Source organism: Mucilaginibacter sp. (assembly GCF_035492695.1).
Classification (GTDB): domain Bacteria; phylum Bacteroidota; class Bacteroidia; order Sphingobacteriales; family Sphingobacteriaceae; genus Mucilaginibacter.
In genome coordinates this window covers 1-57,671 of the sequence record NZ_DATJJC010000026.1, presented here as the reverse complement: position 1 = coordinate 57,671, position 57,671 = coordinate 1, and the positions used below count along the sequence as shown (strand labels likewise).

The 57,671-nt window shown below is 43.2% G+C and carries 56 protein-coding genes and 1 tRNA gene; 26 read left to right on the top strand and 31 right to left on the bottom strand.

The genetic code is table 11. The annotated features are described in order from the left end of the window. Positions 1 to 80: 80 nt before the first annotated feature. From VL525_RS15325 to VL525_RS15310, 4 genes are all read right to left on the bottom strand, one after another. Positions 81 to 743 carry a helix-turn-helix transcriptional regulator gene (locus tag VL525_RS15325; protein WP_325387910.1) on the bottom strand — a complete coding sequence of 221 codons (663 nt, stop codon included), beginning with the start codon at positions 741 to 743 and terminating at the stop codon, positions 81 to 83. A gap of 1 nt (position 744) precedes the next feature. After that, a complete protein-coding gene (locus VL525_RS15320) occupies positions 745 to 1,929 on the bottom strand; it encodes a site-specific integrase (RefSeq protein ID WP_325387909.1) in 1,185 nt (394 codons plus the stop codon). A 375-nt stretch (positions 1,930 to 2,304) separates the two neighbouring features. After that, entirely contained in the window at positions 2,305 to 3,090 is a 786-nt protein-coding gene (locus tag VL525_RS15315; RefSeq protein ID WP_325387908.1) for a hypothetical protein, read from the bottom strand. After that, positions 3,081 to 3,686, bottom strand: coding sequence for a ParB N-terminal domain-containing protein (locus tag VL525_RS15310; protein WP_325387907.1), 606 nt, complete (start codon positions 3,684 to 3,686; stop codon positions 3,081 to 3,083). Before VL525_RS15310 ends, VL525_RS15315 begins: the two co-directional genes overlap by 10 nt. A 378-nt stretch (positions 3,687 to 4,064) precedes the next feature. Here VL525_RS15310 and VL525_RS15305 point away from each other — a divergent pair, with 378 nt between their 5' ends. Continuing rightward, the gene (locus VL525_RS15305) at positions 4,065 to 4,706 is read left to right on the top strand and encodes an OB-fold protein (protein WP_325387906.1); all 642 of its coding nucleotides are present in this window, start codon (positions 4,065 to 4,067) and stop codon (positions 4,704 to 4,706) included. Positions 4,707 to 5,386: 680 nt separating this feature from the next. Here the strand turns inward: VL525_RS15305 and VL525_RS15300 are convergent. Both VL525_RS15300 and metG read right to left on the bottom strand, forming a co-directional pair. Beyond that, positions 5,387 to 5,458 (bottom strand) — tRNA-Arg (locus VL525_RS15300). Between the two features lie 70 nt (positions 5,459 to 5,528). Beyond that, positions 5,529 to 7,601, bottom strand: a complete 2,073-nt coding sequence (gene metG, locus VL525_RS15295; RefSeq protein ID WP_325387905.1) for a methionine--tRNA ligase — start codon at positions 7,599 to 7,601, stop codon at positions 5,529 to 5,531. Between the two features lie 106 nt (positions 7,602 to 7,707). On the opposite strand from metG, the gene VL525_RS15290 reads away from it, so the two are divergent. Continuing rightward, positions 7,708 to 8,634 (top strand): LD-carboxypeptidase, encoded by a 927-nt coding sequence (locus VL525_RS15290; protein WP_325387904.1) that lies wholly within the window; start codon positions 7,708 to 7,710, stop codon positions 8,632 to 8,634. A gap of 49 nt (positions 8,635 to 8,683) precedes the next feature. Beyond that, a complete protein-coding gene (locus tag VL525_RS15285; RefSeq protein WP_325387903.1) occupies positions 8,684 to 9,091 on the top strand; it encodes a DoxX family protein in 408 nt (135 codons plus the stop codon). A 70-nt stretch (positions 9,092 to 9,161) separates the two neighbouring features. Here the strand turns inward: VL525_RS15285 and VL525_RS15280 are convergent, their stop codons facing one another. From VL525_RS15280 to VL525_RS15265, 4 genes are all read right to left on the bottom strand, one after another. After that, positions 9,162 to 10,133, bottom strand: a complete 972-nt coding sequence (locus VL525_RS15280) for a hypothetical protein (protein WP_325387902.1) — start codon at positions 10,131 to 10,133, stop codon at positions 9,162 to 9,164. A 161-nt stretch (positions 10,134 to 10,294) separates the two neighbouring features. After that, the gene (locus tag VL525_RS15275) at positions 10,295 to 11,254 is read right to left on the bottom strand and encodes a DUF1735 domain-containing protein (protein ID WP_325387901.1); all 960 of its coding nucleotides are present in this window, start codon (positions 11,252 to 11,254) and stop codon (positions 10,295 to 10,297) included. Positions 11,255 to 11,265: 11 nt separating this feature from the next. Then, the gene (locus VL525_RS15270) at positions 11,266 to 12,747 is read right to left on the bottom strand and encodes a SusD/RagB family nutrient-binding outer membrane lipoprotein (protein WP_325387900.1); all 1,482 of its coding nucleotides are present in this window, start codon (positions 12,745 to 12,747) and stop codon (positions 11,266 to 11,268) included. Positions 12,748 to 12,760: 13 nt separating this feature from the next. Further along, positions 12,761 to 16,018: a SusC/RagA family TonB-linked outer membrane protein gene (locus VL525_RS15265; RefSeq protein WP_325387899.1), complete on the bottom strand. Its 3,258-nt coding sequence runs from the start codon at positions 16,016 to 16,018 to the stop codon at positions 12,761 to 12,763. A 184-nt stretch (positions 16,019 to 16,202) separates the two neighbouring features. Here VL525_RS15265 and VL525_RS15260 point away from each other — a divergent pair, with 184 nt between their 5' ends. The 4 genes from VL525_RS15260 to VL525_RS15245 all read left to right on the top strand — a co-directional run bounded on the left by VL525_RS15260 (position 16,203) and on the right by VL525_RS15245 (position 21,463). Then, positions 16,203 to 16,550, top strand: coding sequence for a PadR family transcriptional regulator (locus VL525_RS15260; protein WP_147030172.1), 348 nt, complete (start codon positions 16,203 to 16,205; stop codon positions 16,548 to 16,550). 52 nt (positions 16,551 to 16,602) lie between these two features. Beyond that, positions 16,603 to 18,261, top strand: a complete 1,659-nt coding sequence (locus VL525_RS15255) for a PspC domain-containing protein (RefSeq protein ID WP_325387898.1) — start codon at positions 16,603 to 16,605, stop codon at positions 18,259 to 18,261. Positions 18,262 to 18,336: 75 nt separating this feature from the next. Next, positions 18,337 to 18,633 carry a hypothetical protein gene (locus tag VL525_RS15250; RefSeq protein ID WP_325387897.1) on the top strand — a complete coding sequence of 99 codons (297 nt, stop codon included), beginning with the start codon at positions 18,337 to 18,339 and terminating at the stop codon, positions 18,631 to 18,633. A 376-nt stretch (positions 18,634 to 19,009) separates the two neighbouring features. Then, positions 19,010 to 21,463 (top strand): outer membrane beta-barrel family protein, encoded by a 2,454-nt coding sequence (locus VL525_RS15245; RefSeq protein WP_325387896.1) that lies wholly within the window; start codon positions 19,010 to 19,012, stop codon positions 21,461 to 21,463. A gap of 69 nt (positions 21,464 to 21,532) precedes the next feature. Here VL525_RS15245 and VL525_RS15240 read toward each other — a convergent pair whose 3' ends face one another. Both VL525_RS15240 and VL525_RS15235 read right to left on the bottom strand, forming a co-directional pair. Continuing rightward, positions 21,533 to 24,028, bottom strand: coding sequence for a M14 family metallopeptidase (locus VL525_RS15240; protein WP_325387895.1), 2,496 nt, complete (start codon positions 24,026 to 24,028; stop codon positions 21,533 to 21,535). A 78-nt stretch (positions 24,029 to 24,106) separates the two neighbouring features. Further along, positions 24,107 to 24,463: a hypothetical protein gene (locus VL525_RS15235; RefSeq protein ID WP_325387894.1), complete on the bottom strand. Its 357-nt coding sequence runs from the start codon at positions 24,461 to 24,463 to the stop codon at positions 24,107 to 24,109. 163 nt (positions 24,464 to 24,626) lie between these two features. On the opposite strand from VL525_RS15235, the gene VL525_RS15230 reads away from it, so the two are divergent. From VL525_RS15230 to VL525_RS15215, 4 genes are all read left to right on the top strand, one after another. Beyond that, a complete protein-coding gene (locus tag VL525_RS15230; RefSeq protein ID WP_325387893.1) occupies positions 24,627 to 24,755 on the top strand; it encodes a hypothetical protein in 129 nt (42 codons plus the stop codon). Between the two features lie 206 nt (positions 24,756 to 24,961). Further along, the gene (recQ, locus tag VL525_RS15225) at positions 24,962 to 27,118 is read left to right on the top strand and encodes a DNA helicase RecQ (protein ID WP_325387892.1); all 2,157 of its coding nucleotides are present in this window, start codon (positions 24,962 to 24,964) and stop codon (positions 27,116 to 27,118) included. Between the two features lie 115 nt (positions 27,119 to 27,233). Further along, positions 27,234 to 28,559 carry a UDP-N-acetylmuramoyl-tripeptide--D-alanyl-D-alanine ligase gene (locus tag VL525_RS15220; protein WP_325387891.1) on the top strand — a complete coding sequence of 442 codons (1,326 nt, stop codon included), beginning with the start codon at positions 27,234 to 27,236 and terminating at the stop codon, positions 28,557 to 28,559. Between the two features lie 255 nt (positions 28,560 to 28,814). Beyond that, on the top strand, positions 28,815 to 29,168 hold the full coding sequence (locus VL525_RS15215; RefSeq protein WP_325387890.1) for an MmcQ/YjbR family DNA-binding protein: 354 nt from the start codon (positions 28,815 to 28,817) through the stop codon (positions 29,166 to 29,168). Positions 29,169 to 29,286: 118 nt separating this feature from the next. Here VL525_RS15215 and VL525_RS15210 read toward each other — a convergent pair whose 3' ends face one another. Continuing rightward, positions 29,287 to 30,423, bottom strand: a complete 1,137-nt coding sequence (locus VL525_RS15210) for an FAD-binding oxidoreductase (RefSeq protein WP_325387889.1) — start codon at positions 30,421 to 30,423, stop codon at positions 29,287 to 29,289. A gap of 60 nt (positions 30,424 to 30,483) precedes the next feature. Here VL525_RS15210 and VL525_RS15205 point away from each other — a divergent pair, with 60 nt between their 5' ends. After that, positions 30,484 to 31,212 (top strand): zinc metallopeptidase, encoded by a 729-nt coding sequence (locus tag VL525_RS15205; protein WP_325387888.1) that lies wholly within the window; start codon positions 30,484 to 30,486, stop codon positions 31,210 to 31,212. 138 nt (positions 31,213 to 31,350) lie between these two features. On the opposite strand, the gene apaG is transcribed toward VL525_RS15205, so the two are convergent. Then, positions 31,351 to 31,737, bottom strand: a complete 387-nt coding sequence (apaG, locus tag VL525_RS15200; protein WP_325387887.1) for a Co2+/Mg2+ efflux protein ApaG — start codon at positions 31,735 to 31,737, stop codon at positions 31,351 to 31,353. Between the two features lie 44 nt (positions 31,738 to 31,781). Then, positions 31,782 to 32,774, bottom strand: coding sequence for a tRNA dihydrouridine synthase DusB (dusB, locus tag VL525_RS15195; RefSeq protein ID WP_325387886.1), 993 nt, complete (start codon positions 32,772 to 32,774; stop codon positions 31,782 to 31,784). A 43-nt stretch (positions 32,775 to 32,817) separates the two neighbouring features. On the opposite strand from dusB, the gene VL525_RS15190 reads away from it, so the two are divergent. The 4 genes from VL525_RS15190 to VL525_RS15175 are packed head-to-tail and all read left to right on the top strand — an operon-like array spanning position 32,818 to position 35,512. Next, positions 32,818 to 33,771 carry a CPBP family intramembrane glutamic endopeptidase gene (locus tag VL525_RS15190; RefSeq protein WP_325387885.1) on the top strand — a complete coding sequence of 318 codons (954 nt, stop codon included), beginning with the start codon at positions 32,818 to 32,820 and terminating at the stop codon, positions 33,769 to 33,771. Continuing rightward, a complete protein-coding gene (locus tag VL525_RS15185) occupies positions 33,752 to 33,964 on the top strand; it encodes a putative signal transducing protein (RefSeq protein ID WP_325387884.1) in 213 nt (70 codons plus the stop codon). The genes VL525_RS15190 and VL525_RS15185 overlap by 20 nt, the downstream gene beginning before the upstream one ends. Then, complete coding sequence (locus VL525_RS15180; RefSeq protein WP_325387883.1) at positions 33,961 to 34,782, top strand: phosphatidate cytidylyltransferase; 822 nt, start codon at positions 33,961 to 33,963, stop codon at positions 34,780 to 34,782. The genes VL525_RS15185 and VL525_RS15180 overlap by 4 nt, the downstream gene beginning before the upstream one ends. Before the next feature lie 22 nt (positions 34,783 to 34,804). Then, positions 34,805 to 35,512 carry a phosphatidylserine decarboxylase family protein gene (locus tag VL525_RS15175; protein WP_325387882.1) on the top strand — a complete coding sequence of 236 codons (708 nt, stop codon included), beginning with the start codon at positions 34,805 to 34,807 and terminating at the stop codon, positions 35,510 to 35,512. Positions 35,513 to 35,701: 189 nt separating this feature from the next. Here the strand turns inward: VL525_RS15175 and rplS are convergent, their stop codons facing one another. From rplS to VL525_RS15125, 10 genes are all read right to left on the bottom strand, one after another. Continuing rightward, positions 35,702 to 36,049 carry a 50S ribosomal protein L19 gene (gene rplS / locus VL525_RS15170; RefSeq protein WP_325387881.1) on the bottom strand — a complete coding sequence of 116 codons (348 nt, stop codon included), beginning with the start codon at positions 36,047 to 36,049 and terminating at the stop codon, positions 35,702 to 35,704. A gap of 302 nt (positions 36,050 to 36,351) precedes the next feature. Continuing rightward, complete coding sequence (gene trmD, locus VL525_RS15165) at positions 36,352 to 37,026, bottom strand: tRNA (guanosine(37)-N1)-methyltransferase TrmD (protein ID WP_325387880.1); 675 nt, start codon at positions 37,024 to 37,026, stop codon at positions 36,352 to 36,354. An 81-nt stretch (positions 37,027 to 37,107) separates the two neighbouring features. Then, complete coding sequence (locus VL525_RS15160; protein WP_325387879.1) at positions 37,108 to 37,500, bottom strand: VOC family protein; 393 nt, start codon at positions 37,498 to 37,500, stop codon at positions 37,108 to 37,110. Beyond that, complete coding sequence (locus VL525_RS15155; RefSeq protein ID WP_325387878.1) at positions 37,493 to 37,894, bottom strand: VOC family protein; 402 nt, start codon at positions 37,892 to 37,894, stop codon at positions 37,493 to 37,495. Before VL525_RS15155 ends, VL525_RS15160 begins: the two co-directional genes overlap by 8 nt. A 31-nt stretch (positions 37,895 to 37,925) precedes the next feature. Then, positions 37,926 to 38,126, bottom strand: a complete 201-nt coding sequence (locus VL525_RS15150; RefSeq protein WP_325387877.1) for a helix-turn-helix transcriptional regulator — start codon at positions 38,124 to 38,126, stop codon at positions 37,926 to 37,928. A gap of 2 nt (positions 38,127 to 38,128) precedes the next feature. After that, a complete protein-coding gene (locus tag VL525_RS15145) occupies positions 38,129 to 38,563 on the bottom strand; it encodes a hypothetical protein (protein ID WP_325387876.1) in 435 nt (144 codons plus the stop codon). Further along, complete coding sequence (locus tag VL525_RS15140; RefSeq protein WP_325387875.1) at positions 38,560 to 39,471, bottom strand: hypothetical protein; 912 nt, start codon at positions 39,469 to 39,471, stop codon at positions 38,560 to 38,562. The genes VL525_RS15145 and VL525_RS15140 overlap by 4 nt, the downstream gene beginning before the upstream one ends. 655 nt (positions 39,472 to 40,126) lie before the next feature. Then, complete coding sequence (locus tag VL525_RS15135; RefSeq protein ID WP_325387874.1) at positions 40,127 to 40,270, bottom strand: hypothetical protein; 144 nt, start codon at positions 40,268 to 40,270, stop codon at positions 40,127 to 40,129. Positions 40,271 to 40,501: 231 nt separating this feature from the next. Next, entirely contained in the window at positions 40,502 to 41,083 is a 582-nt protein-coding gene (gene rimM / locus VL525_RS15130; RefSeq protein WP_325387873.1) for a ribosome maturation factor RimM, read from the bottom strand. Positions 41,084 to 41,112: 29 nt separating this feature from the next. Continuing rightward, positions 41,113 to 41,694, bottom strand: coding sequence for a 30S ribosomal protein S16 (locus VL525_RS15125; RefSeq protein ID WP_325387872.1), 582 nt, complete (start codon positions 41,692 to 41,694; stop codon positions 41,113 to 41,115). Positions 41,695 to 41,843: 149 nt separating this feature from the next. Here VL525_RS15125 and VL525_RS15120 point away from each other — a divergent pair, with 149 nt between their 5' ends. Continuing rightward, on the top strand, positions 41,844 to 42,374 hold the full coding sequence (locus VL525_RS15120) for a 5' nucleotidase, NT5C type (RefSeq protein WP_325387871.1): 531 nt from the start codon (positions 41,844 to 41,846) through the stop codon (positions 42,372 to 42,374). Positions 42,375 to 42,434: 60 nt separating this feature from the next. Further along, positions 42,435 to 44,216, top strand: coding sequence for a PAS domain S-box protein (locus tag VL525_RS15115; protein ID WP_325387870.1), 1,782 nt, complete (start codon positions 42,435 to 42,437; stop codon positions 44,214 to 44,216). On the opposite strand, the gene pfkA is transcribed toward VL525_RS15115, so the two are convergent. From pfkA to VL525_RS15095, 4 genes are all read right to left on the bottom strand, one after another. Then, the gene (gene pfkA / locus VL525_RS15110) at positions 44,211 to 45,191 is read right to left on the bottom strand and encodes a 6-phosphofructokinase (RefSeq protein ID WP_325387869.1); all 981 of its coding nucleotides are present in this window, start codon (positions 45,189 to 45,191) and stop codon (positions 44,211 to 44,213) included. The two genes, VL525_RS15115 and pfkA, sit on opposite strands and share 6 nt — an antisense overlap. 120 nt (positions 45,192 to 45,311) lie before the next feature. Continuing rightward, positions 45,312 to 47,018 (bottom strand): protein-disulfide reductase DsbD family protein, encoded by a 1,707-nt coding sequence (locus VL525_RS15105; RefSeq protein ID WP_325387868.1) that lies wholly within the window; start codon positions 47,016 to 47,018, stop codon positions 45,312 to 45,314. Between the two features lie 12 nt (positions 47,019 to 47,030). Beyond that, positions 47,031 to 47,483 (bottom strand): protein-disulfide reductase DsbD domain-containing protein, encoded by a 453-nt coding sequence (locus VL525_RS15100; protein WP_325387867.1) that lies wholly within the window; start codon positions 47,481 to 47,483, stop codon positions 47,031 to 47,033. A gap of 9 nt (positions 47,484 to 47,492) precedes the next feature. Continuing rightward, the gene (locus VL525_RS15095) at positions 47,493 to 48,263 is read right to left on the bottom strand and encodes a biotin--[acetyl-CoA-carboxylase] ligase (RefSeq protein WP_325387866.1); all 771 of its coding nucleotides are present in this window, start codon (positions 48,261 to 48,263) and stop codon (positions 47,493 to 47,495) included. A 45-nt stretch (positions 48,264 to 48,308) separates the two neighbouring features. Here VL525_RS15095 and rsfS point away from each other — a divergent pair, with 45 nt between their 5' ends. From rsfS to VL525_RS15055, 8 genes are all read left to right on the top strand, one after another. Next, a complete protein-coding gene (gene rsfS / locus VL525_RS15090) occupies positions 48,309 to 48,683 on the top strand; it encodes a ribosome silencing factor (RefSeq protein ID WP_325387865.1) in 375 nt (124 codons plus the stop codon). A 93-nt stretch (positions 48,684 to 48,776) separates the two neighbouring features. Next, positions 48,777 to 50,885 carry an ATP-dependent zinc metalloprotease FtsH gene (gene ftsH, locus VL525_RS15085; protein WP_325387864.1) on the top strand — a complete coding sequence of 703 codons (2,109 nt, stop codon included), beginning with the start codon at positions 48,777 to 48,779 and terminating at the stop codon, positions 50,883 to 50,885. Between the two features lie 76 nt (positions 50,886 to 50,961). Next, positions 50,962 to 51,600, top strand: a complete 639-nt coding sequence (locus tag VL525_RS15080) for a lactate utilization protein (RefSeq protein ID WP_325387863.1) — start codon at positions 50,962 to 50,964, stop codon at positions 51,598 to 51,600. Positions 51,601 to 51,773: 173 nt separating this feature from the next. Beyond that, the gene (locus tag VL525_RS15075) at positions 51,774 to 52,118 is read left to right on the top strand and encodes a hypothetical protein (protein ID WP_325387862.1); all 345 of its coding nucleotides are present in this window, start codon (positions 51,774 to 51,776) and stop codon (positions 52,116 to 52,118) included. 1,347 nt (positions 52,119 to 53,465) lie between these two features. Next, positions 53,466 to 54,290, top strand: a complete 825-nt coding sequence (locus VL525_RS15070) for a sensor histidine kinase (RefSeq protein ID WP_325387861.1) — start codon at positions 53,466 to 53,468, stop codon at positions 54,288 to 54,290. Then, entirely contained in the window at positions 54,259 to 54,897 is a 639-nt protein-coding gene (locus tag VL525_RS15065; RefSeq protein WP_325387860.1) for a response regulator transcription factor, read from the top strand. Before VL525_RS15070 ends, VL525_RS15065 begins: the two co-directional genes overlap by 32 nt. A gap of 33 nt (positions 54,898 to 54,930) precedes the next feature. Continuing rightward, positions 54,931 to 56,001: a PA0069 family radical SAM protein gene (locus VL525_RS15060; protein WP_325387859.1), complete on the top strand. Its 1,071-nt coding sequence runs from the start codon at positions 54,931 to 54,933 to the stop codon at positions 55,999 to 56,001. Between the two features lie 96 nt (positions 56,002 to 56,097). Beyond that, the gene (locus VL525_RS15055; RefSeq protein WP_325387858.1) at positions 56,098 to 56,511 is read left to right on the top strand and encodes a hypothetical protein; all 414 of its coding nucleotides are present in this window, start codon (positions 56,098 to 56,100) and stop codon (positions 56,509 to 56,511) included. A 108-nt stretch (positions 56,512 to 56,619) separates the two neighbouring features. Here VL525_RS15055 and VL525_RS15050 read toward each other — a convergent pair whose 3' ends face one another. Beyond that, on the bottom strand, positions 56,620 to 57,363 hold the full coding sequence (locus VL525_RS15050) for a zinc ribbon domain-containing protein (RefSeq protein WP_325387857.1): 744 nt from the start codon (positions 57,361 to 57,363) through the stop codon (positions 56,620 to 56,622). Beyond that, positions 57,363 to 57,671 (bottom strand): Nif3-like dinuclear metal center hexameric protein (locus VL525_RS15045; protein ID WP_325387856.1); only part of this gene is annotated, 309 nt, incomplete at its 5' end. The genes VL525_RS15045 and VL525_RS15050, both read right to left, overlap by 1 nt.

Below are 57,671 nucleotides of genomic sequence, written 5' to 3'. Positions count from 1 at the left end.
TGGCCCTTCGTTCATTTTAGGTTACGATCATTCCTCCTCGTCATTAAAAAGCATGAAAAAAGCCTAAGTTCCGTTCGGACTTAGGCTGCTTCTTGCTTCATCCATTCGTTGACTTCCTCCAAATAGAAATAAACAAATTTCCCATTCTTGTGGGCAGGCATGCCGTCTGCTACACGTCTGTTCAAGGTTGATTTACTGATATTGAACAGATCCATAACATCTTCTTTGGTCAGCCAGGGCTTAGATAACCTTTGTTTAGCATGTTGCATTACGTTTAACCGTTCATTTACATCTTCAGCTGTCAAACGCTCGGCTGTATTTGTTATAAATTCAATCTCTGCATTAAGCCACCTTACAGGATTATAATGCTTTTGCTCATCTACTATTTCTGAGAGTTCATTATCATAATCATCTTTAAAGGCTTTATAATGGTCTGGATCAGGTGCTCTCAATAGTTGAACTGCCAATTTTTTGAAAAAGTAAAGTGCGGCGAGTTTATCTCTCACCGGAAATTTTTTGATTGTTTCTTCAATGAATTCAATAAATTCTTTGTTGATATATATTCGTTTTAACTTTTTTTCAAGCTGTCTTTTGAACTGGTGAGTAAGCTGGGTCTGACATGGTGATTTTGCTTTGGTTGCCGTTTGAGGTGTCATAATTGATTTAATTTCATGGTTAGAGTTTCGATTCTTGTAGATATGTGTCGCATGGATTAATTTATTTGATGATGCAGTTGTCGCCATGTCAAATTGCATGGCTAAAATTGTAGATGTCCGACATATTATTAATCGAATTGACCAAGTCAGCTTCCAAAGCTTTGGCATATACCTGTGTCTCGGTGATACGGGAATGACCCATCAAATCTTTAATAAATAGTATATTGGTGTTAGCTTCAATTAAATTGGATGCAAAAGTATGCCTGGAACAGTGGTAGCTGATGTCCTTGTTGATCCCTGCATTTTTCATAATGTCTTTTATGTTTCGATTTAGTACCTGATTTGCGATTTGAGGGAAAACCTTTGTTTGTGGTGATTTGATAATATGTTTCCCATATTTTTCAATGATTGCTTTTGAATTAGCGGTTAGAGGTATGGTTATTTGTTTTGAAGTCTTGGTCATCTTGAGCGTTATGGTGTAAGGGTCATTTTTAATATCTTCCCATTTTAAATTCATCACATCGCTGTAACGTAACCCTGTAAAACAACTGAACAGAAACAGGTCTTTAGTTTTGTGTTGAAATACCTCTTCTGCCGGGACATCCAAATTCATCAATTGTCTTACTTCTGAAATACTCAAGAAATTTCTTTTGCCGGTGGAGGCTTTGATTTTGAAATGGATATAGGGGTTCTTGGTCAAATACCCTTTTTTTATCGCTTCATTACACATTGCTTTCAGGCATTTGTGCTTTACGAATCTGCCGCCAACTGCATTACCCTTTACATTCGCCATATACAAATCCAACTTCTGCACTGTGTCATATGTAAGGTCTCCAAAGTTCAGTTTGCCATTAAATGATTTTAGCATCTTCAAAGCTGAACGATAAGATTTTAAGGTATTGTCTCGCTTGCTGTTGTTCCACAAATCAAGTTGTTGTTCCCAAAAAGTGAAAAATGTTAGTTTTGCGTTTTGATCAAAATAGGATGTTGCAATGGTAAAGGTGATTGCCTGGCTTAAACTTTCCCGGCTCATCATAAAAACTCTCCATTTTGTCATTTCTGCTGATAAGTACGAATTCAATAATTCATTTAATTTACAGTTCAATTTTGGTGATGAACTTGCTTTATTCCAGTCTTTCAAAAGAATGGTCTTGCCAGTTGGGATTCGAGTTGTAGACGGCCCAACTCTTACAGAGTAATATATAGGCACCATCCCGTCAGCCTTGATTTTGTCAGGCCTCAATACCGTTTTTATAGAGTATGTAAGTCTCATGATTTGTTAATTTAGGTTCGCTAATCTCCAGCGAACTTTTTGTTTTTTAAAGTACTTTTTAATTTAAAATATTATTAATCAAATGGTTGTGTAATTTTTTGAACCTTTTCATCTGAATTCCGACTTGTGACAAGAGGTTTTGGGTATCTGGCACCGTGCCGTTTTGAAATACCTTTAGCAAATGCAGATTTTGGACTATACCCAAATGGATGTTCATAGCATTATTAATGGCATTGCAGAAATTTTCATCAGTTTTTAGCCAAGCGTAAAATTGAGTTCTACCGATCTTGGCACTTGAGCAGGCTTCGCATACATTGAAATTTTTGGCTATCAACTCCCGGATAACTTTATGCTGGTTTCTTATAGTAGACTTTCTCATATCTCAGCCTTCTTCATTTCATTGGCATAAGAGTCACAATATTTCAAATCTGCGGTCGTATAGTAAACCATACTGTACCGAAAACCTCCTTTTTTGAGATTAATATCAGAAACACCATGAACAATATCTTTTCCGCAAAAGAAAATCAATGATCGGTTGGATACCTCAACTGCAAGAGCATATTCAGGAAACACTATATATCCTCCTGACATATTGTGCTTTAATGTGATCATTGCTGAATAACCGTTTCTTGAATTGTCGTTGTCAAGGTGAAAATTATGTGGACTGTTTTTGTTGATTATGCCGCTGGTCCAAAAAGTATCAGCCATTTGCCAATCTGTATGAATACCGCTTTTTTTAAATACAGACATTCCTATTTTTTGCCATTGTTCTAAATATGTTTTCATTATCTCATTAGCAATGGTGCTATATTTTATTTTTAGCAATTGATTGAGCTTTGGTGACCGTAAAATTGTCGCACCGACATTACAAAAATTGTCATGGTTAATTTTAGCTGTTACTGCTCCAAACAGGATACTTTCATTCCGATCGCCGAGCGTTTTCCGAGTTGATTTTTGAAATTCGAGTTTTTCCAATAAGGGTACCAATTCGTCAAATTTTTGATGGTTTAAGTCGAGGTAGACTATTGGTTTATGCTTTTCTAAGTTTATGAAGCTACTTTCTTTGATCAAAATATTGTAGGAGTTGTTGCTTACTGGCTGACCTATCAATTCAGTACCGAGTATATTTATTAGTTTTAAGTCAAATTCTCTTAATAACATATCACAATCCTCCCTTCCACCGCGTCGGTCAAAAGCTTGACAATAGCTTCGTTTTGTGATTTAGAGCCGTACATTTTTTGTAGCTTTTCAGGATAATTTTTGAATTCGCTGGATAGCCTCAAAGGAAATGTGGATTTTCGGATTTGATTGTCCTCTGGTGCCGCCTCGTACTTTTTGTGCGCCTGTCTTAAGAGTCCATCAAATTCTCTTGATTGCGAATCGTTCGGAATAATGTAGGTAAGGCATTTTTGCTGTAGATATTCTATTATTTCGGCTATACAATATTCACGTGTTACAATACTTAATTCATAGTGTATTCGCTTTTCGTCTGTTTCATCCAGATATAAAAAATAAACCGGAACGTCAACAATACCCTTTCTCTTTGCATACTCGAATCGCTTAACGCCATTGATAATTTTGCCCAATCTTTTGGGATGGCTGTTAATAATCAAAGGTTCTTTGATGCCATCATTTTCAAAGCAATCGAATAGCAATTTTTCATTTTCTCCTTCAATTTCCTTTTTGTTATAGTATTCAGGAATACTTAAGGTTTTAACTTCCACATAAAGTGCTTCGTTGTAGTAATTGTATTTCATTTTTAATTTTTTTATAGGGCTCCGCCTGACCCTATTAACTCCCATGAAATACGGCAAACTCAAAATCCTGGAAATATTATTCACATTTTGAGAAAAATTTAGTTTAGATACCGTTCGGTTTTGTTCGGTTTACAACGAGAAAGCACTATTTCGAGCTGATAGAAAAATGTTGAAAAATAATTTGGAACTTAGCGCCTTACTTTAACCATTTGGCTTATTGGAAACATAAAGAATTAAAAAAATATTGAAATAACGATTTAGCGTTAGCTTCACACTTGCTGTCAAAAACTGGTAATTTTTAAAAGGACAAGGAATGAAGATTAACGCTCACGCTACAGGCGTGGGCTTAGTCTATTTGTCCTTGGGTATACCAGTACCTTGATCGCAGTAGGCTACAGTTCCACGCTTGATTTTTTTAAATACCTTTTGGAACTGAAGGTGACTAAAGACCTTCAAATGAATTCAACGCCTAAACGTTTTCGTAATGAAACATTAAGAACCCTGGTATTGGTTATTGCAACAATTGTTGTTACAGTAATTGTCGTAATAACAGAACCATGGGCATGTCAAAAACTTGGATGGAAACACAAAATTTCTGACGACCTGAATGATACCGCGCAAATTACAAATGCTATCAAACAATCTGATAGCGTTGAAACGGTCGACGGCGAAGTAGGTCTAAATGATTTTGTTCAAAATTATTCAGTAGAAGATTGGTTTAATAATTTTAAATCTAACAAAGTGTCATTTGACAATAAATACGATGGCAATACCATTGATGTTATTGGTAGGATTACTGAGATAAAAACCGATTTTGGATGCGCTTTGATTGTTATGCAATCAGCGGATAATCCTTATGAGTCCATAGAATTTTCAAACTGTCCTCAAAATAAAGATGGCTGGCGTGATGAAGTCGCTCAAATAGCTGTCGGTGACACCACGCATATATTCGGAAAATACGATGCCAACCTATCGTCAAGCTCTCGAATGTACATTTATAAATGTCACATTAAAAAATAACCCGCTTTTTAAATCGACCTAGACTTTCCGAGGAAATTCTTGCGTTTTCTTTGGCGTTTTCTTTTGAGAGTTCAACGATCTTGGGGATAGGTGAGGGTAAGTGAGGTTTAACTTAAATAAGTTGCCTCAAAGCATAAAAAGTGCGTCTTCGACAATTTCTACAATCCTGCTTATCTCATCGCACAACACCTGTTCATATTTGTCCATGCTTTTATGATATTTACCACGTTCCGCTGTCCACCACTATAAATCGTTGCGCAATACTTTACGCTTTTCATCAGGGCTCACCATGCTTTTCAGTGATTTCCTCGTTTATTCGCTTGAGCCTTGTTTTTGCTTTGAATTCATCACCAAGTGATATTCCTTTGAATCACCAAACAGCTTAATACAGTTCATCAGACAATTACTGTACCCTCTTAAAATTCAACCTTTCCCCCAAGGGGGCAAGGTATGAGAACTTTGAGAATTAAATCCCATTATAAAACAGACCTCAAGGCGCTTTTGAAAATGCCATCAAAGTCCAAAATATCGCTTTGATCACCAGAAAATTGTTTGAAGAAAAGCAATTTAGATTTGCTCAAAAGTTTATTTAGATTCAATTCGAGCCTTGCGAACTTTACCTATTATTCGCCCCATTAAGCAAAAAACGCAGCTCTTATAGGGAAGAACTGCGTTTTTAGTGGTCCCGACGAGAATCGAACTCATATCTAGAGTTTAGGAAACTCCTATTCTATCCGTTGAACTACGGGACCTTGTCGAATGTGCAAATGCGTGGATGTGCAGATATGCATATTCTAAGCTGCAAAGGTGCAAATTTATCTCTTATCTTACAACAGAACCATTATGCAGGTCGTCGGCAGGTTGTACAAAGCTTAGCTTGCCTTCACTGTCCTCGGCCATCAGGATCATGCCTTGCGACAGGATGCCTTTAATTTCCCGTGGCTCCAGGTTTACCAGTATGCTTACCCTTTTACCGATGATGGCTTCGGGTTCGTATTGCTCGGCCAGTCCTGACACTACCGTACGCTGATCGATACCTGTATCGATGGTTAGTTTCAGCAACTTTTTGGTTTTAGCAACCTTTTCCGCCGTCAGTATTGTACCTACACGGATATCCATCGTCGCGAAAGCTTCATAGCTGATATTCTCTTTAGGCTCGGGCACATGAATACTTTTAGCCTGGGCCGACTGCTGTTTTTTTGATTCCAGTTTTGCTATTTGCGCTTCTATAGGGCCATCTTCAACCTTTTCAAACAGCAAAGCAGCCGGGTTCAGCTGATGTCCTGACGGGAAGGCCATTTCTTCATCAAAACCTACCTGGTCGGCAGGCCAATTCAGCATGTGCAACGTTTTCTTAGCAGTTGCCGGTAAAAACGGCTGCAGGCATGCGGCCAGGTGACCTATCAGCACCAGGCAATTGTGCAAAGTTTTGCGGGCGTCGTCCGGATCCGTTTTTATGGTCTTCCAGGGCTCTTTTTCGGTCAGGTATTTATTGCCGATGCGTGCTATATCCATAACGGTTTGCATGCCCTGCCTGAATTTGTAGGTTTCGAGGCCGCGTTCCAATTCATCATAAAGCCGGCAAAGTTCCGTGTCGATAACCGGTTCGTCCAATACAATTTTACCCGCGGCACTTTCCACTTTCCCGTCAAAAAATTTGTGCATCAGGATCATCACCCTATTCACAAAATTGCCCAGGATAGCCACCAGCTCATTGTTCACCCTGGCCTGGTAATCCTTCCAGGTAAATTCGCTGTCGCTTGTTTCGGGCAGAATAGATGTCAATACATAGCGCAACTCGTCCTGCTTGCCCGGAAATTCCTCCAGGTATTCGTGCAGCCAAACTGCATGATTACGTGAGGTAGAAAGCTTATCGCCCTCCAAATTCAGAAACTCGTTGGCGGGGACATTTTGCGGCAAAATATATTCGCCGTGCGCACGCAGAATGGCCGGGAAAATAATACAATGGAAAACGATATTATCCTTGCCAATGAAATGTATCAGGCAGGCATTGTCTTCTTCCTTAGCCTGTTTTTTCCAGTATAATTTCCAGTCTTTATCATGATCGAGCGCCCATTGTTTAGTGGCCGAAATATAGCCTATCGGCGCGTCCATCCACACGTAAAGCTTCTTGCCTTTCGCTTCTTCCAGCGGAACATCGATACCCCAATCCAGGTCGCGGGTCATCGAGCGTGGCTGCAGGCCCGATTTGAGCCACGATTTACATTGCCCGAATACGTTAACTTTCCATTCACCTTCCTTTTCGTCTATCCATTTTTCCAGCCAGGGCTGGTATTTATCCAATGGCAAATACCAATGCTTGGTTGGTTTTAAGATCGGCGTTTTACCGCTTAATGTGGATACCGGATTGATCAGGTCTGTCGGGTTGAGCGATGTGCCGCAGTTTTCGCATTGGTCGCCATAGGCATTCGGGTTACTGCAGTTAGGGCAGGTTCCGGTGATATAACGGTCGGCTAAAAACTGCTGAAAATCCTCATCAAAATATTGTTCCGAAAATTTCTCTACAAATTCATCCTTTTCGTACAGGTTCAGGAAAAATTCCTGCGACAGATCGTGATGAATGGGCGATGACGTGCGATGATAAATATCGAACGCGATGCCGAAATCTTCAAAGCTTTGCTTTATCTGTTTATGATATTTGTCAATTATCGCCTGTGGCGTAGTGCCTTCTTTTTTTGCTTTAATGGTAATAGCCGCACCATGCTCATCGGAACCGCAGATATAAACCACGTCCTGCTTTTTAAGGCGCAGGTAACGTACAAAAATATCGGCGGGCAAATATGCCCCTGCCAGGTGGCCGATGTGCAGCGGACCATTAGCGTACGGCAAAGCCGAAGTTATAGTATAGCGTTTAAATTTATTAAGTTGTGACATTGTGTTAAATTGCGTCCGATCCGCCTGGTTGACGGATTGCAAAGATAATTGATTTGTGTCGGAAAGTCCGTAAGTCGGAAAGTCCGCAAGTTTTTAATTAATAATAATGAATAATCCGTCGGTCATTTCCGGGATCTCGCCGCCATTTCTGAAAAAAGGCGACAAAGTTGCTATTACCTGTCCTGCAAAAAAGCTACCCAAACCTATGGACGATGCCGTGGCCCTGTTAGAGTCGTGGGGACTTAAAGTAGTATTGGGCGAAACATTGAGCGCATCTTACCACCAGTTTGCCGGGGATGACGACCTGCGCGCACGCGATCTGCAAAAATTTATCTACGATGATAGCATTAAAGCTATTATAGCCGCACGGGGTGGTTACGGCACTATCCGCATGATCGACAAGGTTGATTTCAGCCGTTTCGAAAATAATCCAAAATGGCTGGTCGGCTTCAGCGATATCACTGTTTTACATGCGCACCTTCATCAAAATTATAACACCCAAACTATTCACGGGCAAATGCCGGTAACCGTGCCGGATGCTTCAAAATACTCTTTGGAAACGCTCAGAAAGGCATTGTTTGGCGAGGAGTTTGGCTACAAATTCGAATCACATCAATTAAATCGGAGTGGAACGGGTACGGGCATCCTGGCTGGCGGAAATTTGAGCCTGCTGGTAGCCGTGCTGGGTTCAGTATCTGACTATGACTATAACGGGAAAGTACTTTTTATTGAGGACGTTGGCGAGTACCTGTATTCAGTGGACCGCATGGTGCGTACACTGGACCGGGCAGGGAAATTGAAAAACCTTGCAGGGCTTATAGTTGGAGGATTTACCGAATTGAAGGATAATGATATCCCATTCGGCCAAACTGTCCCCGAAATTGTGATGGAAGTGGTAAAAAACTATAATTATCCCGTTTGTTTCGATTTTCCGGCCGGGCACATACCCGATAACCAGTCGCTGATATTTGGGAAAACGCTCGCTTTATCGGTACATGAAAAACAGGCGGAGGCCTTTTATGCCTTATCTTAAAGTTCATCTGCAACTACATCTATTTTAACACATTTAATTATTAAAAACAATGGCATTATTTGGCGCTTTAGGGAATTACAAAAATTTTGGATTATTGATTATACGCCTTGGCCTGGGCGGTATGTTTATTTATCATGGCTGGCCGCTGCTTACCGGGGGTGTAAAAACCTGGGAAGGGTTAGGAGAGTCGACAAAATATGTTGGCATTCATTTTCTGCCGGTTGTATGGGGCCTGCTGGCGGCACTTGTTGAAACTGTTGGCGGTTTCCTTGTGATCATCGGATTAGCTTTCAGGCTCGTCTGCCTGTTATTTGTGATAACCCTTGTAGTTGCCGCTTTTTCTCATTTTGGCAACGGCGGTGGCCTGGGCGATGCCGCGCAAGCTATTGAAACCGCTGTTATGTTTGCCGGGCTCCTTTTCCTGGGGCCAGGTAAGTACAGCGCCGATAAAAAATAGCTTTTTACCTAAAACAGCGAACGCGGCTTCGGGGCCGCGTCTTGCTGTTTTCAAAGGGATATATTTTTAATTACTGGTTCATATAGTCGCCCAGTTTACTCAAATAAGCATCATCAATTCTTCCGGAGTTATCTTTCAAATACTTTTCTATCTTATCACCTTCCTTAGCAAAATCTGCTTTAAGTGATTTCTTTTTAAGTGATAATTCCATATGCTTGTTTGCCTGCACATCTACCACGAAATAATCGGCATCATCCACAAACTCGTCATAATCATGCCCATGCGGTGCAGCTCCGTTATTCACGTAATCAGACCGAACGAACCTGGTTTTTATAAGCTTGTAAATTTTATATTTCGGACCGGTAGCAATCACCTGCAAAAAATGGGTTGGGTTAATAGTGGTGTCCTTTTCAAAATCAAAACGAACACCTGCCGGGCTGTATAACGTGAACCCTTTCACGCGATCCCAATCTACCAGTTCAATATTTTTGGGGTCTTTGGCTAATAAAAGCCCCCCTCTTATCTTATCAAAATTTAGCAGGTTATCAGAACTGTAAACAATATTGCCCGATGGTTCCACAATAAATCCATGCGCAAAGGTGTCAAAAAAATACTGGCTTCCAACCAAATTGCCCTTCTGATGACCAGGAGCAATCTGTCCGCCCATGCGTAATGACGTTACATCCGTTTTTTCGATCCGGTTAGTTAGGTTCGCGCCTACGCTGTCTGTTGCCTTAACAGCACCAGGATTAGTTTCCTTTAAGACCACCTGCAAACCTGCACCACTTTTATTAACAGGCATTGCCACATCTTTGTATCCGGGTAACGCAAATTGTAATTTGGAATCAGTTGACGCCTTGATATTAAAATTTCCGAGCGAATCAGTAAGGGCGGCAGATTTGCTTTGCGCATCCAATATAAATACATAACGGAGGGGCGTTCCATTGTCATCTTTTACCGAGCCACTCGCTGCGGTCTCCTGTGCGGATGCTATTTGTGCCATTGATAAGGCTAAAAGGCACGATAGAATAGTTTTTTTCATAAATTAATTATCATTTGGGCTAAAATAGTATTTCAGATTTATTTCCCAAAAGTTTAGTTTTCATTTATCTCTAACAATTATGTTACATAATATCTTCACGCCCCAGTCAAAAAAAAAGCCTCCCGGTTTTACCGGGAGGCTTAAGTATTTTGTAATAACTACTACGGCTTGATAAATTCGTCGATAATCGACCTTGAGGCCGTGGTGAAATAAAACCTGAACAGCTTTAACGCTTCCGCGTAAGTGTATTGCTTGTTAGGATCGTAGGGATTCGTATGATAATCGGCAGGCAATATCTGAGGCTGTGTACCCACCGAAACTCCGTTCGGGGTAAACAAATCAGCTACATCTGTTCCATAAAATCCTATCTGGAAGTTTGAGTAAGTAGCTGACGCTCCAGTGCCGGTTTTAGTGAACGTAACATCATAACGAGGTTGGGTGAAATAATCCGTTACCACCGTAAATTCAGTTGGGGTAACCGGATTGATTATGTCCGTTCCTTCGTCTGTACGCGGAGTAGATGGAGCTGCTGTTGTAGAATCAGCCACATTCCACCGGGTATAAAAGTGCTCATAAACACCGGCAAAGTCGTTACCTATAAAGTGATAGTAATGTACACCAAGGTTACCGCTAATGGTGTATCCTCCCGTAGTGCTTGCTATCTTAATAGGCAGCATATAGCTTTTTGAAGGATCAAGCAGGTTTTTATAAAAAGTTACGGATGTAACTGCATATTGCTTTCCTGCAGGTACAGTAACCTCAGTGGTTGTAAACGAATAAGCTTCGGCAGGCATTGCTTCATAAGTAACCGGGCCACCCAAAGCGTTGTAGGTATCAACCAACGAATTGTCAACGGCTAACGTAACTTTAGTATCAGTAGTCGGTGGGTTAGCAGTCGCCACGTTGACAGAAAATTGCCTTACAATAGTCCCGTTAGCATCATCAGCGGGCGCTTCGGTAATGGCATCGCTGCCAAAATAAGCCTGACCGCTAAAAGGCATATTAACCACATTTCCAGCCTTGCTGAAATCTACATACCGTGGGTCCTTAAGACATGAGCTTAAACTAAGCGCCGTCGCGGCCAAAAGTAGCGTGGAAATAAAATATAATCTCTTTTTCATTGTTTTTTAAATTATTGGGCCCAGAATATTTTGCTTGTGAACACGTCTATCGTTCCTTCTTTAGCTAAATTGGTTGGGTTTGTGCTTAACTCAGATGTTGGATATAGTACCCTGGTTGGATATGTTGCACTGATAGCGGCTGGGTCAATTGATGACGGGTGCGCCGGTATACCAGTTCTGCGATATTCATTCCAGGCTTCAAAATTGAAATAACCGTTAAGCGCTATCCATTTTTGCGTAAGTATGGCCTGTTCTTTATTTGGTGAAGAGGCCCAGCCTACATTGGGCAGAGTTTGGCCATAATAAGTAGAAGCCTGGCCTGCGGTTAGTCCCAGTGCCTCAAATGAGGCGGTTATGCCTGCCTCATACAGGGTTTGAGCATTCCCGTTGATAAATCCCTTATTTGCTGCTTCAGCCTGCAGAAATAACGATTCTGCACCAGAAAACAATATGGCATCCTGGGATGGTGATTTCAGCAAACCGGCACCGATAGCGCTGGTATAAGAGTTAGATTTAACACCCGGATCGCCGAAAATATTACCTTGAATTACCAATGTAGCGTCGGTGCTCGATGTAGGAACCTTGGTGTATAACACATTAAGGCGCGGATCATTGAAGTTGGTAAGTGTCTTTACTGAAAAGTCATTAGCCCTGTAATAAACATTACCAAAAACCGGGTTTCCCGAAGCATCAAATCCATACGTACCATAAAATGGATTCTGTTTACCAGTAGTATTTGAATAACCAGGATTCGCTGCTGCGAACGTATCACCATCAAGATAACCGTCCGCCTGGGTAGAAGCAAGATCTGTTACTAAAGGATCACCTGGAGTCTTGGTGCTAACGCGCATAGCTAAACGTAATTTCAGGGAATTTGCAAATTTCAGCCATCCTGTCATATCGCCGCCGAAAACAATGTCGGCAGTCCCCGGATTGGCCGCGGTGCTAGGCGCTCCCTTGATCAGTGCGATGGCTGCGTCAAGTTGTTTGCCAAGGTCCTCGTAAATATCTGTTCCCTTATCATAGGCCGGGAAAAGAATTGTAGAAGGCTGGAAGGCCTGTGAATACGGTACATCATTAAACTCATCTACCAAATGCTGAAAACCATAGGCTTTCATAATTTTAGCAATCGCCTGAAAATTAACCTGGCTTGGATCTGCCGCGGCCAAATTTTCCAAAGTGTTGTAGTTTGTTAGTTGTCCGTAAAAATCAGCCCAGTCGCTATTTAACGAACCGGTAGTCAGGTTAAATTGATTAACCGTTTGATTAGGGACATAGTTACCGCTGGTGGTCCAAAAACCAGCCCAAACACCATATGCGGCATATTGATTTACCACCGAAGAAGCTGTAGCATTTAACGCTGCTGACAAACTAAGCGACGGTGTAGTGACCGATGGAACGTTGGGGTTCACCTCAAGGCTCAAATAGTCTTTTTTACATCCGGAAATTCCCGCCGTAAAAAATGCTGCTACAATTAAAATATATTTTTTCATCTCTTTACTTCAATTAAAAGGTTAATTTAAGATCAGCCCCAAATATCCTTGTGCCCGGCAATTGGTTAACGTTATTTACACCTGGAGTGCTACCGTTCCCGGTTGGGCCCTGGTTTGAGAATTCAGGATCTGTCCAAGGGTTGCTTTTCGGAACCCAAACGAAAAGGTTACGACCTGTAAATGCAAGCGTTGCTCCTTTTATATATTTACTTTGCTTAATAAACTGATCTAGCTTGAACGACAGGTTAATTTCACGCAATTTCCAGAAAGCGCCGCTTGATACAAACGGGCTGTTTGTGCTTGGGAAAGCAGAACCTTGCCAGAAACCGTAGTTACCATTTACAACGTTCACATTGGTATTAGCAGTGTAAACACCTGGTGAAGTTTGAATTACTGAATTTGGATAAATGAAAGGCTGACGGCCTGCTGATGCAGACTGGTAAGATGAACCTGCAAAAGTCATTGTACCTCCGATCTGGTTAAATACCACATCACCGCCACGATATTCAAATAATCCTGATAAGCTAACAAACTTGTAACTAAATGTTGGATGCACACCAACGATATATTCAGGTGTCGTTCTGCCAAAGGTGGTTAAGTTTGAACCATTTTGAATTGGATAACCTGTGGTTCCGCTTACAACTACATGACCCTGAGGATCGCGAACGAAGTCAGTACCCCTTAACAGCGGGAACGGCTGACCTACGATAGCATACTGGTTATTACCAAGGGACAATTGGTTAACACCGGGAAGTAATGAAACAACTTTCGACTCATTCTGAGAAAAGTTAACCTCCATTGTAAAACCAAAATTATTTTGTGCCTGTGTAAGTATCTCTCCTTTAACCTGGAGTTCGTTACCAGTCGACTGTGTTTCACCAATGTTGATCAAGTCTGAACTATAACCTGTCGCGATGGAGGTACCTATATAAACAGTCTGGTTTTTATCCCTTTGCTGATAGTGGCTATAGTTGAAATACAAACGGTTGCTGAACAAACCTATTTCGGTACCAAACTCGATCTCACGGGTTAACTCTGGTTTCAAGCCTGCACTAAAATTGGTTGTACTTGCCGTCAATCCACCCAACGATCCGTAAGGGAAGCCAGGAGCAAGGTTAAAGTTGTTATAAATCTGGTAATCTCCGATGTTGATGTTACCCACCTGGCTTACCGATCCGTAAACTTTCAGAAAGCTGAGAATTTTATTGTCCCTTAAAGCTGCGAAGGCATCTGTTGGTATGAATGACAATTTAGCCGAAGGATAGTTAAATGACCGTTGTGCTTTTGAAAGGCGAGAATCCTGTTCGTTACGGAACGTTGCCTCCAGGTTTAACCATCCTTTATAACTGATGTTTAAGTCAGCAAAGAAAGCGATCTGACGCTGTCTGAATTCCTGCTCGGCGGCCTGGATCAAACCACCAATGTAATTGATGTTATACAAGTCCTTGATAAGCAATTGATTGCTGCCGGTAGCTTGCTGTTTGCTATACGTTTGATAAATGGTATTACCTACGATCAACTCTGTTTTGAAATCCTTGAAGAAGTTATGATGAAGATCGATAACAGCGTCACCTTCAATACGGTTGGCTCCGAACGCGGTACCGTCACCAAAGTTATACAGGTCATAAACACTTCCTAAGGCTTTACCGGTGGTAAAACCTGATGCAGTATTACCGGCGCCCCAATAGTCGCTGATGCCGTAGTCTGTAAAGTCAACTTCCTGTTTGGTCATTCTTTCGCGGTAAACACCAAAGTTGTTAGAAACCTGGTAGCTTGCAGATAACCAATCAGTAGGTTCCAATTTCAATTTCAATTGCGATAATACCTGGTCCCTTGTATAATTGTCCCTGGTATGTTTGATGATCCAGTATGGGTTGATAGCATAAGCATCATAGAAGTTGCTTGCATTACCTATATCAGAGTCAGGATCTGAATATTTTTTGATATCAAGGAAAGCCGGCCATTGTAATACCGATGAATACAAGTCATTGGCGCCTGCATTTGTCACAAAGCTTCCGGGTACGCCACCAAACTGGTTTTGGAACTGGTTGCTAAAGTTGTTACTGTTATGCACATAAGTGCTAACATCGGTTTTTGTATAGCTGATAGAGTAATCGGCCGAGAATATACCGTAAGTACGGTGTCCTCTGGCACTGAACGCATCCTTAATGTTTTTGTCGTCAGGCACTACAGTTTTCCTGTAGGCATTTTGCGCCGACATATAGAACGAGTTTTTGGCATCACCCTGTGAGTAAGAGATATCATTCTGTTCGGTTATACCTGTTTGGAAGAACTGCTGTATTGGGTTTGTTTTTAACGCAGAATAAGGGACTTTAATAACAGTACCATTGGCACTATCCAAAGGCGCGCCTACTTGCACGATCGATCCATCGAAACGTGGCCCGTACAACTGGTTCTCATAAGGAACGTACTGTGAAGCGCCGGTTATCGGATCAAGGTAGTTTGGCTCACCACCGAAAGGGCCGAAACTGCTTTGTAATTTTGGATAGAATGCTACCCTTTCAAGTTGGAACGAGTTTTGGTAAATGATTTGTGGTTTACCATCGCCTGTTCCTCTTTTAGAGGTGATCAATATAGCGCCGTTTGATGCCTGTGAACCATACAAAGCCGCAGCGCCCGCACCTTTCAGGATGGTAACGTCAGCAATATCGTTAGGGTTAATGGCACCGATGGTTTGGCTCGGCACGGGAACACCATCAATAACAATCAGTGCACCATTGTTACCTTCCAATGAACGGAAACCACGAAGGTTAACGTTGATCTGAGGGTCGACACCGTTGTCAAGCGTATAGATACCCAAGCCTGCAACCTTACCCGTTAAACCCTGGGCAACGTTAGTTACGTTGGTTTGGGTCAACTCCTTAGGAGTAATGGTTGCTGCTGAGTAACCTAATTCTTTTGCCTGGTGCCTGATGCCCAGTGAGGTGGTTACAACAACCTCGCCCAATTGATTTGCGGACGAAACCAATACCACATTAATGGTGGATTGATTGCCTACGGCAATTGTTTGGGTAGTGTAGCCCACAAAGGATACCTGGATTGAGGAACCTGGTGGCACACTTAGTGAATACTTACCGGCTGAGTTAGATACTGTAACTACAGTCGAATTCTTCACCTTTACTGTGGCTCCCGGAATGGGAAGGCCATCCTCTTTGGCCGTAACCGTACCTGTAATAGTACGGTTTTGTGCAAATACCTGCGTTACGCATAACATCAGAAAGCACAAACTTACTAGTAGAAGTTTTTTCATTTCGTTAATAATAAGATCAGTTAATAGTTAATTAAAGATAAAAGTAGTGTTACATTATTAAAAAGTCAAATAAAATCTAACAAAAACATGTTTTTTCAGAAAAAAAGACTCTTTCGTATATAAAAATTAATAATTTTAGTACTATGTATTGCATAATACAATTTAAAACATATATCTTTGTGATATGATTGTCGAAAATACACAAACGCAAATGAGGAAAGGTGTTTTGGAATATTGCATTCTTTCCATTATAGCAAAGGGCGAAATATATGCTTCAGATATCATTGCTGAACTTAAGAAGGCCCAATTGCTTGTTGTAGAGGGAACTTTGTATCCTTTACTAACCCGATTAAAGAACAATGGACTCCTCAGCTATAATTGGGTCGAGTCAACCTCGGGGCCGCCGCGAAAATATTACGTCCTGTCGGACGAAGGCAAAAATGTTTTGGAACAATTGGACAAAACCTGGCAGGAACTGGCATTTGCCGTCCAAACATCTATCGGTGAGAGAAAGGTGAAAACAGAAAGGTAAAAGCAATGCGCTTAACTACTAATGACCCAATGACATTTAAGAAACAAAGATCATGAACAAAACAATTATCATAAATATAAACGGCATAGTATTTCACATCGAGGAAGATGCCTATGAAATACTGAAAAACTACATGACGGATGTAAAACGTCATTTTATGAATTCGGCCGACAGCCTGGAAATAACTACCGATATAGAAAACCGCATTGCCGAAATGTTTAACGAACTGCTTGCTGGCGAAAACAAACAGGTTATTGTGGAGCAGGACGTAAATTCGGTTATCGGCCAGATGGGGACAGTTGAAGATTTTGAGAAATCTGAAATGGATACAGAACCCACTTTCAGCGATACCTATTATAACAGTACCAGCTCGCGCAGGTTGTTCCGCGACCCGGATGACCACCTGTTGGGCGGCGTAGCCGCAGGCATTGCCAATTATTTTGATGTCGACGTGGTGTGGATACGCCTGGCGTTCGCCCTTTCGTTCCTGTTTGCCGGTACGGGCATTATACTATACATCATATTATGGATAGTGATACCCAAAGCGGTTACCCGCGCCGACCGTATGGCTATGAAGGGCGAAAAGCTGAACCTTCAGGGTTTTAAAAAGAATTTTGAAGAAGAACTGGGCGGCATGCGCAACAACCTGTCAAACCTTCACCACGAGGCGCGGCCGTTTGTTTACAAGGCGCGCGACTTTACAGGCGACTTTGTGCATCACCTCGGTACGTTCTTTAACGGAGCGGCCAAGGTACTTTTAAAACTTATCGGAATTGCCCTTATATTAACCTGCGCCGGGTTCCTGGTTTTCTTTACTGTTGCATTCATCGCTTTGCTGAGCGTGGGTTATTTCGGACCGTTTCACGAGCTGCCCTATCAGATATTACGCCACCATCATGCCGACTATATATTTATTGCAGGCTACATAGTTGCAGTAGTTCCGCTTATCAGTATTATGATGCTGGTGCTTAAAAGCATATTTAATGTGGGAAGCATTAGCCGCTCAGGTGGCACGGCCGCATTGATCATATGGCTTTGTGCCGTGGGCGCGCTGGTATATAATACGGTTGGCATTGCTTCGGAGTTCCAGTCCCATGCCAGCGTTGTCGAAACTATAGCACTTCAGCCAACAAAAGACAATGTATACTATATAAAGCTGAACGACCTTAAATATTTCTCGGCCGAAGACAGCGTAAGATTAAACATCAAAAACCTATCGCCGAATATGAAGGTTGCCGATGACGACGATAATGACTTTCAAAGTTTCTCGCACCGAAATATCAGGCTCAATATCGAGACAAGCGATTCGGGCCAGCCGGTGCTGATCAAATCCTCACGTGCAAGGGGGCCTTATTACGAAGACGCCTTTAATAATGCACGTAACATCAAATACATATTCAGCCAGAAAGATACGATACTCAAATTCGATCAGCGCTTTTATGGAAAAAACGACGAATTGTGGCACGACGAAGAAATCGATCTTACGCTCAAGCTACCTAAAAATGCCAAAGTGGTTATTGATCACGATGTGGACAGGATTGCGAACTTCAGTATTCATGATTGCAACGAGATCAATAAAAAGGATTATGATAAAGTAACCGACGCCACCTTTGTGATGACTGACAACGGCATACAATGTAAAGTAGATACGCTGGTAACCGACACTATAATAAGAAAGCACCTGCCGGTTGACAGTTCGAAGATCAAATAAGATATAAAGATTCATGAGCTGCCGGTAATGGAATAAGGCAGCTCATGATTTACTTCATACCAAAAAAGCATGCTCATGAAAATGCCATCGACCTATATAAGCCTGCTGCTATTGTGCGGACTTATACTTCTCTTTTACTATACACACAAAGGATCGGCCAGTATTGCTAAACCCGGCCAGGTTCGTCCAATGGTCAAAGACGGCGGGCCGTTGGTCAAAAAATATTTACCGGAGGAAGGAACTGATGTTTATTTGAATAAAAATCAGGGTGATGGAGACAAACAAGAGCAAACCGGGCTAAACGAAAGCGGATTTTCGTTATTTAAAGACGTGATAAGCGGTGTGGCGCCGGCATTAAAAAACTTTAATTGACATTCACCGACAAAAACAGGCCATTCGCGTATGCAAATATCACTTTTCGCCGAAAAACGCAAAAATGGCTGTAACCAATCCACCCGTTACTGCATCTTAATACAAATAACAAAATAATAACCGCGGCAATATCCGCAAGCCTCATTTTAAAGGTTTACTAAAAAAAGAGAGAAATACTCTGAAGGGAGCACTATTGCCCAAACGTACGAGAACTACAAATGGAGAAAGAACAAAGCAGATACAAATAACACCCGTTACTCATCCATAACAACGGTTGAATAACCGGTAAACCAGGCAACTTATTTAACAAACCAAAAAATAAGGGAAAACCCCCTATGGGTCATTTATTGCCCAAATTTTTAAACACACAACAGACATGAAACCAGCTATCCTCAAAATATTTTACACCTTCCTTTTTATTCTTGGAATATCGGGCGCCGCTTTGGCGCAAACTTCCGTACCCGGCGGGCGCATATCAGGCACGCTGCTCGACGAGCACGGAAAGCCAATGATGTTTGCCACCACCAGCCTGTTAAATGCAAAAGACTCCACAATTGTAAAAGGAGCCATAAGCAACGACGCAGGTGTTTATGTGTTTGAGCATATTAAAGACGGGCAATACCTGGTAAAGGCCACTACCGTTGGTTACGACAAGGCCACGAGCAAGCCCTTCACCATTAGTCAGGCATCAAAAAGCGTCACTGTGCCACAGATAGCTATGCAACCGAACGATCATAATTTAAGTACGGTAAATATTGTGGCCAGCAAGCCGCTGATTGAGCAGAAGTCGGACCGGGTAGTTTTGAACGTAGCCGGTAGTGTGCTGGCAGCAGGCAATTCGGCAATGGATATATTGGAGCGGGCGCCCGGTGTGAGTGTGGATAAGGACGATAATATCAGCCTGAAAGGCAAACAGGGTGTAACCGTAATGCTGAACGATAAATTAACCTACCTCACGTCCGCCCAATTAGCTACTTTATTGCGTTCAACAGACGGCAATACGATACAATCGATCGAGATCATTTCGAACCCGTCGGCTAAATATGATGCTTCGGGAAATTCGGGTATTATCAATATCAAGCTTAAAAAGAACAGGCAAACCGGCACCAATGGCAGCATAACTGCCGGCGTTGGTTACGGAAAAAATGGCAAGGATAACGAGACCTTTCAATTGAACCATAAAGAAGGCAGGTTAAACCTGTTTGGTACGTTTAGCCACAACGATAACAAAAGATACCAGAATATCGGCATCAAACGTATTGTTACCGATAGTGTGGGTGGACAAACCTTTTTTGACCAATTCAGCGAACTACCCCAAACCAATCATAACAACAGCTACCGCGTAGGGGCTGATTACGATATCTCGGACAAAAACACCGTAGGCTTTGTAGTTAGCGGCTATTTCAATTCGGAAGTGGACAACAATACCAACACAACGCATATTGGCCCGAACTTTAGCCAGGTGGATTCGTCATTGACGACAGCAGCCGTTTTCAACCAGAGCTATCATAATATTGCTGTTAACCTGAATGATACCTGGAAACTGGATACCGCCGGGCAGCAATTGAATATCGACCTGGACTATTCGAAATTCAAAAATAATTCGAACGCCTATTATATGACCAACTTTTTCCTGGCCGATGGTAGCCAGCAACATCCCGCAGCATTTCTGGGAAACCTGACACCATCGAATATCGATATCCACACCGCAAAGGCTGACTATACCCTGCCCATCACCAAATCAGTAAAATTTGAAACAGGTGTGAAACTGAGTGACGTAAAAACGGATAATGATCTGCAGCAATCTGTGGTTGAGGGCGGGCAATACCTTAGCGTGAACCATTTTATTTACGATGAAAAGATAGATGCAGGTTATATCAATTTCTCAAAGGATTATAAAAACACATCTGTGCAGTTGGGCTTGCGCGGCGAGTACACCAGTTCAAACGCAACCGGCGACTCGCTGAATGTAACCCAGGTTGTATCAAGGCATTACTTCAACCTGTTCCCAAGTGTGTTTATTAATCATACTATTAATGATAAGAACGAGATCGGTATTTCGTACAGCCGCCGTATCGACCGCCCGCAGTATGATAACCTGAACCCGTTTGTGTATCACCTGGACCCATATACCTATCAAAAAGGCAACCCTTATTTGAAACCGCAGTATACCAACAACTTCGAGTTGAACTATACCTATAATAAGAGTATCAATTTAAGCCTGGGCTATAGCCGTACCACGGACGTAATATCTGAGATACCCGGGGCCGACCCCAAAACAAAGATCGGTTTTGTGACCAGCCAGAACTTACAAACGCAGATAAATTACAGCGCCAACCTGTTTGCACCATATACCATTAACAAATGGTGGAGTGGTAATGCGAACGTTACGGTATTCTACCTGGGCTTTAAATCGAATGGATTAGAAGGTGCAAACCTCGACCGCGGCCAGACAGCTTATCAAATAAGGGCCAACGAAACATTCACCCCGATAAAAGGCTACAGGTTTGAACTGACAGGCAATTACCAATCAGCGTTGACCTATGCATTGTTTTATGTAAAACCGCAATATAGCGTAGATGCCGGGGTGAGCCATTCGTTCCTTAACAAAAAGGCAAACCTTAAATTCTCGGTGAGCGATATATTTAACATGCGCCGCAACGACGTTACCAGTAAGTACCAGAGCGTTGACTTTGATATCAGGCAGAAACGCGAAACACGCATCGCAAGACTGACATTTACTTACAATTTCGGAAGCACCAAGATAAAAATGCGCAAGCACGAAACCGGCGCGGATGACCTGAATAACAGGGTGAAAGGGGCGAATTAAGTTTGCAGTTATTAGTTGGCAGTTTGCCGTTGGCAGTTTTATAGAGGCCGCTGCAAACTGCCAACTAAGTTACTGTCCTACCATAAACACCGCGTTGCCAAAAAGCAGTTTGCCGTTCTCCCAGAAGCTGCGGAACAGCGGATCATCAACCATATAGACTACCGAGCCACGCCCCAAATTCTGCACGCCGAACAGCAGACCGTTTTTTATCTTTTCTTTAGCCTTTTGGCCCACAAAACCCTCGACATATCCGTTCTTGCCCACGGTACCAACGTTCCATCCGTCGTCATCAAGATATTTGTACAGATCGTCGTCGAGTTTAAGGCTGAAATAATATTTATCGAGTCCAAAACCAAGCGGATGGGTATTGTCCATATCCACTTTGTAGATAGCGCCCGGTACATTTGAGCGTATGGCTTCATGATCACGGTCGGCGTAGGATCTTACCAGGTCCGACCGGTCCTTTGTCGTATCGCTTTTATCGTCCTTAACGGCCTTAATGGAAAAACCTTTTTTATCGGTCAAAAGCGAAATGATATTTTGCATAGCTATCAATTTACCGCCATCGTGCACCCAGCTTTGCAATTTGTCGACCGGCAGGTCCTCGTAATAACCATCAGGAAATATAGCAACATCAAACTGGTTCCATTTTATTCGGTCCAGGTCTTTATATGTTACTATTGTAACCGGGTAATTGATCTCCTTTTCAAAATAGAACCATATCTCGCCCATCGCTTCTGCGGAAACGCCCTCGCCGGAAACAAGCAGCACGCGCGGTGCACGGATAAATTTGACCGCATGCGAACCCAGGTCGACACCTTTATCGGCAAAACCCGAGCTCAGGGGTGTCAGTTCGCGGTTACAGTCAGCGGCGACTTTTTGAACTGTTTCATCAAAATTCTCACTATTGCCGGCCCTGCTAATAATCAATGACCCTGCTGCAAATTTCTTACCAGCCGCTTCGAATGGCTTTTCAGAATAACGAACTTTGATGTTATTGCGCAGCAGTCCGGCCAAAAACTTAACATCATACCACGACCTCCAGGGAGACACGTAGGCATAAGCATGTGGATTGCCAGCCCTAACTGCCTGCATACTGCTTGCTTTGGCAAGGTCATTTTTAAGCCCCTCTTTAATCCCGTAAGCCTTCAGCCCATAGGCATAGGGCAACGCCCAGGCGGTAATATCATAGGTGTTGGAATCGGCCACAAAAGTTTTAGGTTCAAGCAGTACATTTACCAGGACAGCCTTGGGCTGGTAGGCGCTTATTACCATATCCTTTTCCCCTATTTCAAAATCCTCTGTTTTCCCGGTGACGTAGTTATAGCCGTTGCTTTTCTCTTTTACGCCGAAGGAATATTTAATGCCGTTACGGGAAAGCATAGCACCCAGCATACCGATCTTATCCTGGTTGTCGTTTTTGATGACGTATGTTTTATAGTCGCCCGGTGGGTTGGCCCGGCTGTTATCAAAATATTTCTTAAACTCCTCCAAAGCTTTTGCACCGTTTGCCGAAACGGTTTCGACAGTGCTCAGGCTATTGGAAAGATGGTGCGAGATACGATCTGCAAGCGTTAAAGTATCGCCGCTGCGCGTGGCTATGGCCAGCCCGGCCCCTATTCCGCCCTGCTCGTATGTCATGCCGATGGACCCGTTATAGATGGGGTAAGTATCGCCGTAAGATGGATAAAGCAAGTCATATTCTTCTTTTGTATAGTACAGCCACCCTTGCTGATCGAAATATTTGGCGTTATTCCTGCCTATGATCACCTGGAACTCCTTTTGCCATGCGGTAATGTCGCGGTGGAACGGCTCGGCAGCCGGCGCAAAATAATACGGGGAATTATAGCCCTGTTCGTGAAAATCGACATGGACCTCGGGCAGCCATTGATTGAATAAGGCGACCCTTGCTTTAGTTTCTTTTTGCGTTTGCCAGGCCCAGTCGCGGTTCAGGTCGTAATAATAATGATTTATCCTGCCACCCGGCCATGGTTCGCTATGTTCGCGTGCAACAGGGTCGGCATCAGGTGTAACTCCTGCTACCGAGCAATAAAAATTAATGTACCGTTCGCGCCCGTCAGGATTCAGGCAGGGGTCGATAACGACTACCGTATTTGCCAGCCACGGTTTTGTACGGGTATTAGCCGGATCGGCCAGTTCAAAAAGCGTCTGCATGGATGCCTCGCTCGAGCTGGGTTCGTTGCCATGTACGTTGTAGCTTAACCATACAATAACCGGGGCGTTTTTTAATGATGAATTACTATCGCCCTGACCTGCCAGTGATAGGTTATGCTGCCTGATCTCGGGTAATCGGTTGATATTTTCGTCCGATGCAATAAACATGACCATCAACGGGCGGCGCTCGTTAGTGGTACCGTATTGCTGTAGCCTGACGTTTTTTGATACGCCGGCCACATATTTAAAATAATCTACAATACGGGTGTGTGGGGTAAATTGCGAACCCAGTTTATAGCCCAAAAACTCGGACGGCGACTGCATCTGCTGCGCTAAAACCGGCGCGGCACATAGGAGTAAAATAAATGATAAGCGTAGTTTTTTCAGCATAGTGATTAGCTAAGCTAAAAATAAAATTTTGAATAGCACAACATGTGCCTATTAGGCAGTATCTGTTATTAATTAGGGTTAACAAACTGTTCTGAAACGAGACAAAACTTCGTAAACAATATCAGGATCTTTTTGAGCATGATAATTAAAATGTAAACTATCGAAATCTTTGTACTTGTCATTGATGGAAAACGGAAATCGGCTACTAATCAATTTTGGCTTTTCCCATTGTTGGGCAATCACTCCTAATGGTTGGTCATAAGCAACACTCCATGTAGCCTTTCCACCGCTTATTTTTGGCAGGTAATTTAGCCGTAAAATCTTATCAATAATTTGCGGTAATTCCCAACCTTCATCTATTTCTAGTTCCAATCTATTGTCAAATGCATCATCACCTTGTGACACGGCCATTCTGGTAAGCAATATTTTCTTCACATCATATTAGATAAGTAAGTGCTTGCTAGGTGGCTTGAATATATGAATAAGTTTTTAAAACCGAACCGACCTTGCACGATTCCTTCCTAAGAAAAGAAGGGCTCTACGTGATATGCATATCGCATCTTTGTTTTCTCAGTACATATCTGTATTATATTTTAATATGACCCATAGGGTATACCTGTTTGTAGCAAACGGAAAATTAAACGATTATTGCCTCGTTAGAGGCTACCCTTCGCCGTCATTTAAGGCATGGAAGGAAAGGCTTGTTACCTATCTTGCGGATGGGTAGCCTCTACGAGGCATAAATTTCATTCGTCGTTTTTTCTACAAATAGGTAGAGCCTACGGCTCACCGTCTTCATGCCCTATAGCATCCCGCAGTTACAGAGGTGGTTTCAAATCTAATAAATAACAAAATGCTAAAATTTTAAGCATTTCACTATTGCATCAAATCAAAAATCTGCACATTTGCATATCTGCACATTCACGTATCAGCATGACACCAATACAAGCCTTACAAAAGTATTTTGGATACAGCGAATTCCGGCACCAGCAGGAGGCTATTATCCGGAATATTCTGGCCGGCAAGGATGTTTTGGTGCTGATGCCTACAGGTGGCGGTAAATCGCTGTGTTACCAGTTGCCGGCGGTTCTGATGGATGGTTTGACCATTGTGATCTCTCCGCTCATCGCCCTGATGAAGGACCAGGTGGACAGCCTGAACCTGAATGGTATACCGGCTGCTTTTCTAAATTCATCACAATCGCCGGATGAGCAGGCCCGGATAACTGAAAAGCTGAAAAAAGGCGAGATCAAATTGCTTTACCTGGCGCCGGAGCGTTTGTTTGGTTCGGGCAGTAACCTCATCAATTTTTTGAGATCGCTGCCGGTTTGTTTGATAGCTATTGACGAAGCGCATTGTATATCGCACTGGGGACACGATTTCCGGCCGGAGTATCTGATGCTGGCGGGTTTGAAAAACGACTTTCCTAATATCCCGGTTGTGGCGCTTACCGCTACTGCGGATAAACTTACCCGCAAGGATATTCTTGAAAAATTAGACCTGAAGAACCCATCGGAATTTGTTTCCTCATTCAACCGGGCCAATATAACCTATCGCGTACTGCCCAAAAAGGATAGTTTTAACCAGCTGCTGGATTTTTTGGAGAACCGCAAAGAGGATTCGGGCATTATTTATTGCCTGTCACGTAAATCTACAGAGGCACTGGCGACCGACCTGAAGGCTGAAGGTTATGCCGCAGAGGCCTACCACGCCGGTATGGACCATGCCGACAAGGCTCGCAACCAGGAGGCATTTTTACGTGATGATGTCAGGATAATTGTGGCTACCATTGCCTTTGGTATGGGTATCAATAAATCGAACGTTCGCTATGTGGTGCACGCCGATCTGCCTAAAAATATCGAGGGATACTACCAGGAAACAGGGCGCGCCGGCCGTGATGGCCTTCCATCGGATACGCTGCTTTTATATTCGTATGGTGATGCGACGAAGCTGAAGGGTTTTGCCAAAGTTGACGGCAACGAGGAACAAAGCGCCATTATGCTGAAAAAGCTGGACGATATGGTGAAATACAGCCAGCTGCAAACTTGCCGCCGGCAATACCTGATGCGCTATTTTGATGAGGATTTCCCGGATAACTGCGGATCGTGTGATGTGTGCCTGAGCGAGGTGGAGAAATTCGACGGCACGCTTATCGCCCAAAAAGCGCTTTCGGCGGTAGCAAGATTGAAGGAACGGTTCGGCAATACTTACGTGATCGATTTTTTGCGGGGATCGAAACGGGAAAAGATACGCGAGGAACATAAACAACTAAAAACCTATGGCGTTGGCGCTGATATTCATCGCGCCGACTGGTTCCGTTACATCCGCGAGCTGGTTACCTTAGGATATTTGCAAACTACGGACGACGAATACCCGGTTTTAAAACTGACCGATAAAAGCGACGCGGTATTAAAAGGGCTGCAAAAGGTTGAACTGATAGCAACACAAACTACGGAAGAACGCGAACCCGAAATTATACCTTACGAAGCCGGCTTGCTGAGCGAGCTGAAACTTATCCGCAGGGACATTGCCGCCAATCAAAATGTGCCGCCTTATCTTATCCTTTCGGACGCCGCTTTGCAGGAAATGGCCACTTACCTGCCGCAAACACTGGACGAACTGCGTTTAATATCAGGTTTTGGCGATGTGAAGCTGGCAAAATACGGGCGCGATTTTTTGATACCGGTTAAAAATTATTGCGGTAAGCATGAACTGACATCTCGCATGGCGCAAAAATCTGCTAAAAAGGAGCGGAAGGCCCCCAAAGCGCGGAACAACGGAAAATTACGATCTTCGGATACACGGCTGGCAAGTTTTACTTTATTTCGCGCAGGTAAAAGTGTGATGGAAATTGCCGCCGAACGCAGCTTATCGCCGATGACGGTTGAAAGCCATTTGGGTTATTTTATCCAGTCTGGCGAAATAGAGGTTACGGAGATTGTGAATGAAAGCAAAATTCCTGCTATAAAGGACGCCGTTGACAGCTATGGGTACGAAAGATTAGCGCCATTGAAGGAAGTGCTGGGAGATAACTATACTTATGGCGAAATTAAGGCGGTGATTGGGTGGATGAATAAAAACAATAATTAAACCACTTTGTCATTTCGACGAGGTACGAGGAGAAATCTTAAACAAGCGAAACCGGCGCCCTGGTTGGCGTATAAGATTTCTCACTATCGTTCGAAATGACATCCTTACTATTGAAATGACAACCGAACAACTATACCAGATCTATTTAAAACACCCCGTCATAAGCACGGATACCCGCAAAATTACACCGGGCAGCCTGTTTTTCGCATTGAAAGGTGATAAGTTTGATGCCAATAGCTTTGCCGGACAGGCCATAGCCGCAGGCGCGGCCTATGCCATTATCGATAATGCTGCCTACCGGCTTGGCGAGCAATATATTTTAGTTGACGATGTATTGACGGCACTGCAGGACCTGGCCCGGCACCACCGCCGGCAATTGACCATATCTGTTATTGGATTGACGGGCACCAATGGAAAAACCACCACTAAAGAACTGATCAGTGCGGTATTATCGCAACATTTCAATGCTTATGCCACGCAGGGTAATTTGAATAACCATATCGGTGTACCGCTTACCATTTTATCTATTAATTCGGCTCACGAGGCGGCGGTGATAGAAATGGGCGCCAATCATCAAAAGGAGATCGGGCTGCTTTGTACCATTTCGCAACCAACACATGGGTTGATAACCAATGTAGGCAAGGCGCATTTGGAGGGATTTGGCGGCGTTGAGGGCGTGAAAAAAGGTAAAGGCGAACTTTATGACTATATGAAGGCGACAAACGGTATCACTTTTGTAAACAGTGACAGTACTGATCTGATGGCGATGCAGTATGCGCGATCGCTGAAAAACGTGGTGATGTATGGAAGTATCGACCTGGAAAACCTGGTTTCGGGCCAACTAACGGAAAATTCGCCCTACCTGAGCCTGCAATGGACCAATAACCAAACCGGCGAAAGTTATGATGTCAGGTCGCAGTTGACCGGCGCCTATAACCTGGATAATATATTAGCGGCGATTTGCATCGGGGTTTATTTCAAACTGAAACCGGAACAGATCAATGCGGGAATCAGCGGCTATCAGCCTAAAAACAACAGGTCGCAGATAACGCAAACAGCTACGAATACACTGATATGTGATTACTACAATGCCAACCCGAGCAGCATGTTTGTTGCGATAGAAAACCTGGGCAAGTTAACAGCCAAACGCAAGGTTTTAGTTTTGGGCGATATGTTCGAGATGGGGCAAGAATCGGCTGCAGAACATGCTGCGGTGATACGAAAAGCGCTGGATACGGAAGTGGATGAGGTGATTTTTATCGGAGGTGAATTTGGAAGTCAGAAGGCGAAAGCCGGAAGCCGGAAGCCGGATACTGTTAAATTTTATGTTACAGTAGAACAGGCTATAGCTGCTTTAAGAGACGAACCTATAAAAGAATCTACCGTATTGATCAAAGGTTCGCGCGGTATGGCACTGGAGAGGCTGGTGGAGTTGTTTTGAATTAATATACTCTGTCGTTTCGAACGGGCGCAGCGAGGAGAAATCTTTTCGAACAGACAGGCGGAACGCATGTAAAGCGTTTAAGATTTCTCGCATACGCTCGAAATGACAGGGCTTTTATAATTGGTTTTCTTCCAACATGTCGTTTCGAACGAGCGCAGAGAAATCTTTTCGAAGATGCAGGCGGATTTGCAAGGTGTATAAGATTTCTCTCTGTCGTTCGAAATGACAACAGGAATTACAAATAAGGATCTAATGACTACTGACCCCTTCATATACCTCCAATTTATCCGCAATACCATGGCGGCGCTGCCGGGTACAACCGAAGGTTTGAGCCACGGGACGCCTGCTTTTTATGTGCAAAAAAAAATGCTTTGCCGGTTATGGGAAAATGGTGAAGTGCTGGTAATACGGACCGATGAACGCGACAAATGGATAGCAAAGGATCCTGATACCTATTTCTTTACCGATCACTACCGCAATTATCCCTGCCTGCTGGTTAACCTGCCAAAAGTTGATCCGGAGGAACTGAAAATATTACTGATCAAAGCCTGGATGGACCGAGCCTCCAAAACCCAATTGAAAGCTTACCAGGAAAACATACACTAAGGTGTTCACGCAATGGTCAATTTTGTGGCACTTTTTGGGATAGCCAAAAATTGGAAACACTGATAATCAAACAGTTGAACCGGTTTAAAGCTTGGCAAGCGGCGTTTGCGTGAACACTTTATTGTAACACTAACCGGGCTACTTCCTCTCCAACCAGGCTTCCCATAGCTACACCCATGCCATTACAGCGCACAGCACAGTAAATATTAGGCTGTACTTCCTTTACGATAGGGCTGATATCTTCGCCAAAACCCATGATGCCGCTCCACCAATAATCGATCTCCGCGTTTTGCCCGGGAAGGATCATTTCGTTAAGATAGGTTGTCAATTGCTCCTTTACTTTTTCAGTATGGCCGAAGTCCCAGGTTTCTTCCTTTTTAAAATCAATATTGCGCCCGCCGCCGAACAGCACGCGGCCGTCGATATTGCGGAAATAGTAGTAACCTTCGTTGAAGTGATAGGTGCCCTTAAGCTTTAAACCTAGCACTGGTTTAGTCACCAATACCTGCCCGCGACCGGGGATGACATCCAGTTGCGGGTACAACTGGGCGGCGAAAGCGTTGGTGGCCAGTATTACTTTCGGGGCAATAAAATCACCCTGCGAAGTTTGGAGACGGATTTTATCATCCTCGTTTTCAATTTGATTGACGCTGCAATTATTCAGCACCAAAATATCCTGCTCATAAACCCGGTTGAGCAGCGTACGCATCATTTTACCGGTATGCAGCTGGCCCTCGTAAGGTGTATAAATGATACGATTGACCCCTTTTAAGCCAAAATCAGCTATTTTGGCATCGGCAACTGCATATATGTCAGCGCTCCCGATGGCTTTTGCCAGCAAATTGTTAAAATACGTTAAATGATCGAGCGCTTCTTCGGCCTTGTCTGCTTCATTATCCATGAAGAGTTCATGGCCGCCATACTGGTGAAAATCGATGTTAGCATCGCCCAGGTTGGCCCGTAGGCGCTGTAGTCCGCGCCATTTGTAATCCACCAGCCTCAAAACCTCTTCTTCTGAGGACCGTTTGAGATATTCCATCTGCTCGGAAAGCGTGCCGAAACAGGCAAAACCCGCGTTTTTGGTGCTTGCGCCGCTGGGGAGAAAGCCACGTTCGAGCACAGTAACTTTCAGTGATGGCTGCTGCCGTTTTAAGTGCAGAGCCGCACTTAAACCGACTATGCCGCTGCCGATGATAATGACATCGGCATTATCCGTAAATGCGGTACGTTCCCAGTATGAAAATGTATGCTCCAAGCCCAAAAGTATAAATTAGGTGGAATAATTTTTGAAATACCCAGTTTAAATCATATTACTATGGATCATTTATCATTCATTACAGGATATATCACGCTAAACTCGGCATGGCTGCTGATGATCGTCATCGCGGTGGTGAGTTTTATCGTGCAGTGGCGTTTTAAAAGCAAGTTCAATCAATACGCACAGATCGGTTTATCATCCGGCATGTCGGGACAGGAAGTCGCCGAAAGGATGCTAAGGGATAATAATATTACCGACGTGAAGGTTATTTCGGTCGAAGGTCAATTGACCGACCACTACAACCCTGCGGATAAAACAGTTAACCTTAGCCCCGACGTGTTCTATAGTCGCAGCATTGCCGCGGCGGCTGTCGCTGCTCACGAATGCGGGCATGCGGTGCAACATGCAAAAGCTTACGCGTGGCTCAGCCTGCGTTCATCGCTGGTGCCGGTTGTCAACGTTGCTTCGACGCTTACCCAATGGACACTGTTCATCGGCGTAATGCTGCTTTTCTTTACGCACAATCCTTTGGTATTGGCCGTCGGTGTTGCCGCTTTGGCGCTGGTTACGCTGTTCAGTTTTATAACACTGCCGGTTGAGTTCGATGCCAGCCGCAGGGCCCTGGCATGGCTGAATAACAATTACAGCGTTATGCAAACAGGCGAGGAGCATACCCAGGCCAAAGATGCGCTTTGGTGGGCCGCCATGACCTATGTAGTTGCTGCGCTAGGTTCGCTGGCTACGCTGCTTTACTATGCATCGTTTTTATTTAACAGGAGAAATTAAGTAAGTCGAAAATCTTGAGTACCAAGTCTTAAGTCCCGCTTGTGTTTACAGGTGGGGCTTCTTATTTTATTAAATATGCGCCAATGAAAAAGGCTGCCTGAATTACGGCAGCCTTTTTATCTTGAGTGGATCGATTTTTTAATTCATCCTGTAAGGAGTTATCAAATAAAATTCCGGTATCTGTACGTCAAATGCGGCATTGTCCATTAAACGGGTCATCTGGTATTGCCCCCTCATGCTGCCCATATCAGTTTTCAGGTTACAGCCCGATACATATTCGTGGGTGCTACCCGGTTCAATAATCGGTTGCTGACCTACAACGCCTTCGCCCTCAACTTCTCTTTTTGCACCGTTCGAATCGAAAATTTCCCAGTGCCTGCGCATTAACTGTACTGCATTGTGTCCAACATTTTCGATGCTGATCTTGTAAGCGAACATATAATGATCGTTGGCAGGGTTGGAGTATTCTGGCTGGTAGATGGTTTCTACAGAAACTTTGACGCCGTCGGTAATTGTAGTTATCATAGCAAACTGTGAATGATTCTAATATGTATTTACCATTTCAAATATCACGCCACTTCTGCGCTATAATTGTCAGCCACTTCAAATAATATTTCGTTGATCTCCTCAAAAGTTGAGGCAGTTACCAGTTTCATGCGGTATTCTTTAAAGTGGTCGATACCTTTAAAATAGTTGGAATAGTGCCTGCGCATCTCAAAAACGCCCGTTTTAAGGCCTTTCCACTCGATGGATTTTTCCAGGTGAATGCGGCAAACTTCGACACGTTCGGCAATGGTGGGTTTTTCCAGGAATTCGCCGGTGTTGAAAAAATGTTTAATTTCTCTGAAAATCCAGGGATATCCTATCGCCGCACGACCGATCATCATTCCGTCGACACCAAATTCCATGCGCCAGGCGGCAGCTTTTTGTGGCGAATCGATGTCACCGTTACCAAAAATGGGGATTTTTATTCCCGGATTCTTCTTGATCTCGCGAATCAAAGTCCAGTCGGCAACACCCTTGTACATCTGTGAGCGGGTACGGCCGTGTATAGTTAAGGCTTTAATCCCTACATCCTGCAGGCGTTCGGCCACCTCGTATACATTTTTTGTATTATCGTCCCAACCGAGGCGTGTTTTAACGGTTACAGGGAGATGCGTAGCTTCCACAACAGCTTTGGTCATGGCTACCATTTTATCTATATCCTGCAATAAACTTGCGCCAGCGCCACGGCAGGCCACATTTTTAACCGGGCAGCCGTAGTTAATATCGATCAGGTCGGGATTAACCTGGCTCGCAATTTCCGTTGCTTCGCGCATGTGTTCGATATCACTGCCGAATATTTGTATGCCGATGGGACGTTCGTACTCAAAAATATCCAGTTTCTGCCGGCTTTTAGCTGCATCGCGTATCAGTCCCTCGCTCGAGATGAACTCGGTATACATCATATCCGCGCCGTTTTGCTTGCACACGTAACGGAAAGGCGGATCGCTCACATCCTCCATTGGCGCCAGCAGCAGCGGGAATTCCCCTAAGTCAATATTTCCTATTTGTACAGACATCCTTATCTTTGACGTGGCAAAATTACGAATTTTACCCCAAATTATGACAGAAGGCTCTTCTAACCCCATACCACACAAGCAAATACATCCCGGATTACAGTTTTTGATATTAATGGGGATACTGATAGCAACCATCATTGCGGGCAACTTTATTGCCGGGGCCATTGTCGTCGTAAGATACGGTACTGACACTTTACTCGATATTGCTAATCTGAAACTTGGTTCGCAGCAGGTGCAAAGCTCGTTATGGACCATCCAGTTTATTGGCACTACGCTGCCTATTCTGGTCACGCCTATCATTTTTGCCTATCGTATCGTTCACGATCCGGATGATTATATAAAACATCATTTTGATTATCCCCGGATGCTGATGGCGGTAGTTTTTGTGGCGATGCTGGCTGTATTTCCGTTTATACAATACCTGGGCGACCTCAATTCAAAAATGGTGTTGCCCGAAGCGCTGAAGGGGGTGGAGCACTGGATGCGCCAAAGCGAGGACGAAGCACAAAAACTATCGGACACCATGATGCGGATGCCAACCTTTTGGAGCATGATATATGATCTGCTCTTTATCGGCCTGCTGACGGCGATTGTGGAAGAAATATTATTCAGGGGATGTTTCCAGACCGTATTTTTCCGCTGGACCAAACATATACATGTGGCTATCTGGATCACTGCTATCCTGTTCAGCGCCTTTCACCAGGAGTTTTATGGCTTTCTGCCACGGCTGGCGCTGGGGCTGCTCTTTGGGTATTTTACAGCCTGGAGCGGGAGTATATGGCCGGCGATATTGGCCCATTTTGTAAATAATGGAACCGCGGTAGTGTGGACCTACCTGCTGCAAAACAACATAACCAACCTTGACCCCGACAAACAAAAGCTATTCAGCAATGTCATCTTCGTTGCAAGTTTTTTAGCAACGATGTTATTATTGTTTTTTTATAAGTATATTTCAGACAAATGGCAGGCTGCTCATCATGGAGAAGAACTGGATTAAAATTTTTTCGTCAACCAATTACTACCAGGCCGAGATAGTGAAGCAGATGCTTATTGAACACCAGATAGATACCGTACTACTTAATAAACAGGACTCGTCGCACCGCACCTTTGGGCAAATTGAGGTCTACATCCATCAGAAAGACTTCAGCGATGCCATTGAAGCGATGATCCTGAACCAGATCAATCCATGAAAACACGCGCCATTACCGGCTTCTTCTTTATTATAGTTATGCTTGGCTCCATGTTACTTGGCGGGCGGGTATTCGACGCTTTTTACCTGATTTTGGCCATATTGTCGCTTATAGAATTTTACAGGCTGATGAAGGGCAGTGGTTCATCGCCGGCACAGCTTTTAGGCGTATTTACCGGGATATTGGTTTATTTGACAAGCGTACTGATGGGCTCTTTTGATCCCGATCTGCCAGTTCATAGCCTTATGCTGCTGCTGGTACCTGTTATGGCCGCCGTATTTATACAGGAACTTTACCGCAAGTCGGCTGCGCCGTTCGCCAATATCGGCTACACCTTTTTGGGAGTAATATTCGTGGTAGTACCTTTTTCTTTTTTTCATGCTTTGGGTTACACCCGTCTCCTGGGCGATTACAGTTTCCACATCCCGCTGGGTTTTTTCATTATGCTGTGGGCTAATGATACAGGCGCTTATTTAAGCGGTTATTTTTTCGGCCGGACCAAGCTTTTCGAGCGGCATTCGCCCAAAAAAACCTGGGAGGGCTTTATCGGTGGTGTGCTGATAGCCTGCCTGGCCGGGTATATATTGAGCCTTTTTTATGCTGAACTGCCCTGGTACCAATGGGTAACCGTTGGAGGACTTATAGGCTGCTTTGGTACTTTGGGCGACCTGGTCGAATCGATGTTCAAACGCAGCATCAATGTAAAGGACTCCGGTAACATATTACCCGGGCACGGAGGCCTGCTCGACAGGTTCGACGGTCTGCTGCTGGCTGCTCCAATTGTTTATACCTACCTCTACTTCGTTACAAATTTGTAATTTTGTACAAAATTTCCAGTACATGACCATTCATAAAGAAGGATATACCTCTATAGCGCTTTGCGTGTTGCTGATATTCGTGTCGAACGCCCTGATACAATTCTATTACCCTTCGGCGCATACGCTGAAGTGGATCGTCTACATACTGTCCGGACTTTTGTTCATTATCATCCTGCAGTTTTTCCGCAGCCCTCGGCTACATATTACCACGGATGAAAAAAGCGTACTTTGTCCGGCTGATGGCAAGGTTGTAGTGATAGAGGAAACCGACGAAACCGAATACCTCAAGGACCGCCGCATACAAATATCAGTGTTCATGTCTCCTATCAATGTGCACGTAAACCGCAACCCGATCGCAGGCGTTGTTAAATATTTTAAATATCACCCGGGCAAATACCTGGTGGCCTGGCACCCAAAATCATCAACCGAGAACGAGCGTACCACCGTTGTTATTGAAAACAGCAAGGGCGTACCTGTATTATTCCGCCAGATAGCTGGTGCACTGGCGCGCCGCATTGTGTGGTATGTGAAGGAAGGCGACAAAGTGGACCAGGGACAGCAGTTCGGGTTTATCAAATTTGGTTCGAGGGTGGATGTTTTCCTTCCGTTGGGAACAAAGATCAATGTAGAGATCGGTGAGGTGGTAAAAGGAGGACGTACAGTGTTGGCTGAATTGGTTGAACCGGTTAAGCCAGTAGCTAAAACAACTTCAAAAACGAAAGCCGTTTAATTCCTACTCCAAGATTATCTTTTCGACAAGGTACGAGGAGAAACCTTGTACGTCATACGCCGCGCGGATATTCAAGTCGTTTAAGATTTCGCTGTTGCTCAAATGACAAGTTCTTATAGAATAAAACGCATAAAAAAGCCCTCCTGAAAATACAGGAAGGCTTTATATTTTGTTATCCCGCGAGGGAAATTAAACTCTTTTTGATTTGATACGGGCTGCTTTACCGGTCAATTCGCGCAGGTAGAACAGTTTGGCACGGCGAACTTTACCACGGCTGTTTACATCCACTTTATCGATATTTGGCGAATTTACAGGGAAAATACGCTCAACGCCGATACCATTTGAAACCTTACGTACAGTAAAAGTTTCGTTGTTACCATCACTGTTACGCTGGATAACAACACCCTGGTAAACCTGGACACGTTCCTTGTTTCCTTCTCTGATTTTATAGTGTACGCTAACAGTATCACCTGCTTTAAATGCAGGAAGTTGCTTTTTTTCTACTGATTGCTCTTCGACAAATTTTATTAAATCCATGATTTCTAAGCTCTAAACGCAATTTTTAACCCGTAAAAATCGGCTTGCAATAATAGGGATTTTATTTTAATTTAAAAAGTAAGATTTAAAAATTTCCACATTTTGCCAAATGTTAACATTTTTAGATGATAGGAGGCTATTTGATAACTCAAACAACTAATAATCCGAATATCATTTCGACGAGGTGCGAGGAGAAATCTTGTACGACACGCACGGTAGACGATATCAGGTATATAAGATTTCTCTTCGCTCCAACGCTATTCCCACCGCATGCTCATCGAAATTACATACAGTTTATTGAACTATTTCAGCAGATCCGGTCTCCGCTGCTTCGTCCGTTCCACGGCTTGCTCAAAGCGCCATTTTTCTATTTCGGGGGTATTGCCGCTCAATAATATTTCGGGTACCCGGTTACCGTTCCAGTCGGCCGGGCGGGTATAAACCGGCGCATCCAGCAGGTCGTCCTGGAAAGAATCGGACAAGGCCGAAGTCTCGTCGCTTAGTACGCCGGGTATCAGCCTGATCACAGCATCTACTAAAACTGCCGCGGGCAGCTCTCCGCCCGAAAGCACATAGTCGCCAATAGATATCTCGCGGGTTACAAACAGGTCGCGTATGCGCTGGTCGATGCCTTTATAATGCCCGCAAAGGATAATGATGTTTTTTTTGATGGACAACTGGTTGGCTATCGGCTGGTTCAACGTTTCACCATCTGGTGTCATAAAGATCACTTCGTCATATTCACGTTCGCTCTTTAATTTTTCGATACATGCGGCAAACGGCTCAATGGTCATCACCATACCACTGCCTCCGCCAAACGGATAATCGTCCACACTTTTATGCTTGTTGGTAGCATAATCGCGCAGATTATGCACTACTATTTCGGCTATGCCCTTTTTTTGCGCACGCTGTAAAATAGAATGGGCGAAAGGGCTTTCGAGCAAGCCCGGTAAAACAGTGATCAGATCAAAGCGCATGGCGCAAAGATAGCTTTCTTTGAGCGGAAAGCTAAAAGCAGAAAGTTCAAAGCTTTTTGCTTTAACTCTCCAGATTGCGGTTCAATGTAACGGCTTACAAATTTCCCAATGGTGGCCAAAGGGGTCAATCACCAGCCCTAAGCGATAGCCGTAGTCCTGGTCGGCAACCGGATAAACTTCCCTGGCGCCGGCTTCAACGGCCTTTTTTGCAACTGCATCGGGGTCTTCGACCAGCAAGCCTATCCTTATACAAATGCCGCCCAGGCTTTCGGGACTAAAATTGCCGTGTTCGGGTGACTCATCCGCCAGGAAAAATCGTGCACCACCTATGGAAAGCTCGGCCACTACCGAACCGTCATCGCCCGTAATACACATCAACTCTTCGGCGTCAAAAGCTTTTTTATAAAAATCAACGGCTGCTGCGCCATTCCTTACCGATAAGGTGGGTATAATGGCTGCCTTATAACTATTCATTTGTTTGAGGTATTGTTTTTTGTATTTGCCAATGGTGACCAAAAGGATCAACAAATGAACCCTGCCTGTAGCCATAAAAATAATCCTGCGCCGGCGATTTTAATTTTGCCCCGGCTTGTATTGCCTGGTTAATGACCGCATCTACATCTTCGACAAATAAGCCGATCGTTACCGTAGTTCCGTCGGCTTTATCCGGACTGAGGCTATAATTTTGAGTTATTTCGTGTAAATGAAATAAGGCGCCGTTAATTTCCAATTCCGATACATGTATGGTACCATCATCATTGCTAAAACGGCGCAGCTCTGTGGCGCCAAACGCATTTTTATAAAATTCAACATCGGTAACGCCGTTGGGAATTGTTAACTCAGGCGCAAAAATAGGTTTTGACTGCATATCGAATGTCTTGGTTTGATTATTGATTTTGTTAGTCGTCTTCCTCTAATATAAATATCTCTTCAAGCGGTTTGCCAAAAACCCGGGCTATCTTTAGTGCCAGTACCGTTGAAGGTACGTATTTATTGCTTTCGATAGTATTGATGGTTTGGCGCGATACATTCACCGCTTCGGCCAGGTCGGCCTGGGTAATATCTTTAATGGCGCGTTCCACACGTATATTATTTTTCATAGCTATCCCTCCCGGCTTAACGAACGGTTCAGCCGGAAAATAACCCAGCGGAAACGGATGATGAAAAATATAAGGGGAACCCACAGGTTTAGTTCGAGCATGTGACCCACATCTTCAATAAAAACGAGGCTGGCGATAAGGATGATGTAGTTAATGTATATAGCCCATCGCAGGGAATCGAGCCTGATCTGCCATATCTGCTCGTCCTCCATTTTTTCTTTAGCAAAAGCGACAAAGAATAACCCCGTTGCCATAACCAATGAAGTGCAAATGAAGAACAAATGTTCGCCCGAAAATGGCCCGCCATTGGTAGGCTGTGCATCCATGATATTGATCATACCATGCGAACGTCCAAGCATGCTTAAAGGTACATGCACTATAACCAGCCCCCAGCCCAAGTAGCGGAACCAGTAAGGAAACAAAAAACGATTTTTCATAAGGCCAGCTCCCCTTTGCCGTTTTGTTTATTGTACTTCCAAAGAATATAGTTAAAGCGCAGCACAAAAAACAGCGCTATGGTACCCAGGTTAAGGAACATCACGATCATGAAATCGAAAAAGTAGAAGAAAAAGTTGGCAAGCAGCAGAACGGCATAGTTAATATAAACCGCCAGTTGCATCGACTCGAGGCGAAGTGTTGATACAAACTCATCTTCGTTGTGCCTTTTGCTATATCCCCATATCATCAGGCTGAACGGCAGAAGTAAAAACATGGTTTCTATCCAGTCTTTCGGTTCGGTATTGCCTTTAAAAAACCAGGAACCTACGAATGCGATCAGGATGATCACTAACAGCGGTACCGAGACGGCCTGCCCGATCATTTTATATGGCCGCTCGGGCAGGTAAACTAGTTTATCCAACTTATATTCGCCGTTCTTGCTGTAGCGCAAGTAATAATAGCGTGCTATAAATATCAATAAAGGCGTAAATAAGTTATAGGTTGATATCCCCATAATATCGGCAAAGGAACCAAGCGCACCTTTGTCCAATTTCAGTAATTCGATAGCCACGGTTAAGACAAGCCAAACCATATAGATAATATAATTAACCAAAACCGCCCAGTATAAGGCATTGTACCGGATGCGTGCCGTTAGTTCATCTTCCTTTTTTTCGCGGGCAAAGGCTACCAAAAACAAGCCGATAATAACCAGTGCAAGTGCCAGAGTTTTGGTAAGGTCCTGGTAAAACGGAGCGTGAAAGAACCGGGTTGGCGGCGGAACGGTTATGCCAAAACCGGGAATCTTATAGTCGTTATAAACCACCAGGTAACCTAACACGAATCCCGGCAGGGCCATGATCCAGCCAAAGGGCCGAACCAGGTTGGGTAGTAAAAAACGTGATCTCATGATTTGTCAATTTTGATTGACCAAATGTAAAACATACTTTTTATAATGTCAAGTTTATTTTACATTTTTTCACGATCATCTTTTCCACCTTTAATGTAACCCTGTAATTATCGGGAAAGAAATTCTAAGGTATTATCTATTGTCGATCCTGTTTATTGTAATTACAGGCCTGGTATGCATAGTGCTATTTGTAAATGGCATTCTCTGAGCGAGTATTATAAGACACAGTTATCCCATCTGACATGATGCCCAATAAATTCGGCAAAAATTAAGGAACTTCCTTTCCTAATATTTCGGCGCCATGTGGTTCATACCGGTTGCGAAATAGACTATTGTTATCAGAGCTGATAAACAGAGAAAGAAAATTAAGAAGTTGGTATAGTGCTCCCGCGTTGGTTCACCTTCTACTATCGCTATGAAAGATTGTTTGATTTTTTCCATAAGAAATAATTTTAATACAGACGATAATACAACAACGGTGCCAGTGCTGGCATAGCCGGGATAATCCAATATTAAACCATTGAGCAACAGCTAATTTTTTATTCAGCAGCGAATAGATTACTTCTTTCGAAGCGTGCAGTTTAGTAAACAGTTTACAATGCAGGTGTACAACGGTTCTGCCGGTATAACGGCCAAAATCATCATGCTTTACTTCTTATACCTTCCCGAATTGTGTGAATTCCAAAAGCACCCAAACTACAACGGAAACTGCGAGAATAACAATAGAAACATTAATAAAATGTTCTTTACGCGGCTCACCGGCCACTACTTCAACAAAGGACTGTTTGATTCTTTTCATGCGAGTAATTAATACGTTGCGACTAAGGCAATTACAATGCCATATTGTTTCTTAAGCTGCATTGGATCTTTACGATAGCGAACCGTTTATTTTTTTCCGCAAAATGTGTAACATGTTTTTTACACATCGGGTATGTTTGCCACACCAGTTACAGCCCACGAAGATCAATGAGCATTTTGCACGGCAGATCTAATACCATTAGATAGAAAGCACTTAAAAGTGGACCCTATTTTATTCGAGGTAGATATCCAGCAGGCCTTCGGGCAGATCGACCAAAACAATACCTTTCACCACATCGATGCTTTTGATGATCTCTTCGTTGAGCGGGAAAAGCACTTCGCAGTTTTTATAATGAACGGTGGCTATAAATTGCTGTGGCAATTCCTGGATGTGGGTGATCTCGCCCAGCTCGCCTTCATTTTCGTCAACAGCGGTGAACCCTAAAAGGTCTGCCAGGGTGAAATCGCCTTTTTTCTTTTTGGGTTTTAATTTATTGGGGAGGTAAACATCTTTCTTAACCAGTCTGGATGCTTTCTCGATAGTATCTATGTCCTCCAGGAAAAGATTGGCGGTATTATTATGGCTTTGATATTTAACCGACTCAACAAAGTAGGGTACCAGCTTTCCGGCCATATCGACAAATATCGCGTTGAAATCGATCATGTCCAGGTCCTCAAAGGCCACGTACATTTGCAGTTCGCCCTTTAAACCTTTGGTCTTTAAAACGGTGCCTATTTTGAAGCTATCTTCTATCGTCATATCCTTTTCCTCTTGTTGCCCGGTAGCAAACAAAAATAGCGAAGTACTTTTCAATACTTCGCTATCTCTTAAGTTTTATCCGATTACTCAGCGCTTTCGGCTTCTGCCGATGCATCAGCTTCGGTATCAGCTGCAGGAGCTTCCGTTTCGGCCTCAGCAACTGGTGCTTCGGTTTCTTCCTCAGCAACTTCTGCTTCTTCAGCCGGAGGAGTATTTTTAGCAGCTATTGCAGCAGCTCTTTCTTCCTTCTTTTTAGCCTCAGCAGCTAAAGCAGCTTTGCGGGCATCTTGCTTTGCAGTCGTTAAGCTTTCTTTTTTACCGGTGATCTTGCCTTCTTTCTGATCAAGCCAGGTCTGGAATTTAGACTCAACCTGTTCTTCGGTCAAAGCACCTTTTTTAAGGCCGCCCTGTAAATGTTTTTTGTACAAAACACCTTTGTACGACAATATCGCACGGCAGGTATCGGTTGGCTGTGCGCCATTGTTTACCCAATCAAGGGTTTTGTCAAAATTAATGTCAATTGTAGCGGGATTGGTGTTTGGGTTGTATGAACCTAAACGCTCAATGAAGCGGCCATCTCTTGGAGCACGCGCGTCTGCCACTACGATATAGTAAAAAGGTTTCCCTTTTTTACCATGTCTTTGCAGTCTGATCTTAGTTGCCATTTTTTGTTTTTATGTATCCAACATTATCCCCGGAGTCTCCTTCTGCGGGGATGCAAAGGTAAAAAAATATATTTTAAATTCTAAATCTTATAAATAATTAAAGTTCAGGCGGATTTTAAAAATTATTGGCAACTTGTGGCGGATATATTATGGAACAAAAAATACGCCTGGCCATTGATATGGACGAGGTTTTGGCCGATACCATAGATAAGTTTATCGAAGTTTACCGGCAGGACCATCAAACCGAAATATTGCTTGAAGAAATGAGCGGCAAGGAATTTCATGAATTGCTGCCCGACACTTTGAACGAAAGCTGGCGTACTTATGTAAATGCGCCGGGGTTTTTCCGCGATCTTAAAGTGATGCCGGGCAGCCAGGATGTGGTGAAGGAATTATGCAATAAATATGATGTTTATATTGTTTCGGCCGCCATGGAATTTAAGAACTCACTGGTAGATAAGCTTGATTGGCTGGGCGACCACTTTCCCTATATCGGCTGGAAAAACATTATTTTTTGCGGCCACAAAATAGTCGACGTGGGAATCATGATCGATGACCGAATCCGCAATTTCGCAGGTTTTCATGGTCGCCCCATCCTGTTCTCTTCGCCACACAATCACCTGGTAACCGAATATGAACGGGCAAATAACTGGGCCGAAATTGCCGATAAATTACTCTGAACAGGGTTTTTTGCAATAAAAGATATAACTTTATAGTGTTCCGGAATATGATAAAACTCTATGCTTACTGATCTTCTTGCGGCGCTTAACGATTGTGTCTGGGCCTTTGATGAAACTACGCAAACTTACCTGTTTATCAGCCCGAGCGTACAAACTATCCTGGAGTACTCGCCAAAAGATATCGCTCAAAGCAAAGATTTCTGGATCGGAATTATTGATATGCGCGACCATGATGAAGTGGTTGAAAAGATACACAAAGCCACTACGGATGAATGGCTCGACCTTACTTACCGCGCAGTTGCCAAAAGCGGCAAGATCAAATGGATAAATCACAAACGCCGGCTTTTGAGCGACAGTTCGCACGGGCATGAGGTGATTCTGAATGTGATCAAAGATGTTTCGGACCAAAAGGCAATTAATTACAGGATGCAGGATTCGCTGGGCGACTTTAACATCCTGTTCAATGACAACCCTACACCGATGTGGATATACGATTTGCCCACATTGCGCATATTAAAGGTTAATGCGGCGGCAGTCCGTCATTATGGTTACAGCGAACAGGAGTTTTTGAGTATGACCATACGCGACATACGCCCGCGGTTCGATCTGGCAAAATTCAACGAATATCTATACAAAAAGGGCATACCCGAAAGCAGGCTCGACGGGTTTAACAGCGCCGGCGTATGGCGTCATCAGAACAAAAAAGGTGATATACTTTATGCCGAAGTGACCGGGCACGAGATTAAATACGATAACCATAGCTGCCGGGTGATCATTGCCCTCGATGTTACCGAAAAAGTAACGCAGCAGGAAGAAATGAAACGGCGTGAACAGTTCCTGACCTCGCTGATAGATTCACAAACCAATTTCCTGTTAAGGATAGATACATCGGGTGTGATCACCTTTGCCAACAAGCAATTTTTGAAATTACTGGGGTATAAAAAATCTGAGATCATCAGTAAGCATTTCTCTGTCATAACGCCTGCTGACGACATACCGCTTTGCGAAAATGCATTAAAGAGTTGTATCAAAAACCCCGGGAAGGTCATCCGGCTCGAACATGGTAAGCTTGACAAGGAAGGAAAGGTACATCAAACCAAATGGGAATTTATTTCCATAACCGGCAAGGAGGGCAAGGTGACGGAGATACAGGGCGTCGGCCAGGACCTGACCTCAGCCACAGAAATAGAAGTTAATGCCCTGAACGCAGCAGAAGAGATAGCCTGGACCAAAAACAACCTCGAGGCGCTTATCAACAATACAGAGAACTTTATCTGGTCGATAGACCGGGAAGGGCGGTATGTATACATGAATACCGCCTACCGGAAACGGATAGAAAATAATATGGGCGCAATACCCAAAGAAGGCGACGATGCCTATATACACTCGGGCCAAACGGAACAGGTCCGGGACGAATGGCATCAATTTTATGAACGAGCCCTTTCAGGTGAAAGATACGTTACACGCCACGACAGCCCCCATCCTATAACGGGAGAGCATACCTTTTTCGAGGTAAGTTTCAATCCGATTTATAAACAGTCTAAGGACGAGATTATTGGCGTAGGTTGCTTCGCCAGGGATATCACCGAAATGTTAAAGACCGAGGAAGCATTGCTCGACCAGAATGAACGCTTGAGAAATATAGCTTCGCTTAGCTCGCACGAGTTGCGCCGCCCGGTTGCCAGTATGCTTGGATTGATGAATATTATGGACTATGAGAACTTCAGCAATCCTGAAAACGAGCAAATTATCAAGCACCTGTTTACGGTAACCCAGGAGATAGACGATGTGATACGCCTGATCGTCAATAAAACATTCATCGACAATAAATTTTCTTTATAAGGAAAGCATTTCTACTATCCTCAGCAGGTTGGGGTTAATCTCGCTGTTATGTTTGATAGCTTGTTCGAACGGGGTAAATACCACCTGGTTATTGATGATCCCTGCCATATCGCCTTTATAGCCTTCAAGTAACGCTTCAACCGCAGCAACACCTAACCGGCATGCCAGCACCCTATCCATACAGGTTGGGCTGCCGCCACGCTGAATATGGCCCAATATAGAAACGCGGGTATCCAAATGCGGAAATTTTTCTTTTACCTGGCGCCCTATTTCAAAAGCGCCACTTTCTTCACCCTCGCCTTCAGCAACAATAACAATACGCGACGTTTTATTCTTGCGGCCGTTTTCAAGCCGGTCAAATAGTTTATCTACACCTATGTTTGCATCGGGTATAATAATGCCTTCGGCGCCCGTTGCCATGCCGGTGCGCCAGGCTATCATGCCCGAATCGCGGCCCATAACTTCCACAATAAAAAGGCGATCATGCGATTCGGCCGTATCACGTATCTTATCCACCGCATTGATAACTGTATTGATGGCTGTATCATATCCTATAGTAAAATCAGTACCGGCAAGATCGTTATCTATAGTTCCCGGCAAACCAATAACCGGGATGCCGAATTCTTCATTAAAAGCGTTGGCTCCGCGAAATGTGCCGTCGCCCCCTATAGCTATCAGGGCATCAACATTAAACTTTTTTATCTGTTCGTAAGCAGCCTGTCTCCCTTCCGGCCTGCGGAATTGCGCACTGCGTGCCGTTTTAAGAATTGTTCCGCCACGCTGCATGATATTGGATACCGATCTTCGTCCCATAGGGAAAAAATCGCCATTTATCATTCCTTCGTATCCACGGCGGATACCCGTAACTTCAACATCATGAAACAAAGCAGTGCGTATAACCGCACGGATGGCGGCGTTCATGCCAGGGGCATCGCCTCCTGAAGTAAAAAGTCCGATATTCTTTATTTGGGCCATTGCATTACGACAGGTTTACACCTGCCTGAAAAAAAGTAAACGCTAATATTAATCCAGTCGTATTTGATGGTGTTGTTTAAACACTATCAAATATGCCGCGAATTTACACTAATTTTTGACTCAATGCGCAGTTTTATAAGCAGCAATCCCGCTGTCAAGGAATTTTATATAATTATCTACACTGTAATTGGCTCCCTGCGGGGGAACAAGCACGTTACCTTCGCTATCAGTAATTACGTAAAACGGTTGAGAGTTCGTTTCGAACTTTGAGGCTTCATAATCGCTATTTTTTGCCCCGATACTAATAATATGCTTTCCGCTGAATGATGACGTGTATTGTTCGGCTGCCGGCAGTTCGCTCTTTTCATCGACATATAACTCCAGTAATACAAAATCATTTTGCATACGTTTGCGTACTTCGGCGTCAGACCATACGCTATTTTCCATTTTACGGCAGTTAGGGCAATTCCAGCCGGTAAAATCAATCAAAACCGGCTTTTTTAATTCCTTTGATACCTGGAGCGCCTGCTCATAATCATACCATTCGTTCAATCCGGCATGCTTACCCCTACTAAACATACCTTCATATTTTTTTTCTTTTATGGATACATTCTGAACCGGTGCCAATGAAGAATTGCTGATTCTTGAAAGGTCAAAATCCTGCGTCGCCGGCGGCGGTAAAAACCCGCTGATAACTTTTAATGGAGCGCCCCATAGTCCGGGTATCATATAGATCACGAACGAAAAAACTATTATAGCAATAAACGTTCTCGGCACCGATAGGTAAGACAAGTCACTATCGTGCGAAAATTTAAGTTTTCCAATCAGATATAATCCCATCAGCAAACCAATGGCTATCCATAAGGACAGGAACACCTCCCTGTCGAACCAATTCCAGTGATATGCCAGGTCGACGTTGGAAAGGAATTTCATAGCAAATGCCAGTTCAAGAAAACCAAGCACAACTTTTATGCTGTTGAGCCATCCGCCTGATTTTGGCAAGCTTTTCAGCATAGAGGGGAACAACGCGAACAAAGTAAAAGGCAACGCCAGGGCCAATGAAAACCCAAACATACCAACTGCGGGACCTAAGCGGTCGCCTTTTGAAGCTGCATCAACCAGCAACGAGCCTATTATCGGTCCTGTACAAGAGAAAGACACTACAACCAGTGTGGCGGCCATAAAGAATATCCCTATAATGCCTCCCTTATCGGAATTCTGATCAAGTTTATTCGCAAGTGAACTTGGAAGTGTCAGCTCAAATGCACCCAGGAACGATATCCCGAACACTACCAGCAGCAAAAAGAAGAATATATTAAATATTCCGTTTGTTGCGAGTGCGTTAAGAGCATCTGAGCCAAACAGCAACGTGATGATCAGCCCCAGAGCGACGTAAATAACAATAATGGATAAGCCGTAAATGAATGATTGTAATATCCCTTTTGCCCGGCTGCCGCTTTTTTTTGTGAAAAAACTTACCGTTAACGGTAATAAAGGATAAATGCAGGGCATCAACAGAGCCAAAAACCCACCTAAAAATCCGGCGATGAATACCTGCCACAAGGTTTTAGGCTTTTCTTCAGTTTGAGCTGAATAACGATTTACAGAATGCTTTGCTTTTCCAAGTTGCTGCTTTTTTTTAGCGGTTGCTATGCTGTCTGCAGCGGTAGGTATCGTAGTAAACTGAACATCGCTGCTGGATACTGTATCCGGTGCGCTTTTTTGAAAAGCGCTTGCGCGCTGAGTACCGCCAAATGAAAATACAACAATTGTGATAAGGGCAATTAGCGTGGTCTTCAAGCCCGGCCTGATCTGGGAAAATGTCATCGTCGGCGCTAATTATTTACCCAGGGGGATATTAAAATCAACATCATCCGGTGGCAGGCATTTCCGGTCGTTACAGGTCATAAACTCAAGCTGCCCCTTTACGGCATTTACATTTGCCGATTTCAATTTGATCTTTTGCTGAAAAGTAACCGTATTTTCAAAATAGCTTACATTCATTTTAAAAGCTTCTTCATATTTGGTAAGCGGCTTAGGTTCACTTGTTTTGCCTACCAATGCATATTCTTTCGACTGTGAAAATGTGAACGATGTTTTAATAGGACCGCCATCTTTAACATTTTGAGAGTATATATGCCAGCCCGGCTGTATAGTCGCCCGTAGAAATACAACCGCTTCGTCTTTATTAATTCTTTTAGCCGCATACGACCAGGTTACCGGGTGTTCTATTTGGGCAAAAGCGCCTGTGCTTATGGCAAGCAGTATCATTGCCAACAGTATTCTTTTCATATTAATAATTTATTTGTTCAAAAATTCAATTTCTTTCTGATTATATTCTGAAGTAGTTTGACCGTCATCGACGACCAACGGCCCTTGGTCGAGAACGCCGACGATCTTTCCCTCGAATAAACGGTCTTTTACCTTAAATATTTTCACTTCGTTCAGCCAATACAGTCGTGTCAAATACGCTTTCCTTACAGCATCATAATGCCCGGCCCGAAGCTGCAAATAGCCAATTTCTATATTTTTACAAATCTCTGATAATATTAATTTTAAATCATAATCCCTATGTAAGATTTGTTTTACTGACACTGCATTAGCAGCTTCGGGCGGGAAATGTTCCTGGTTAATGTTTAAACCAATCCCGATTATCGAGTTCTTTATCAGGTGGCCCTGTAACAGGTTCTCTATCAGTATACCACCTAACTTTCCATCGCCGTAATAGATATCGTTAGGCCATTTTATTTTCAATTTATGGTCCAAAAACGGCTCGAGTGCATTAATAATGGCTAAACTGATGGCTCGGGTAAGGTCGAACTGCTGCTGTACCGGCAGGAAGATTGGTTTTAATAAAAGGCTAAACGTTAGATTTTTGCCGGGTTCGCTATGCCAGCGGTTCTGTTGCTGGCCCCGGCCGGCATACTGGCTTTCTGCCATAATGACCGTACCTTCGGAAACTGGCTTGGAATTTGACAATAAATCTTTCAGGAAATTGTTAGTAGAATCGATATGTTGAATTGTGATTAAATTTTGTCCAACAAATAATCCTGAAAATATGTTATTTTGCAAAGTAATTATGTATAAACCAAAAGCGTTCAAAACTAATTCTTTTTGATGGTAAAAAACAAAGCGATAAAAGAATCCGCTTACATTTCTGAACTGGCCATATACGGCATACAGGAAAAAAAGGGAAACGATATAGTGAGATTAGACCTTAGAAATATCTTCAGTTCCGTCTCTGATTATTTTGTGATTTGCCATGCCGAATCGACCACACAAGTAAAAGCCATAGCAAATAGTGTTGAAGAAGAGATTTTTAAAGCCACGCAACAGGAACCGTGGCGCAAAGAGGGGCTTGAATACGGCGAATGGATATTGCTTGATTACGTCGATGTTGTAATACATGTTTTCAGGACGGATAAGCGCGAGTTTTATGGAGTAGAGGACCTTTGGGGTGACGCAGAAATTAAATATTACAAAAGCGCCTGAGTTTTAAAGTCACAGAGACCTGCAGAGAAGCGTCTTGACAATACCCCTGAATTTTAATAGTAATAATGATTTACGTTTGAGCATTTAGAAAAAATGAAAGATAATAAACAGGAAAATCCTAAACCCATAAGGAAGATATCCAACAAGAGACCTTCGTCAAAGCCGCCGAAGTTTAACATTATGTGGCTTTACGCGGTGGTTATTTTGATACTGCTTGGAGTGGGATGGTTTTCAAACAGCAACAACGCCAAACCAACTACGTATCAGAATTTTGAAATTAACATGCTGAAACAGCATGACGTTGCAAAGCTACAGGCTTATAAAAACGGTGACCTGATAACGGTTGAAGTATTTATAAAAAAAGAAAGCCTGTCGAAACCGCAGTACGCTGAGGTAAGGGGCGGCAAAACACTTACCGGATCAGACGATAACGGCCCGCAGTATGTATTTACCTATGCATCGTACGAGACGCTTAACCAGGCTATCAACGCCGCCGAAAAAGATTTCACCGACTCGGAAAAAGTATCGATCGATTACGTGCAGCACGATAGCATATTAACCAATGTACTGTTCCAGGGCATAATTATGATCCTGTTGTTCGCAGCGGTCTGGATATTTATTATGCGAAGAATGTCGGGCGGAAGCGGTGGCGGTCCGGGCGGCCAGATATTCAATATCGGCAAATCCAAAGCTACATTATTCGATAAAGAAGCACAGGTTTCGGTAACTTTTAATGATGTTGCCGGTTTGGAAGAAGCGAAGCAGGAGGTGATGGAAATTGTCGACTTCCTGAAAAACCCTAAAAAGTATACTAACCTGGGTGGCAAAATTCCAAAAGGCGCCTTGCTGATCGGTTCGCCGGGTACCGGTAAAACACTGCTTGCCAAAGCGGTGGCAGGTGAAGCGCAGGTCCCTTTCTTCTCGCTTTCGGGTTCCGACTTTGTCGAAATGTTTGTGGGTGTGGGCGCTTCGCGCGTTCGCGATCTGTTCCGCCAGGCAAAAGACAAAGCGCCTTGTATCATATTTATTGATGAGATAGATGCTATTGGCCGTGCGCGTGGAAAGAACAACATCGTAGGCGGTAATGATGAGCGCGAAAACACCCTGAACCAGCTGCTGGTGGAAATGGATGGTTTCGGTACTGACTCAGGTATTATCATCCTTGCGGCTACTAACCGCCCGGATGTACTTGATTCGGCTTTATTACGACCTGGCCGTTTTGACAGGCAGGTATCTATTGATAAACCCGACCTGCTTGGCCGCGAACAGATATTTAAAGTGCACCTTAAACCGGTAAAATTGGCCGAAGGTGTTGATGCCAAAAAATTATCTGCGCAAACCCCTGGGTTTGCAGGCGCCGAAATAGCCAACGTATGTAACGAGGCCGCGCTTATTGCCGCCCGTAAAAATAAAGAAGCTGTCGACATGCAGGATTTTCAGGATGCTATAGACCGCGTGATCGGTGGCCTGGAAAAGAAAAATAAGATCATATCGCCTGAAGAAAAACGCATTGTCGCTTATCACGAAGCAGGCCACGCCATTGCAGGCTGGTTCCTTGAACATGCAGATCCGTTGGTTAAAGTATCTATTGTGCCGCGCGGAGTTGCCGCATTGGGTTACGCACAGTATTTACCAAAAGAGCAATTTCTGTATACGACCGAGCAACTGGAAGACGGCATGTGTATGACCTTAGGCGGAAGGGTTGCCGAAGATCTTACTTTCGGTAAGATATCAACCGGAGCCCAAAATGACCTGGAGAGAATCACCAAATTAGCTTATGCCATGGTTACTATTTATGGCATGAACGACAAGGTGGGCAACGTATCCTTTAACGATACGCAGGGCGAATACCAGTTTAATAAACCCTACTCCGAAAAAACATCGGAACTAATAGATGCTGAAGTACGTAACCAAATCACGTTGATGTACGAACGTACCAAAAAGCTGTTGACCGACAAGCACGATGGCCTTGAAAAGCTTGCCAATAAATTGCTTGAAAAGGAGATATTATTCCAATCGGACCTGGAAGAAATTTTGGGCAAACGACCTTTTGACCACCGTACCACTTACGACGAGTTTGTAAACGGGCCTGAAGGCGGCAACCAGGAAGCCGCGGCCGGTAACCTGATACATGAAGGCGTTGCCGATCATTCGGGTACTTTCAACAGGAACCCTGAAGAAAAAGAAGCAAAAAGCGAATAAAAACAGCCGAAAGCATAAAGCTGAAAGTCCAAAGCAAGGCTCTCAGCTTTATGCTTTTAGCTTTATGTTATAAACAATGAGGGATATTACCACATCAAAGGAAAAGCTGCTTAAAAAGATACGTAAAGCTTTGCTCGAGAAAAGGGATAACCCATACCCTAACCTGGAAGACCTTCCCCACTACCCGCAGTCCGAAGACCCGCCTGAAATAATGTTTGCGGAGGAATTTACGGCCGCAGCAGGACAGTTTGTTTTTTGTGAAGACGAGATACAACTGATAGATAACCTGCTGAATCTTGCAGATCATCGAAAATGGCGCAAAATTTATTGCTGGGAACCTGCTTTACAGGAAATACTGCTCAAATACGACTATCCTTTTTTTGAAACTGACAAAGATTTCGAACAAGCAGAGGTAGGATTTACACTTTGCGAGGCATTAATAGCCCGCAACGGAAGTATTTTATTATCCAACGCCGGCATGGCAGGCCGCAGGCTAAGCATATACCCTCCGGTACATATTGTGTTGGCGTACACCTCCCAAATTTTAACTGACCTTAAGGACGGTTTTAAACTGATAAAAAATAAATATGGCAATCAATTGCCATCTATGATAACCAACGTAACCGGCCCCAGCCGTACTGCAGATATAGAAAAAACACTGGTAATGGGCGCCCACGGCCCTAAGGAACTTTTCGTATTTTTACTTGAAGGTTAAATCGCTCTTTTAATCTTTAGTAAATCGGCCTGGTCGTTTTAATTCTATATTTTTTTGCAACAATTTAGTTGTTAAAGTATCTTTTCTAAAAATACCGTGAAAACACGGGGTATCTTTTTTTCAATATACACGTATAGTGGTTAAATTATTAATTAAAAACCCTAACTAAAATCATGGCCTCAACAATCGACCCAGCATTGGCATCACGCCTTAAGAAAGAATTTCGCGACCGCAATAAAGCTGCCGGCGAACATGCTTTAAAAACACCCGATGGAAGTAACCTTAATGGATTCTTTATTAGCCGGGAAACTTTAGAAAGCATTTTAAAAAATGAAAAAGTTGCCGGAATTCACGTACATTTAGCAAAGCATCCGGACTACTCAGGCAAGGACGATCATGTCAATACTTTGCTTGTCAGCGGATCAGAACCAAACACTCAGGAAGGTGCAGCAAAGCCTTATGTAAGTACCGGTGAAACTCATTCAGACAGCTTGCCGTGCCCGCCTTGGTGTAATTAAACCTGCGCATTAAATGGGATTACTTACAATAGTATATTTCTGCTTACTATTTATTATTTCCATTATCGGAATGGTTCGCTTCAAAAGGCTAACCATTCCGTTTAAAATACTAGCCTTATCGGTGATTGCGAATCTTCTCATGGAGGTTTTATCCGAAATTTTTATTGCCAAGTATCACAGTAATGCGCTGGTGATGCATATCGAATGCGCGATAGGATATGTTTTTTATGCTTCAATTTACTTCTACTTGCTTAAAAGCAGAATATTAAAAAAACTAACTATAATATCTATTGCCTTAGTTTTGATACTTTCCGTACTAAATGCCTTATTATTTCAGCAGCCGTCGCAAGTTGTATTCCCAACTCATATGTATTTGATAAACAACATTTTATATGTTATATTTTCGTTGGTTTTATTTAAGCAAATGCTTCAATATCCTTTAGATGTAAATATTATTAAGCAGAGCATTTTCTGGTTTAACACTGCTATGATATTTTTCTCGACCACTATGTTCTTAAATATGGAATTAACAAACTACTACGCCCAGCACAAATGGGGGTATGATGTTATTTATTATTTTTGGAATGGGAACTTTTATTTGTTTAACATTTTGATATGCATTTCTTTACTAAATGATAATAGGGAAAGAAGCGTTCATCATAAATAATAAAACTATAAGCCATCGTCTGGTTTAAAATATTAGCATGTTTAATTTAGCAACAATATATATTTTAATTCTTGCGGGTGTTTTAATGGTAGGTTTAGTTCGTTATAGAAAACTGACCGTACCGTTCAAGTTGTTGACTATCTGTATCATTTTTACCTTCGTACTAGAGGTCATAGGTGAATTTTTCGCTTTTAATAATAAAAACAATAGTTTTCTTTCACATATTGAAAGTTTAACTAATTACTTCTTTTATTCATTCACCTTTTTTTATCTTTTTGAAAATAAACAGATCAGAAAAATGATACTTATTTCTATCGGTATAGTTTGTGTGTTTTTCATAATAAACGCTCTTTTTATTCAATCCTTTAAAAAAATATTCCCTACCAATGTTCTTCTTATAAGCAATATCTTTTATATCATATTCTCATTGCTGTTATTTAAGCAAATGCTTAGGAACCCATCAAATATGAGCATAATACGGCAAAGCATATTTTGGTTTAATACAGGCATTTTAATCTTTTCAACAACGATGTTTCTGAATTTGGGATTAATAGGTTACTATGCGGAACATCACTGGGGAAAAGGTAGCCTCTATTATTTTTGGGCCGGAAGCGTATACACATTTGGTATTTTAATAGGGTTTTCGTTATTAATAGATAATAAAAAGGCCAACACATACAATGGGTAACGAGGATATACAGATGATCGTCTTAATAGCTGCACTGTTATTTGCTGTGGTTATCGGTTTCATCATTTACTTCGTCGTTTTATATCGGAATAGGCAACTTAAAAATAAAAAAGAACAGGAAGAACGCGAGGCAGTTTACCGCCAGGAGGTCCTAAAAACCCAAATAGAGATACAGGAGCAAACGTTTGAACATGTTAGTAAGGAAATACACGATAACATAACGCAGGTACTATCATTTGTAAAGCTTTCTATGGGCACGTTGGGGAACACCCTGGACGATACAAAAAAAGCGAAAATGAATGAAAGTCGTGAACTGATAGCACAGGTGATAACCGATCTCCGCGACCTTTCAAAAAGCATGAGTTTTGAACATATAACTTCCCTCGGCTTAAAAAAAACTATTGAAAGGGAGGTTGAAAAATTAAATAAAAGCGAATTGGTAAAGACTACATTTTTAACTGAAGGGCAACCGTACTCGCTTGGTGAACAGCGTGAACTGGTGTTATTCAGGATACTGCAGGAAGCTTTAAATAACGCTCTAAAACATGCTAAGGCTAAACATTTTAAAATCGACTTGCAATATCAGCATGATTTGTTTACCTTGAGCATCGAAGACGATGGTGCAGGATTTTCACGTGAATTGCTTAATAATAAAAGTGGTTCAGGATTAAGAAATATGGGGAACCGTGCTGCACTGATCGGAGGAAATGCAACAATTGACAGCGCTCCGGGCGAGGGTTGTCGTATCAAGGTTTCCCTAAACCCTTTTAAGCAATTATATATCGATGGAGGCCCCCATCCAAATAGCGTTAGTTGACGATCACCGGCTTTTCAGGAGCGGCATAGCTTATTTGATCAATAATTTTCATCGTTACAGCGTTCTTTTCGAAGCTGGTGACGGAGAGGAAATGATCAAAAAGATACAGTCCAAATTGAAGCCCGACATTATTTTGCTGGACATCAGTATGCCCAAAATGGATGGCATATCGACGGCAAGATGGCTGCGTACTAACCATCCGGATATCAAGATCATTGTGCTTTCGATGTTTGAAGACGCGGAAAAAGTTTTGACAATGGTAAGAATGGGGGTAAAAGGCTATTTACTTAAGGACTCCGAGCCAGTCGACTTCGAAGATGCATTGATGAAGGTAGCCAATGACGAGATCTACTATCCCGATTTCGTAACCCGCCACCTGGTACACAATATCAATATAGATTTTACGCTGGCCAAACTAAATAGCCGCGAAATTGAGTTTCTGAAGCTATCAGCCACCGAGCTTACCTACAAAGAGATCGCTGAACATATGTGCATCAGTTCGCGCACTGTTGACGGGTACCGCGACCAGCTTTTTGAGAAACTCCAGATCAAAAGCCGTATCGGCCTTGTACTCTACGCCATAAAAAATAAATTGATAGACGTATGATGATTTTGCTAAAAATATTAGCAAATTTGTATTATGTCACACGAGGAAAATCCCGAATTTTTTAAGGGTAGAGGGGCGCAGGTTAATATTCATAATAAGTTCCTGAAGAACAAATATGTACTCGAACACATCGAGGGTCTTGACGAGTCTATGCTTGAAAATACGGCAACACAAATATTTGAGGAAACGCCGAAAAAGATAGTCAGCGAATCCAACAGTCCCGATCTGAGCCACATGTATTCCATCAACCCTTACCAGGGTTGCGAGCATGGCTGCATCTATTGTTATGCCCGCAATACGCACGAATATTATGGTTTTAGCGCAGGGCTCGATTTTGAGCGGAAGATAATCGTAAAACGCAATGCGCCCGAGCTCCTGGAACAGTACTTTAACAAAAAGAATTACGAACCCGTTGCCATCCTTTTATCCGGTAACACAGACTGTTATCAGCCGATGGAGCGTAAGCTGAAAATAACAAGGTCGCTGCTGCAGGTTTTCCTTCAGTACCGTAACCCGGTAAGCATCATCACCAAAAACAATGTCATTCTGCGCGACCTGGATATTTTAAGTGAGCTTAGCAAGTTGAACCTGGTGCATGCCAACATATCTATAACATCGCTCAACGAACAATTACGCCAGAAACTCGAACCACGTACCGTTACAGCTGCCGGCCGCTTAGCGGTTATCCAAAAACTCACGGAGATAGGCGTACCTGTACGTGTGATGGCCGCGCCTATTATACCCGGACTGAACAGCAATGAAGTGCCGGCCATCATTAAGGCTGCTGCTGACCGGGGCGCACTGGCTGCCGGCTTCACTATTGTAAGGCTCAATGGCAGCATAGCCGAGATATTTACGGATTGGATACACAAAGCCTTTCCTGACCGTGCTGAAAAGGTTTTAAATATGATCAGGGCCTGTCATGACGGTAAGCTGAACGATAGCGAGTTTGGGCGCAGGATGGGTGGGGATGGCAAAGTAGCCGATTCCATCCACCAAATGTTCCGCATGGCCATAAACCGCTTTATGGCCGGCAGGGAAATGCCGCCGTTTGATTACTCGTTGTTTGTGCCGAAAAAAGGCAAGCAGACCACCATGTTTTAAAACAGGATTGGAGGATCATTGTAATGGTAGCGATTGGCGATGGCATAGGCTTGTTATCTGGAAAACTTGTATATTCGAAATACTTAAACCAATGCTATGTATATTATCAGGAAACCTTTTATATCGGCCATTACTCTTCTAACGCTGTTCTTTCTTACGTCAGGCTGCCAGCTTTTTGATTCAGCAAAGAAAAAATTGCATATCTATTGCCCGGGTATAAAAGTTGCCATAAATGGCGTTAGTTATTCAGTGCACGGCTCGCGAGACGTTTATGTATTGAGCTACGATCATGATTCGCAGCAGTCAGTCAAAACATATTTTGAAAAACCGGGGAATGGTTTTCATGAGATCAGGGATGGTGATTTTTATACTATTGAAATGGACAACAATAACATCATTGACAGAAATGACAATATCGTTGGTAAAACTGTAAAAAACGCTAAAGACAGCACAGAAGTGATCTTTAATGAGAGTACACGGAAGATCATATTTATTGAGCATTCGAAGTGATGGCTTAACGCAGTATTTCAAGCCACAAAAAAATGTTCAGATAATAAAAAAGCGCCCTCTTCCGAAGGCGCTTCTAAAATTTTTATCTCCCCTTCAGGGGTTGGGGGCTTAAGCGGTCTCTACTTCTAAAGCCATTTGCTCGTCAACCAAAATACGGCCGCAATGTTCGCAAACGATGATCTTTTTGCGCTGACGGATATCCGACTGGCGCTGTGGAGGTATCTGGTTAAAACAACCCGAGCATGAGTCGCGCTGGATAGTTACCACAGCCAAACCGTTTTTAGCGTTACCGCGAAGGCGATTGTAAGCAATAAGCAAACGCTCTTCAATACCTGCTTCAGCTTTCTCAGCTTCGGTAGTAAGTTCGTTCTCTTCCTTTTCAGTTTCTGAAGTGATGGTGCCCAGTTCAGCCTTTTTAGCATCAAGGTCGGCACGGCGGCCATCCAAATCAGCAAGCGCTTTTTCGTAAACCTGGGTTTTGGTAGTTATTTCGTAACCAAATTCTTTGATCTTCTTTTCGCTTACCTGTATATCAAGGCCTTGTATCTCAATCTCTTTCGAGATAGCGTCATACTCGCGGTTATTCTTTACTTCGTTAAGCTGTGTTTCGTACTTTTTGATGTTTGCCTGCGCATCCCTTATCAGGTTTTTGCGGGTTACTATATCATCTTCTAAATCATCCAGCTCATTTTTTATTTTCTGAATGCGTGTTTCCAATCCTTCTACATCATCTTCCAGGTCAGCAACTTCCATAGGCAGTTCACCTCTTACCTGGCGTATCTTGTCAATCTTGGTGTGGATGGTTTGTAGTTCGTATAAAGCTTTAAGCTTCTGTTCTACGGTTTGTTCCATTAAATAAAATATTTGACGGGGTTTGTATTTACTTCTGTTAAACGGACGGCAAAGATAGGGAATTTTTTCCTAATTATTTCATACAATAATTGCTGCGTAAATTGTTCACTTTCAAAGTGTCCGATATCGGCAATCACTATCTTTCCTTCGGCATCAAAAAACTCGTGGTACTTATAATCGGCAGTGATAAAAATATCGGCCCCGGCGGCTATGGCGTGTTTCAATAAAAAGCTTCCGGCGCCACCGCAGACTGCTACCTTTTTAACGTTTTTTCCGGTTAGCGTAGTATGCCGTATCACATGCGTCCG

What these genes read in the sequence shown, in the direction of transcription:
- VL525_RS15105 (WP_325387868.1), bottom strand. Translation starts at nt 47,018, where the DNA reads ATGACATTTTCCCAGATCAGGCCGGGCTTGAAGACCACGCTAATTGCC.
- VL525_RS15075 (WP_325387862.1), top strand. Translation starts at nt 51,774, where the DNA reads ATGGCCTCAACAATCGACCCAGCATTGGCATCACGCCTTAAGAAAGAA.
- VL525_RS15175 (WP_325387882.1), top strand. Translation starts at nt 34,805, where the DNA reads ATGACCATTCATAAAGAAGGATATACCTCTATAGCGCTTTGCGTGTTG.
- VL525_RS15310 (WP_325387907.1), bottom strand. Translation starts at nt 3,686, where the DNA reads ATGAAATACAATTACTACAACGAAGCACTTTATGTGGAAGTTAAAACC.
- rplS (WP_325387881.1), bottom strand. Translation starts at nt 36,049, where the DNA reads ATGGATTTAATAAAATTTGTCGAAGAGCAATCAGTAGAAAAAAAGCAA.
- VL525_RS15260 (WP_147030172.1), top strand. Translation starts at nt 16,203, where the DNA reads ATGATTGTCGAAAATACACAAACGCAAATGAGGAAAGGTGTTTTGGAA.
- VL525_RS15230 (WP_325387893.1), top strand. Translation starts at nt 24,627, where the DNA reads ATGACCCATAGGGTATACCTGTTTGTAGCAAACGGAAAATTAAACGAT.
- VL525_RS15065 (WP_325387860.1), top strand. Translation starts at nt 54,259, where the DNA reads ATGGAGGCCCCCATCCAAATAGCGTTAGTTGACGATCACCGGCTTTTC.
- VL525_RS15265 (WP_325387899.1), bottom strand. Translation starts at nt 16,018, where the DNA reads ATGAAAAAACTTCTACTAGTAAGTTTGTGCTTTCTGATGTTATGCGTA.
- ftsH (WP_325387864.1), top strand. Translation starts at nt 48,777, where the DNA reads ATGAAAGATAATAAACAGGAAAATCCTAAACCCATAAGGAAGATATCC.
- VL525_RS15250 (WP_325387897.1), top strand. Translation starts at nt 18,337, where the DNA reads ATGAAAATGCCATCGACCTATATAAGCCTGCTGCTATTGTGCGGACTT.
- VL525_RS15220 (WP_325387891.1), top strand. Translation starts at nt 27,234, where the DNA reads ATGACAACCGAACAACTATACCAGATCTATTTAAAACACCCCGTCATA.
- VL525_RS15290 (WP_325387904.1), top strand. Translation starts at nt 7,708, where the DNA reads ATGAATAATCCGTCGGTCATTTCCGGGATCTCGCCGCCATTTCTGAAA.
- VL525_RS15145 (WP_325387876.1), bottom strand. Translation starts at nt 38,563, where the DNA reads ATGAAAAATCGTTTTTTGTTTCCTTACTGGTTCCGCTACTTGGGCTGG.
- VL525_RS15055 (WP_325387858.1), top strand. Translation starts at nt 56,098, where the DNA reads ATGTATATTATCAGGAAACCTTTTATATCGGCCATTACTCTTCTAACG.
- VL525_RS15270 (WP_325387900.1), bottom strand. Translation starts at nt 12,747, where the DNA reads ATGAAAAAATATATTTTAATTGTAGCAGCATTTTTTACGGCGGGAATT.
- VL525_RS15190 (WP_325387885.1), top strand. Translation starts at nt 32,818, where the DNA reads ATGACAGAAGGCTCTTCTAACCCCATACCACACAAGCAAATACATCCC.
- VL525_RS15280 (WP_325387902.1), bottom strand. Translation starts at nt 10,133, where the DNA reads ATGAAAAAAACTATTCTATCGTGCCTTTTAGCCTTATCAATGGCACAA.
- VL525_RS15240 (WP_325387895.1), bottom strand. Translation starts at nt 24,028, where the DNA reads ATGCTGAAAAAACTACGCTTATCATTTATTTTACTCCTATGTGCCGCG.
- VL525_RS15070 (WP_325387861.1), top strand. Translation starts at nt 53,466, where the DNA reads ATGGGTAACGAGGATATACAGATGATCGTCTTAATAGCTGCACTGTTA.
- VL525_RS15120 (WP_325387871.1), top strand. Translation starts at nt 41,844, where the DNA reads ATGGAACAAAAAATACGCCTGGCCATTGATATGGACGAGGTTTTGGCC.
- rsfS (WP_325387865.1), top strand. Translation starts at nt 48,309, where the DNA reads ATGGTAAAAAACAAAGCGATAAAAGAATCCGCTTACATTTCTGAACTG.
- VL525_RS15080 (WP_325387863.1), top strand. Translation starts at nt 50,962, where the DNA reads ATGAGGGATATTACCACATCAAAGGAAAAGCTGCTTAAAAAGATACGT.
- VL525_RS15180 (WP_325387883.1), top strand. Translation starts at nt 33,961, where the DNA reads ATGAAAACACGCGCCATTACCGGCTTCTTCTTTATTATAGTTATGCTT.
- VL525_RS15150 (WP_325387877.1), bottom strand. Translation starts at nt 38,126, where the DNA reads ATGAAAAATAATATACGTGTGGAACGCGCCATTAAAGATATTACCCAG.
- VL525_RS15135 (WP_325387874.1), bottom strand. Translation starts at nt 40,270, where the DNA reads ATGAAAAGAATCAAACAGTCCTTTGTTGAAGTAGTGGCCGGTGAGCCG.
- VL525_RS15060 (WP_325387859.1), top strand. Translation starts at nt 54,931, where the DNA reads ATGTCACACGAGGAAAATCCCGAATTTTTTAAGGGTAGAGGGGCGCAG.
- VL525_RS15155 (WP_325387878.1), bottom strand. Translation starts at nt 37,894, where the DNA reads ATGCAGTCAAAACCTATTTTTGCGCCTGAGTTAACAATTCCCAACGGC.
- VL525_RS15160 (WP_325387879.1), bottom strand. Translation starts at nt 37,500, where the DNA reads ATGAATAGTTATAAGGCAGCCATTATACCCACCTTATCGGTAAGGAAT.
- VL525_RS15140 (WP_325387875.1), bottom strand. Translation starts at nt 39,471, where the DNA reads ATGAGATCACGTTTTTTACTACCCAACCTGGTTCGGCCCTTTGGCTGG.
- VL525_RS15255 (WP_325387898.1), top strand. Translation starts at nt 16,603, where the DNA reads ATGAACAAAACAATTATCATAAATATAAACGGCATAGTATTTCACATC.
- VL525_RS15185 (WP_325387884.1), top strand. Translation starts at nt 33,752, where the DNA reads ATGGAGAAGAACTGGATTAAAATTTTTTCGTCAACCAATTACTACCAG.
- VL525_RS15245 (WP_325387896.1), top strand. Translation starts at nt 19,010, where the DNA reads ATGAAACCAGCTATCCTCAAAATATTTTACACCTTCCTTTTTATTCTT.
- VL525_RS15320 (WP_325387909.1), bottom strand. Translation starts at nt 1,929, where the DNA reads ATGAGACTTACATACTCTATAAAAACGGTATTGAGGCCTGACAAAATC.
- pfkA (WP_325387869.1), bottom strand. Translation starts at nt 45,191, where the DNA reads ATGGCCCAAATAAAGAATATCGGACTTTTTACTTCAGGAGGCGATGCC.
- VL525_RS15100 (WP_325387867.1), bottom strand. Translation starts at nt 47,483, where the DNA reads ATGAAAAGAATACTGTTGGCAATGATACTGCTTGCCATAAGCACAGGC.
- VL525_RS15275 (WP_325387901.1), bottom strand. Translation starts at nt 11,254, where the DNA reads ATGAAAAAGAGATTATATTTTATTTCCACGCTACTTTTGGCCGCGACG.
- VL525_RS15215 (WP_325387890.1), top strand. Translation starts at nt 28,815, where the DNA reads ATGACTACTGACCCCTTCATATACCTCCAATTTATCCGCAATACCATG.
- recQ (WP_325387892.1), top strand. Translation starts at nt 24,962, where the DNA reads ATGACACCAATACAAGCCTTACAAAAGTATTTTGGATACAGCGAATTC.
- VL525_RS15315 (WP_325387908.1), bottom strand. Translation starts at nt 3,090, where the DNA reads ATGTTATTAAGAGAATTTGACTTAAAACTAATAAATATACTCGGTACT.
- VL525_RS15115 (WP_325387870.1), top strand. Translation starts at nt 42,435, where the DNA reads ATGCTTACTGATCTTCTTGCGGCGCTTAACGATTGTGTCTGGGCCTTT.
- VL525_RS15285 (WP_325387903.1), top strand. Translation starts at nt 8,684, where the DNA reads ATGGCATTATTTGGCGCTTTAGGGAATTACAAAAATTTTGGATTATTG.
- dusB (WP_325387886.1), bottom strand. Translation starts at nt 32,774, where the DNA reads ATGTCTGTACAAATAGGAAATATTGACTTAGGGGAATTCCCGCTGCTG.
- apaG (WP_325387887.1), bottom strand. Translation starts at nt 31,737, where the DNA reads ATGATAACTACAATTACCGACGGCGTCAAAGTTTCTGTAGAAACCATC.
- metG (WP_325387905.1), bottom strand. Translation starts at nt 7,601, where the DNA reads ATGTCACAACTTAATAAATTTAAACGCTATACTATAACTTCGGCTTTG.
- VL525_RS15325 (WP_325387910.1), bottom strand. Translation starts at nt 743, where the DNA reads ATGGCGACAACTGCATCATCAAATAAATTAATCCATGCGACACATATC.
- VL525_RS15205 (WP_325387888.1), top strand. Translation starts at nt 30,484, where the DNA reads ATGGATCATTTATCATTCATTACAGGATATATCACGCTAAACTCGGCA.
- VL525_RS15125 (WP_325387872.1), bottom strand. Translation starts at nt 41,694, where the DNA reads ATGGCAACTAAGATCAGACTGCAAAGACATGGTAAAAAAGGGAAACCT.
- VL525_RS15050 (WP_325387857.1), bottom strand. Translation starts at nt 57,363, where the DNA reads ATGGAACAAACCGTAGAACAGAAGCTTAAAGCTTTATACGAACTACAA.
- trmD (WP_325387880.1), bottom strand. Translation starts at nt 37,026, where the DNA reads ATGCGCTTTGATCTGATCACTGTTTTACCGGGCTTGCTCGAAAGCCCT.